The following is a 41010-nucleotide window of genomic DNA, read 5'->3' as shown; positions in this document are numbered from 1 at the left end:
GCGCGGCGGGCACACCTGTACCCATCCCGAACACAGAAGTTAAGCGCCGCAGCGGCGACGATAGTGCGCAAGTGCGACAATAGCGCTCTGCCAGGTAGGCAAAGGACCGGAAGGTCCTTTTTCTTTTTGTTTTAGATTCACAATAGTATGATGAAAATACATTAATAGTTATCACTATTAAAAGATTATCATTATGAGATAGAAAAAGGATTGGTCTGTAACCAATCCTTTTCGTTTGAAAGACTATATTATTCTGTAATACCTGTTGCTTCAGTAACCTTAGCGACAACATCTTCCATTGTCATTGTATTGTTTAAGCAATCTTCAGCAAGCTTTTTGCTTTCTTCATATGAGAGAGATCTAATTCTCTTTCTTTGAGCTAAGATTGATGTTGCTGACATAGAGAATTCATCAAGTCCTAAGCCAAGTAATAATGGAGCAGCTAAAGCTTCGCCAGCCATTTCTCCACACATACCAGTCCATTTACCATTAGCATGTGCTGCATCAATTGTATTCTTTACAAGTCTTAAAATTGATGGGTTAAATGGCTGATATAAGTAATTGATTGTTGATGACATACGGTCAGCAGCAAATGTATACTGGATTAAGTCGTTTGTACCAATTGAGAAGAAATCAACTTCTTTAGCAAATTGGTCAGCTAAAACAGCGGCAGCTGGAATTTCAATCATGATACCAACTTCGAAATGATCTGAAACCTTAACGCCTTCAGCTTCTAATTTAGCTTTTTCATCCATTAAGATTCCTTTAGCTTTTCTGAATTCACCTAAAGTGGCAATCATTGGGAACATGATATGTAGATCACCATAGATTGAAGCTCTCAGTAATGCTCTTAACTGTGTTCTGAAGATATCTTCATGCTGGAAGCAAAGACGGATGGCACGAACACCTAAGAATGGGTTCATTTCATCTGGTGTTTCGAATGATTTCAATTTCTTGTCTCCACCAATATCCAATGTTCTTACGACAACTGGACCATTAACGCCTTCAAGAACCTTTTTATATACTTCAAACTGTTCATCTTCTGTTGGTAATGTATCAGATTCCATATATAAGAATTCTGTTCTGAATAAACCAACACCTTCAGCACCATTAGCCTTAACAGCTTCAAGGTCTTCAGGAGAACCAATATTAGCAACTAATAAAGTTTTATGACCATCAGTAGATACTGATTCAGCATTAACTAATGTCTTTAATTCAGCTTTATAAGCTTCAAATGCTTCTTTCTTTTCAGTATATTCTTTAACAACTGCTTCATCAGGGTTAACGAACACTTCACCAGTTGTACCATCAAGAACAACTAAATCACCGTCATTAACATTGTCCATAATTGCATTTGTAGCAACGACAGCAGGAATTTCCATAGATCTTGCAAGAATTGCAGAGTGTGAAGTTCTACCACCAATATTTGTTACAAAACCTTTTACTAAGTTCTTATTTAATGTTGCAGTATCAGAAGGTGTTAAGTCATTAGCACAAATAACAACTTCTTCACTAATTAAGCTTGGGTTAGGTAATTTCTTACCTAAAAGATGAGCTTTCCAACGTGTAGAAACATCTTTTACATCAGCAGCTCTTTCTTTAAAGTAAGCATCATCCATACTTGAGAACATCGCAATCATCATATTTGCGACATCTTCAAGTGCAGCTGCAGCATTTAATTTTTCATCTTTAATCTTTGTTTCAATTTGACCAGCAAATTCAGGGTCATTAAGCATCATTAAGTGCGCATCAAACACAGCTGCTTCTTCCTCTGAAAGATTCTTTGATGCAGCTTCCTTAATTGTTTTGATTTCTTCTTCAACAGCAGCCTTATGTTCATACAATTTTGTAATTTCAGCTGCAGTATCTTCTACTGTATCTCTAGATACTGTTAAATCTGGCATTTCTAGTTTGTATGCTTTAGCAATCGCAATACCGCTAGATGCACCAATACCTTTTATATTTGTCATTTTTGACATACCTCCATCTAAATTGTATTTTACATTATAAAAGTCGTAAAATAAAGGGGAAATGAAAACGTTCTAATACCAAAAAGCCTATATTTTCTAAGTATTTTCATAGGAATCTAAGAAATACTATATATATGTTGTAAAAGAATCAAAAATATATACAAAAACTACAGTTAATAAATGAAAGGGTTTTAAATTTTCAAAATATGAAAATAATGCTTTATTTCTCTAAGTACTACTACTATAATGTATGTGAGGTGAGAGAGATGAAAGTTATTGTGAAAAAAGATTATGAAGAAGCAAGTCGAGCTGCTTTAGAAATTATGCTTGATATCATTAAAAACAAACCTAATGCTGCACTTGGATTAGCTACTGGTTCAACTCCTGTTCGATTATATGAATTAATGCAGGAAGATCATGAAAAGAATCATACGTCCTATAAGCATATTGAAAGTTATAACTTGGATGAATATTATGGTTTATCTGATGACCATCCACAGAGTTATTATTATTTCATGTGGCATCATTTATTTAATAAACTTGATATTGATAAAAAGAATATTCATGTACCTAGTGGAAAGGGTGATATTAATGAAGTCACAAAGAATTACAGTCAGCTTCTCAAAGATCATCCTAGAGATATTCAGTTATTAGGGCTTGGTAGTAATGGACATATCGGCTTTAATGAACCAGGAACATCATTTACTTCAACAACTCATTATATCGCTTTAAAACAGTCAACAATTGAAGATAATGCGAAATTATTCTTCAATGGCGACGTAAGTGCTGTACCAACACATGCGATTACAATGGGAATACAGGAAATTATGGATGCACATAAAGTTCTGCTTATTGCTTGTGGTGAACGTAAAGCTAAAGCTGTAAAAGGCTTGGTGGAAGGAGAAGTGACAGAAGAACTTCCTGCAAGTATTCTTCAAAGACATAAGGACGCTATTATCATTGTTGATGAAGCTGCCGCTTCACTTTTATAAAATTTATGCTTTCATATAAAAAGTGGCTAAGATAAGAATCTTAACCACTTTTTCATTTTATATGTGTTTTTCAATAATCCTTGCAGCTTCTTCTAAATATTGTTGATCTTCAATCGTGAAACGTGAAAGCATAGGTGAGTCCACATCTAAGACACCAATAACTTCACCATTTTGAATGAGTGGCACAACAATCTCACTTTTACTAGCAGAGTCACAGGCAATATGATCAGCAAACTGATGAACATCATCGACACGCAATGTCTTCTTCAAAGCCACAGCTTTGCCACAAACGCCTTTGCCTACTGGAATACGTGTACAGGCCACCTTACCCTGAAAAGGACCTAATATTAATGTGTCACCTTCAAGAAGATAAAAACCTAACCAGTTCAAATGATCCATAGTATTATAGAGAAAACTACTAGCGTTAGCGAGATTAGCGATAGAATGACTCTCTGCTTCAAGGAGTGCGTTTAATTGTTCTAATTCTAAAGTTTCCATTGATTTACCCCCTTTGGGTAGTATACCATAAACCTAATAGGAAAGGGGGATATATGATGGATTTAAGTGACTATGCCATGGTTGAAGGCCATCCTAAATACAAGCAGGCAATAAAAAGAGAACATGCGATTTATACACGTGCATATGACATTCGTACACCTTTTGTCAGGGATTATACAAGATTGATTTTTTCACAAGGCTATCGCCGTTTGAAAAACAAAACACAGGTCTTTTTTGCGGTTGATGATGATCATGTTTGTACACGCTTAGAACATGTCAATCTTGTCTCGTCCATTGCGAATACGATTGCGAGGGAACTGAAATTGAATACTGAATTAACGCAAGCGATTGCGACAGGACATGATATTGGACATGCACCCTTTGGTCATGGTGGTGAACGCATTTTAAAAGATATCAGTCAGCACTATCATCTTGAACCATTTTGGCATGAACGTAATAGCTTGCACTTTGTCGATGATATTGAAGTGCTAGAAGATGACTATCATCATTTTTACAATCTTGATCTGACCTATGCAGTACGTGATGGTATTATTGCCCATTGTGGTGAAATGCAACAAGCCTTGATTACACCACGTGATGAAGTCATTGATTTACAAAAGGATTTTACACGTCCTGGGATGTTTGAGCCATATACTTACGAAGGATGCGTTGTGAAGATGAGTGATAAAATAGCTTATTTAGCACGTGATATTGAAGATGCACTACGTCTTCATATTATTGATCACAATGAAGTGAATGCTTTAAGGGATGAACTTAATTCATTGGGTGGTTATCAATTCAATGCGATTAATAATGGCTCGGTTGTGAATTACTTTATTCAGGATGTTATTCATCATTCTTCATCTGCAGGTATCGGCTTAAGTGAAGAAGCATATCGTAAGATGCATATCATTATGAATTTTAATTATAAGCATATTTACTTGATTAAACGTGTTGATATTCATAATAATTATGTTAAGCTTATGATGAATTCTCTTTTTGAATTCCTTTATGATTATTATCAATCACCAACATTTCTTGAAGACTTAAAAGATGATCGAGATCAATATCATACCCTTATTACACATTATTTAGCGCATTTAGAAAAACATGCTCAATTTCCACATATACCTAGAAATCCAAATTATGAAAATAAAGTGATTTATGATTTTGAACACGATCCACAAGCCATCACAAAATCCATTCTTGATTATTTAGCAGGAATGACAGACACATTTCTCATTAAATCTTTCAACGAACTATTATCATTCTAAAGGGGTGAAAATATGCCAATTAATTTACCAGATGATTTGCCTGCAGGCAAAATCTTAAGAGACGAAAATGTCTTCGTCATGAATACAACAAGAGCTACAACTCAACAAATAAGACCACTTCATGTCATGATTGTAAATCTCATGCCAACAAAAGAAGTGACTGAAACACAGCTTTTAAGACTCCTTTCCAACACACCTTTACAGGTCGAAGTTGATTTGATTCGTACAGCCACACATACACCAGTCCATGTGAATCCGGAACATCTTAAATCCTTTTATAAATTCTTTGATGATGTCAAAGATCAGTATTATGATGGGATGATTATTACTGGTGCACCGGTAGAACGCATGGCTTTTGAAGACGTGGATTACTGGAAGGAACTTTGTGACATCATGGAATGGGCAAAAACCCATGTTTTTAGCAGCTTCTTTATTTGTTGGGGAGCGCAGGCAGCCCTTCATTATTATTATGGATTAGATAAATATCTCTTGAAGCATAAGTTAACAGGTGTTTATCGTCACCATATCAATACAAACAAAATGAAGCGTAAAATATTACGTGGATTTGATTATGAATTCTATGCACCTCATTCACGCTATACAACGGTTCTCAAAGAAGATATCGCTAGTGTTAAGAGTCTGGATATTTTAGCGGAAAGTGATGAAGCGGGTGTTTATCTTGTTGCCGAAAAAGATGGCTCGCGGTTCTTTGTGACAGGACATTCTGAATATGATACGGATACGCTTGATAAGGAATATAAGCGTGATTTGGCGAATCCAAATATTGTGGCAGAAATTCCTAAGAATTATTACCATGATGATGACCCAACACAGGATATCCAAGTGAAATGGCGTTCCCATGCCTATTTATTATTTGCGAATTGGCTTAATTATTATGTTTATCAGGAAACGCCATATAAGATTGAAGAAATCCAGAAGAGGGCAAAGTGAAAAAAGGCATCAGAGTCTTTGTTGGAATGCTGATGTGTGTGCTTTGTATGACGTCTGTTCATGCATTGAATGCCAATAGCACGCTTGACTCGCTTACAGTGCTCTCTCAGACACTTTCGCCGGCTTTTTCACCAACAGTGACGCAATATACATTGAATATATCAAACGATACGCAAATGATAACCATTGCGGCGACAGCACATAATAAGCAGGCTGTTGTAACTGGGCTGGGAAGCTTCCCTATTGATAAAGACCAAGAAGTCTTTGTCATCACTGTGAGATTTGGTAAAAAATGGACAACACATTATACAATCAATGTAGTACGCCAGCCTAAGCCTCTTCAAGTGACATATCATGGCCAGACTTTGACGCTGGTGAATAGCTTTGATGGGGTACAAGTGCCTACATCTTTCATTCCCACCACAACCATGATACAAAACACATCTGCCTTAGCTCTTCATAATGAGGAACTCAATAAGACCATCTGTTTTCTAAAAGATGAAAGTGGTCAGGGAGCATTCTATTATGTCAAAGATGGTAAAGTAGAAGGTCTATTTAGAAGCATTGAACTGAATGATACAACCTATATATTGGTGGATATTCCTCAAAGCTTACAACAAAGACAACATTTTCATACTAAAACCTTCACCATCAACAACCAGACAATCACCGGCTGGGTCTATCAGGATGGTGATCCACATTACTATCAATTATATTTAGAAAACTTGAAAGGACAAAAGGCTATCTATCAGTATGATCAAAGAGATCATTCCTTGCAGATCTATAAAGCAGCACTTGTTGATCAAGAGAATCATGAAATCTTTTACCAGATTATTATTGGTATTCTGATTGTTGTTCTTGTAGGCTTTAGATGGTATTTTCAGCACTTTAAAAGAGTGCGTATTGCAGAAATCAAGGAATATTATGCCTTAAGACAAGTTTCAATATTGAACCAAAAAGAAGATTCGCATTATTGAATCTTCCTTTTTGTATAGGGATAAAAGTGATACAATAAGGCAAGGAGGAAGAAGAAATGAAGAAGCTCATAACAAGTATTGCAGTCATTCTTACGTTGACAATAACAGCTTGTGCACCTAATTATAAAGAGCCAGTAACCAAGCAGGCTCAATTGTTTTTAAAGAAGATTGATAATGGTGACTTTAATGGTGCCAAGAAACTGTGTGCAAAAGGTGTAGGTAAGGCAATTGCCATTGACAATGTCGATCAGACTATTGATGAGGAATATGCGAACTATCTTACCAATGCATCAGATGCTACAAAACAGGCATTAGAAGATTATAAACAAAGCATTAAGAAAGCTATGTTTGAAAATATCAAGCTCAATGATGATTATAATAATAGTCAGTATAGTATTTCTGCAAAGCTTTCCTATCTGAATACATCATCCGTATCACAAGAAATGGTGAAAACAAAAGCGAATGAACTTTCCACAGCTTATATTAATGCTCATCAACAAGATCTTGTCGCTGTTTATAAAAAGAGCGGTGAAGATGGTATGAAGCAAGCGGTCACTGAAGGTATTGCTGCTGACTTGATTCATTATCTGAAGACGGATTATTTAGCCAAAATGAAATATACAAAACAAACATGGACAATGAAATTTGTCCAGAATGATAAGAAGCAATGGACAATCAAGACGATTGCGATTACGAAGGGATAGCTATGAAAATTGTTGTATTAAATGAAGAAAAAATGAATTATGATCACTTACTTGATTTTCATCAATTAGGTGATGATGTTGTGGTTTTTCAGCATTCAAGTGAAGAAGAGATATGTGAACGTGTTCAAGGGGCAACCATTGTCATAACAAAAGAGCTTGTGCTAAGTGAGAAGATGGTTGAAGCATTTGATGATTCAATCAAGCTTATTATTGAAGCAGGTACCGGTTACAACAATATTCCCCTTGATGCATGCAATAAGAAAGGCATAACTGTATGTAATATTCCTGCCTATTCATCACAGCGTGTTGCCCAGACAGCTATCATGTTGATGCTTAATCTGGCAAGCAGTATGCAAATGCAGCTAAGAATGTTAGAACGTAAAGACCATTCAAACTTCACACAACATTTAATGGTCAACCATATTGAACTCAATGATAAGGTGTTAGGTGTTGTTGGCTATGGTCATATTGCGAAAGAGACCATCAAGATTGCATTGGCCATGGGCATGAAGGTTGTCGTAACGGCAAGAACACCAAGAGAGGATCATGATGGTATTCATTTTACTTCTCTTGAGGAAGTCTTAAAAACAAGTGATTTTATTAGCTTGCATTGTCCACTCAATAAAGAGACTTATCATTTGATAGGTGCAAGTCAGCTGGCTTTAATGAAACCAACGGCTTATCTCATCAATACGGCAAGAGGTGCCTTGATTGATGAACAGGCCTTAATTAAAGTATTACAAAATAAAATGATTGCTGGGGCGGGACTGGATGTTCTTGAGAAAGAACCACCTCTCGATAATAGTCCACTCTATGATATGGAGAATGTCATTATCACGCCTCATATGGGCTGGAAGGGCAAAGAAACAAGAGAAAGACTTTATCAAATCATTAAAAGTAATGTGGATCATTATCTTGCCGGTGATCCTATAAATGTTGTCAACGGGACATCTCGCTAAGAGATGTCTTTTTTCAAAAGGGAGGAATAATAAATGATCAAGAAAGAAGATTATTTTACATCAAGTAATATGCGGACACAAATTCACTATGTGAGCTGGCAGCCAGAGGGTGATATTGTCGCAATACTTCAGATTGTCCATGGCATGAATGACTTTATAGAACGCTATGATCGTTTTGCTTCATTTCTTGCAGAGCGAGGGATTATGGTTGTTGGCGAGGATATGTTAGGACATGGGCGCTCGATAAGAAATCAGGATGAACTAGGCTATTTCTTTGAAGAAAGGGAAGTCTATTTGGTTAAAGATGTTGAGAAGCTAAGACATATTATCACTGAAAAATGGCCAGAAAAGCCTTATTTCATACTTGGACACTCGATGGGTAGCTTCTTGACGACACTCTATATACAGGAATATGGGATGAATATCAATGGTGCTATTATTATGGGAACAGGTTATCAGCCAAGTTATAAGCTTGCATTTGGAAAAGCCTTATGTAAGATCATGGCGAAAAGAAAGGGCTGGATGTATCGCTCCCCATTCGTCAATAAACTGGCTTTGGAGTCCTATAATAAGTCCTTCAAGCCAGCAAGAACAAAGTTTGATTGGTTAACTCGTGATCAGAAAGTCGTTGATGACTTTTGTGCTAATGAACTCAATACGTTCATCTTTACATTGAATGGATTCTATACACTTTTTTCTCTCATTGCGAAAATACAAAAACTGAAGCATACACAAGAAATCCCATCAAACCTTCCCGTCTTCTTCGTGAGTGGGAGTAAGGATCCAGTGGGTGGCTTTGAAAAAGGCGTCCAGAAAGTCTATCGTCGTTTCAAAAAAGCTCATATACGTGATTTGCAGCTTAAATACTATCCTGAGGATCGTCATGAAATCTTAAATGAACTTGACTACCAAACTGTTCAGGAAGATCTCTATCGCTGGCTTTTAAGTAAACTTAATAGTTAATTCCTATAGCTATGAATAGGTAATAAATATTTTTCAAAGTGAAAAAAGAATGCTATAGTGCAGCCATAGCTATAAGCCAAACGTATAGCTATAGAGAGAAGCTGATGGATTCCCCTTCACCATCAGGTAGAATAGATATTCTATAGGGGAAGAATCTAACTCCAATAGATTCTATAGAACGGATGACCGAAAGCTCCCAAACACATTCGGCCATCTTTTTCTTTTTTCTATAAGGAATTGTTGTATAATGAGGCAAACGGGGGATTATTATGACATTACAACAACTAAGATATGTAGTCATGATTGCGGCTAAAGGAACACTTTCAGAAGCGGCAAAATCACTATTTATAACACAACCATCACTATCCGAAGCACTCAATTCGCTAGAAGGAGAACTTGGAATTACCATCTTTAGACGTAACAATAAAGGGATGACATTAACACAAGAAGGGGAAGAATTCCTAGGTTATGCCCGCCAGGTTCTTGAACAGACAGAACTTATTGAAGAGAAGTATATGAACAAGAAACCAGGAAAGAGAGAATTTGCGGTCAGCTGCCAGCATTATTCTTTTGCGGTGGAAGCTTTTGTGGATTTGTTGAATAATCACAAGGAAGATGAATATGAATTTCATTTGCGTGAAACACAGACATTTGCCTTAATTCAAGATGTTTCTAAATTGCGCTCTGAGATTGGTATTCTCTATCTCAATAAATTCAACGAAACCATCATTCAACGTACACTCAAAGAAAACAATTTAAGCTTTCATCCACTCTTTAAAGCAACACCACATGTTTTCCTAGGCTCACATTCACCTCTTGCCAACAAGAAGAAAATTACGCTTGAAGAGCTAGATCCGTATCCAAGACTTTCCTATGAACAGACGGATCGTAATTCGTTCTATTTTTCCGAAGAAATCTTATCAACAAGGGATGTCAAGAAAGACCTGGTTGTAACCGATCGTGCAACACTCTTTAATCTCCTTATTGGGATGGATGGTTATACATTCTCAACAGGGGTTATTTCAGAAGAACTCAATGGTCCTAATATTGTATCCATTCCTTTGGATGTGGATGATTATATGTTGATTGGTTATTTAACGCATGATAAGACAACACTCTCACCACTTGCGAAAGAATATATTGAATGCTTAAAAGCACATACAGAAAACAGCTAGCAGAGATTGCTAGCTGTTTTGAAAATAAAAAAGAGTCCGAAGACTCATGTTATTAAAATGGTGCGGTCGATGAGACTTGAACTCACACGGGAGTACTCCCACAGCCCCCTCAAAGCTGCGTGTCTACCATTCCACCACGACCGCATTTTGGAAAGCACTTTACTTAGTGCTTTCCCATTATAGCAAACCTCTTTACTAAATGCAAGAGCTATTTCTTAAGGATGTTGTAAAGTGCAGCAGCATAAATGGCCACAGCATCCATTAAGTCATCAATAAGAATATGTTCATCATTTTGATGCATACCATTGTTGTGACCTGGGAATTCAGCACCAAACGCTACACAATTAGGCATTTCCTTTGCATAAGTCCCACCACCCATGCACTGAGGTCCATGTTCATGATCACCAGTGACATCAACATAAGCCTGATGAAGATTCTTGATCAAATCACTTTCTGGATTGACAAAGAGGGCATTCGTCCAGTCATAGTCAAAACTTGTGAAATGATGCATTGTGAATGTTGTGGCGAGCGTAGGAATAAATTCTTCTTCACTCATTTCATGAGGAAGACGGAAGTCAATGCTTAAACTGCCTTTACCTTCGCTATAGCTGATAATGCCTAAGTTACATGTCACTAAGCCCATATGACCTTCTTTAAAGACACCAAGCTTTTTCCCGTTGACATCTTCATAGAAATATTTGTCTATAAAGTTCACAAAATCATTTTCTACATGATCAACTAAGTAATGAGCTAGCATTACAGCTGCATTCTGACCAAGTTCAGGTGTTGAACCGTGAGCAGAAACACCTTTTAAAGTGAGTTTAGTTTTGCCATGATAATCTTCAATTTCACCCGTTAATTGATGCTTTTCTAAATAAGCCTGATAGCTTTCTGTTAAGTCATCATGACTATCAACAACGGCTTGTGCATGTCCAGGAACGATATTGACAACATCACCTGACATAAAACTCATCAGGCCATTAGGGGCAAAATGTCCTTTGACATTGATTCTAGCGATACCTTTTTCTCCGTAGACAACAGGGAAGTCAGCATCAGGCGTAAAGCCTAAAGCAGGATAAGGACGATGCTTGAAATAGTATGCCACACATTCTGAACCATTTTCTTCATTTGTCCCAAAGATCACACGTATCTTCATCTTCTTCTCGAAGTCCATCTTGTTGATGATTTTAGCTGCATAATAGGCTGCCAGCAAAGGACCTTTGTCATCTGCAACACCACGGCCATAAAGCATATCACCGTCCTGTGTGCAATCAAATGGTGGGTAATGCCATCCAGTCTTATTGACAGGAACGACATCTAAGTGACCTAGGATACCAAATACGGCATCGCCTTCACCAATATCAATTGAACCAGCATAACCATCACAGTTATCAGTCACAAACCCATCACGTTGTCCAATCGCAATCATTTGGTCTAAGGCAACACGGGGCATTTCACCAAATGGCTGGCCATCTTTTGCGCTCGACATATCCATTGTTGAAGGAATCTGACAGAGTGTTTTTAAATCTTTAAGTAAAGCATCTTTATATTGTAAAGCTTCTTTTTTAAAATCCATTTTATTCACCTCGCTCAACATTATAGCGAATTTTCATCAGTCTGACATTAGAATTATTCAGCAAAGTCAAAAAAGATTTGTCTTCGATCAAAAGAGTGTTAATATAACACAAAAAGGAGAAGAGAGAGATGGCAGAGAAAAAAATAAGATTTCACATAACGGTAAAAGGAATTTGCGTGTATAATGGAAAGACACTTATCATGAAAAGAGTTCGTCCTTCTACCGATGGACTAGGATATTGGGAACTTCCTGGGGGTGGCTTAGAATATGGAGAAACACCCCATCAGGCTTTGAAAAGAGAATTGCGAGAAGAAACAGGCTTGAAGATTAAAATAATAAAGCCAATCTATACTTTCACAGCTATTCGTGAGGATTATCAGACTGTAGGAATTGGCTTTTTAGCTATTCCTGAAGATGACCATGTGCAAATTAGTGAGGAACATACGGATTATAAGTGGGTGGATGAAAAAGAACTTCAGGCAACTCTTGATCCTCATATCTTCAATGATATCAAGGAAGCTCTTAGTGAATATGATAAGATGAAAGAATATAAGGAAATTAAGGAATCAGGACATGAATGAAGAAATTATCAATCTAACTGCCAAGACATTACAAATTCATAAAGCCCAAGTTAAGGCAGTCCTCAATTTATTAAGTGAAGGAGCCACGGTACCATTTATTGCCCGTTATCGTAAAGAAGTGACAGGTGCATTAAATGAAGATCAAATTCGAGCCATCGCAAAAGATTATGATTATGCTCTTAAGCTTAAAGAAAGAAAAGAAGATGTCATCAGACTCATAGAAGAAAAGGGCATGATGAATGATGAACTGAAGAAAGCTATTCTTGAAGCAAGTAAGCTGACTGAAGTTGAAGATTACTATCGTCCCTATAAAGAAAAGAAGAAGACAAGAGCGACTGTCGCTATTGCCAAGGGCTTAGAACCATTAGCTAATTGGATAATGTTATTACCTATCAAGGGAGATCTTGAAAAAGAAGCATCACAGTATATCAATGACGATGTAACAAGTATTCAGGAAGCTATTGATGGGGCAAAAGATATTATTGCTGAAAAAATCAGTGATGAAGTAAAATATCGTCAATATACAAAGAATCTCATCAACAAAACAGGAATTCTGACAACGAAATTAAAAAAGAATGCAGTTGATGAAAAAGGCATTTATGCCATGTATTATGAATATAGTGAACGTATTAAGAATTTGAGGGAACACCGTATTCTTGCTATTAATCGTGGCGAAAAGGAAAAGATTTTAAGTGTGTCTTTTGATATTGATAAAGAGCGTTTCTATGACTATATCAATCGAAGTATCGTTGGTCATAAGAAGAGTGTAGTCAATGATATCATTGAAGCGTGCGTCAAGGATGCTTTTGATCGTTTAATCAGACCTTCTATTGAACGTGAAATCCGTAATGAATTGACAGAAAGAGCAGAAGAAAAATCACTTGCACTTTTCTCAACAAATTTAGAACATCTCCTCATGCAGGCACCATTAAAAGATAAATATGTACTTGGCTTAGATCCTGGCTTTAGAACAGGCTGTAAGCTTGCAGCCGTTGATCCAACGGGTAAAGTGCTTGGCATAGATAAATGTTATATCTCATTGCCTAATAAAGATCATCATCAGGATGAAGCAACACTACTTAGAATGATCAAAGACTATCATGTTGAAGTCATTGCTATGGGCAATGGAACAGCATCAAGAGAATCAGAAGCTTGGATTGCTGCTTTTATTAAGAAATATAAGCTTGATGTCCAGTATGTCATTGTTTCTGAAGCTGGGGCTTCTGTCTATTCGGCAAGTAAGCTGGCTAAAGAGGAATTTCCTGATTTTGCGGTCGAAGAACGTTCGGCTGTCTCTATCGCAAGAAGACTGCAGGATCCACTTGCAGAACTTGTTAAGATTGATCCAAAATCTATTTCCGTTGGTCAATACCAACATGATATGAACCAGAAGGCTTTAGGAGAACAGCTTGATTTCGTTGTCGAAAAAGTTGTCAATCAGGTAGGTGTGAATATCAATACAGCATCACCATCACTCTTACAGTATGTTTCTGGCTTAAGCGCATCAACAGCCAAAAGCATTGTCAAATATCGTGAAGAAAATGGCATGTTTAAGCAACGTCAGGAAGTGCTAGATGTGCCAAAATTAGGGCCTAAGACCTATGAACAGGCTGTTGGTTTCTTGCGTATTCCAGAAGGACTTAATATTCTTGATGAGACGGCCATTCATCCTGATAACTATGATGATGCGATGCGTTTCTTAGATTATCTTCATCTTTCCATTGCAGATATTGGAACATCAAAAATGCAGGAAGTCTTAAAAACATTGAATCAGGAACAGGCTCGAGAAGAATTACATTTTTCAACATATTTACTAGAAGACTTAATAGATGCCTTCAAAGCACCATCACGCTCACCTCGTGATGAATATGAAGCACCTGTATTACGCAGTGATGTCTTAACGCTTGATGATTTACAGTTGAATATGAAACTCTCGGGTACTGTGCGTAATGTCGTTGACTTTGGCGCTTTTGTCGATATTGGCTTACATGAAGATGGGCTTGTACATATCTCAAAAATGAGCAAGCGTCATATCAAACACCCATTAGAAGTGGTCAATGTAGGTGATATCGTCGATGTTTATGTCATTGACATTGACAAGAAGCGTAATCGTGTGGGATTATCAATGATTGCTTCATAAATTCGTGCTTTTTTTCAAAAAAAGTGTATGATAATATCATTTGAGGGGGGTGAGAATGTGCTGAAGAAAATAGGCAAGATACTTCTAGTGATGATTCTTGTACTTAGTGTCTATGTCGTAGGTAATGGGGCAAGTATCTATTTCTATAGCTATCGTGATGAAACACGTCAGGCTGATGTCGCCATTGTATTAGGCGCAAGTGTGGCCTATAATCGCGTGAATGCCGTTTATCGTGAACGTATCAATCATGCCGTTGATCTTTATAATAACAAAGATGTTTCTAAACTCATTCTTACCGGTGGTAAAGTCGCAGGACAGAAATATAGCGATAGTGAAGTGGCTAAACAGTATGCCTTAAGTAAAGGTGTCAAAGAAAAAGATATTCTCATTGAAGAAAGCTCTAAAACAACATTAGAAAATCTTATCTATGCCAAGAAACTCATGAATCAGAATAATTTGAAAACAGCTCTTGTTGTATCAGATGCTTTACATATGCGTCGTGCCATGTTGATGGCGAAGGATGTAGGCATTGATGCCTACTCCTCTCCAACAAAGACATCAATGTATAAAACAACGAAGAAACGTGTTGAATTTCTCAAGAATGAGACAATTGAATATATTCTTTATAAGTGCTATAAGATTGTTCAGCACTTCACAAAAATCCATATATAAGAAAACACCAGCATTGCTGGTGTTTTCTATTTCTCCAAGTGACGGATATTGATGTAGGAAGGAATGCCATTATGATAACGAACATTCACTTCTCCTTGAATAAGTGGATATATATAATCATAAAGTTCTTTCGTGATATCGTTGTGAGCATCGTTGATCCAGTTCACTGGAATTTTGTGTTCGAGATTAGCGATTTGGCTGACATCAGCAACGGCTGCTTCTGACTGATAGGGATCATTTGATAAGCGCTTAATGACTACCATCACACCACTATGATCTTTTGCATAGTGAACAGCTTTACTGCCAATCATGAAACTTTCTTCAATATCAGTTTCTGAGGCAATATGCATAGCACAGCGTTGTAAGACATTGAGTTCGATAGAACGGACTTTACATTTAAAGCGTTTAAAACAAATGGTCTCAAGCACTTTACCTGTCCCGGAATGCAGAATATGACCAAAGGCATCTTTCTTCACATAGCGGCTATCTTGGTCAAGATAGTCGCCATCTTTGTTTTTAATGCCTTCACTCACGGCAATAATAACCGAACGCTTTTTTTCAAAGACTTTCGCAATATCATCAAGGAATTGTTCTTGATCAAAAGGTACTTCAGGCAAGTAAATCAAATCAGGGGCATCAGAATAGGCAGTACGTGCCAAAGCACTAGCAGCTGTCAGCCAACCAGCATTACGGCCCATGATTTCAACAATAGTAATACTTTTTAATTTATAAATGGAACTGTCATAGGCAATTTCAAGCATGCTGCTAGCTACATATTTAGCGGCTGAGCCATAGCCAGGCGTATGATCAGTACCCATGAGATCATTATCAATCGTCTTAGGAATACCAATAAAGTGAATGTCTGAATTCATAATCTTGGCATACTCTGAAAGCTTTGCCACAGTATCCATTGAATCATTTCCCCCAATATAGAAGAAATCTGTAATTTGTAGTTCTTCAAATTTATGGAAAAGCTGTTCAAATACAGGATCGTCACTTTGATCAGGCAATTTATAGCGACAGCTACCAAGATACATGGCTGGTGAAGTTTTCAAATCATGAAGATCATCATCATTCTTGACGGCTTCTTCTAAATCCATATAAGTATTTTCCAATAATCCTTTAATGCCGTTGATCATACCATAGATATGGTCATAACCATCCTTCTTTGCTTGTTGGATAATTCCAGCAAGTGAGGCATTGATGGCAACAGTAGGACCACCGGATTGACCAATAATACAATTTCTTTTGTTCATTCTCTAGCTCCTTATAGACATTTTTCGCAAAAACATCATATCATTAAATATCGTAGATGTGTAGAAGACTTTTAGTTGTAGATGAATTTTAGAAGATGAATAGCGAGAAATTTGTAAAGGCTTTAAAAAGTTAGGGAAATAAATTGCGTAAAGTTTGATATTTCAAGGTTGTAACCGGTTAGAATAAGGCTTGAAAAAGGGTTTTTATTAGGGGTATAATATCTCGTAGGAGGTTATATAATATGGCAAAAAAATATTTATCAATGGATGGTAATACAGCTGCCGCTCACGTTGCTTATGCATTTAGTGAAGTTGCTGCAATCTATCCAATTACACCATCTTCTCCAATGGCAGAACATGCTGAAGAATGGGCTTCAAAAGGTCAGAAGAACATCTTTGGCTCATCAGTCAATGTCATTGAAATGCAGTCAGAAGCTGGTGCTGCAGGTGCTGTTCATGGTGCACTTCAGGGTGGTGCTCTTGCAACAACATTTACTGCATCTCAAGGTTTACTGTTAATGATTCCTAACCTATATAAAATTCAAGGTGAATTATTACCAGGTGTATTCCATGTAGCTGCACGTGCTTTAGCTACATCATCATTAAACATCTTTGGTGATCATCAGGATGTTTATGCTTGTCGTCAGACAGGTATCGTAATGTTATGTTCTCACTCAGTTCAGGAAGTTATGGACTTAGGTGGTATTGCTCACTTAGTTGCTATTAAGGCTTCAGTTCCAGTTATGCACTTCTTTGATGGTTTCAGAACATCACATGAAATTCAGAAAGTTGAAGTTATGGATTATGAGACATTGGGCAGTCTCTTAGACTGGGATGCATTAAAGGCATTCAAGAATAGACAGCTTAACCCACATCTTAATCCTGTAACACGTGGTTCAGCTACAAATGATGACGTTTATTTCCAGAGCCGTGAAGCACAGAATAAACATTATGAAGATATTGCTGATATCACAGCTGATTACATGAAGAAGATTTCTGAAATCACTGGACGTCATTATGCACCATTTGTTTACTATGGTGATCCAGAAGCTGACAGAATCATTATTGCCATGGGTTCAGTCACTCAGACAATTGAAGAAGTTGTTGATACATTAAATGAACAGGGAGAAAAGGTTGGTTTAATTAAGGTTCACTTATACCGTCCATTCTCTGCTAAATACTTACTTGACGTCTTACCAGCATCAGTTAAGAAGATTGCTGTACTTGATCGTACTAAGGAAATGGGTTCTACTGGTGAACCATTATACTTGGATGTCGTAGAAGTATTAAAAGATAAGAATATTGAAATTATTGGTGGTCGTTATGGCTTAGGTTCTAAGGATACAACAGCTAAGGATTGTAAGGCTGTATTTGATAACTTAGCTAAGGATCAGCCACAGCATCCATTCACAATTGGTATTGTTGATGATGTGACTCATTTATCATTACCAGTCGATAGCTCATTCAAAGTTAAGACTGATGCTACACAGTGCTTATTCTATGGTTTAGGTAGTGATGGTACTGTTTCTGCCAACAAGTCATCAATCAAGATCATTGGTGATAATACTGATTTATATTGTCAGGCATATTTTGCTTATGACTCTAAGAAATCAGGTGGTGCTACACGTTCTAACTTAAGATTTGGTCCTACACCAATTCGTTCAACATATTATATTAACCGTGCTGACTTTATCTCATGTTCGGTTGATAACTATGTCTTCAAATATGATATGTTACGTAACTTAAAAGAGGGTGGTACATTCTTATTGAATACATCATTCTCTAAGGACGAAGTAGCTAACTACTTACCAAATAGAGTTAAGAAACAGTTAGCAGAAAAACATGCGAAACTCTATATTATCGATGCAACAAAGTTAGCTGAAGAATGCCATATGGGTAGACATACAAATACAATTCTTCAGTCAGCATTCTTTGCTTTGAACCAGAACATCTTACCTCTTGATGAAGCTATTCGCTTAATGAAAGAAGCTGCTAAGAAGTCTTATGGTTCTAAGGGTGATGCAATCGTTGAAAGCAACTACCAGGCTATTGATGCAGGTAAGGATAAGATGGTTGAAGTAGAAGTTGATCCTGCATGGGCTAATCTTGAAGTCAATGCAATGCATGCACCAACAGGTGATGACTACTTCGACAACTATGTAACACCAATTGATGGCTTAACTGGTGATGACTTACCTACAAGTGCTTTCTTAGATAAGTTAGATGGTACAATGAAGAATGGTATGGCATTAAAAGAACGTCGTGGTATTGCGGTTAGTGTTCCAAGATGGAATAAAGATAACTGTATCCAGTGTACACAGTGTGTCATGGTATGTCCTCATGCGACAATCCGTGCCTTCTTATTAAGTGAAGATGAAATCAAGAACGCACCTGAAGATATCAGCAATGATGTCTTAAAACCAATGGGTGTTAAGGGCGCAGATGGCTTATCATTCAGAATTCAGGTTTCTCCTGATAACTGTGTAGGCTGTACATTATGTGCTCAGGTATGTCCAGGCAAGAAGGGTGAAAAGGCCTTAACTATGGTTCCTGTTAAGGAAGAATTATCACATGGTGATTTAGCTTACTGGATGTATGAAAATGCTGAATACAGAAGTGACTTATTCAAAGGTCCAATGGCTAACACTATTAAGGGTGTAGGCTTCAGAAAACCTTACTTTGAAGCAAGTGGTGCATGTGCCGGCTGTGGTGAAGCTCCATATTATCGTTTAGCTTCTCAGTTATTCGGTCAGGATATGAGAATTGCGAACGCTACTGGATGTTCTTCAATCTATTGTGGTTCATGTCCATCAACTCCAATGACAACAGACAAGAAGGGCTTTGGTCCAGCTTGGGCTAACTCATTATTCGAAGATAATGCTGAATATGGTTTCGGTATGAAATTAGCTGAAAACTATAAAGCTAAATATATTCTTGAAACTATTGAAGCAAACAAGAATGATGCTGAAGCAGATGTCAAAGAAGTACTTGAAAAGTATGAAGCTGTTAAGGGTCAGCGTGAAAAAGAAGCTGAACTTTATGATGATGTTGTTGCAGCATTAGAAAAGACTCAGGTAGAAGGCTTGAAGAAATTACTTGATATGAAAGCTGACTTAGTCACTAAGAGCCAGTGGATTATCGGTGGTGACGGCTGGGCTTATGATATCGGTTATGGCGGATTAGACCATGTTCTAGCTAATGACCAGAATGTCAATGTCTTAGTACTTGATACAGAAATGTATTCAAATACTGGTGGTCAGTCTTCTAAGTCATCACAGGCTGCATCTATCGCTAAGTTCACTGCTTCAGGTAAGAAAGTTGCAAAGAAGGACTTAGCTCAGATTGCTATGGCATATGGCCATGTCTATGTTGCTCAGATTTCCTTAGCAGCTAACCCAATGCAGGCAATCAAGGCCTTCAAGGAAGCTGAAAGCTATGATGGTCCTTCACTCATTATCGCTTACTCTCCATGTACAGAACAGCACATCAAGGGTGGCTTAGCTAATAGTGATAGACAGGAAAAACTTGCTGTTGAATGTGGCTACTTCAACTTGTTAAGATATGATCCAAGACTTGCTGAAGAAGGCAAGGATCCATTGACAATCGACTCTAAGGCTCCAGACTTCAGTAAGTTCAAAGACTTCTTATTAACTGAAAACAGATTCGCTCAGTTATATAAGGTTAATCCAGAACATGCTGATGCATTAATGGAAAAATGTCTTCTTGATGCTAAACGTCGTAGAGCAAGAGCAGAAGCTATGGCTCTCGATCCAGCAGCTGCTGAATAATATATTGAGAACGTATTCGTATGAATACGTTCTTTTTTTGCCTAAAGAAAAAATCATGGCGAACCATGATTTAAAGAAACTGTTTATATAACTCTTGATATTGTCCATCAACATCAAGAAGGGCATTCATGCTTAAATAAAAAGCCTCATCAAAGCTAGACTGCTTATTAATACACCACATCACTTCATAACCTGTAAAACAATGCGCTAAAGCCTTGTAGAGCGTTTCACAAGGTGATTGATTATGGATTTCCCCATTTGTCTGGGCTTTCTTAATAATGATCATGCATAGCTTAGTTAGACTTTCACGCATTTCAAAGCTTCTTTTATTTTCTTTTAAGTTCGCAATAAACATTTGGCTAAATAGATCATAACCATATTTCTTCGTTTCTTTGATGAGGGTGGAGAAAATGATAAGTAGTTGTTCAAGATGACTATCGCTATCAACGAGCTTATAAGTATCTTTGACAAGCTGATCAATCGTCTGGTCATAGAGATCTAAAATCAGTTCTTCTTTGGCATTGACATATTTATATAAGGTAGGCTTTGTAATATGCAGCTCGTCACAGATATCCTGAATAGTGACATTGTTGTAGCCTTTATCTAAAAAGAGCGCGATAGCTTTTTGTTTGATTTCTTCTGCTGTGATTTTCATAGTTTAAAACTCCTTACTCATACTATAACACAAATGAATGAAGAAGATTTGTTAAAAAAATCACTATCTTCATGTGAATATATTGACATCAGTGCGTAATGGTCTATAATTTACTTGAGTAAAGTAAAATATTACCAAGGTATAAAGGAGGAAGCGTTATGGCAAGAGGTTTATTTGACAAAACCTATATTGGTAAGATGAAATTAAAAAACAGAATCTTCATGTCACCAATGGGAACGACAGGAGAGGCTGATGGTGCCTATTGTAATGAGGGTATCGATTATTTTGAAGAACGTGCAAAAGGTGGTGCTGGTCTTATTATCACCGGGGCAAATGTTGTTTCTACGAAGTTTGAACCAAGACCATGTACTGAGCTATCTGATTTCCATCATGTGGAACGACTCAATATGCTTATTGAGAGATGTCATGCCTATGGGGCAAAGGTATGTGTACAGCTCTCTCCAGGACTAGGCAGACAGCAGTTTACTGATCCTTTTACACCACCTTATAGTGCTGGCAGCGTACCTGCTTTCTGGTTTCCAAATTTAATCTGCAAGCCATTCTCTAAAGATGATATTCATTACTTAGTTGAAAAGATTGGCTATAGTGCCTCACTAGCTGTTAATGCTGGAGCTGATTGTGTTGAATTACATGCATATGGTGGATATTTATTAGATCAGTTCCATTCAGTTCAATGGAATAATAGAACGGATGAATATGGTGGATCATTGGAAAATAGAATGCGTTTCACATTAGAATGTATTGATGCGATTAGAAAGAATATTCCTGCCAATATGCCACTGCTTGTAAAATTTACACCTCATCAGAGAGTTGAAGGCTTTAGAACAATCGATGAAGGTATTGAAATGGCCAAAATTCTTGAAAAAGCTGGTGTTGATGCCCTTCATGTTGATACGGGCTGCTATGAAGAATGGTTCCAGGCTATTACAACGGTATATAGTAAGCCAGGCTTCAAGCTTGATGTCCAGAAGGCTATTAAAGATGTCGTTAGTGTTCCTGTACTTGGTGATGGTAATTTAAAAGATCCGGAAGTGGCGAAGAAGGCTATTGAAGATGGTATTTTGGATTATGTTGGCTTAGCGCATCAGATGCTTGCTGATCCATATTGGCCTAAGAAAGTCAAAGCTGGACATCCTGAAGATATTGCACCATGTGTGGGCTGCAATGAATGCTTATTATCTGGCTTTAGTGGCAAGCATTATTATTGTGCTGTCAATCCATTATGTTATGCTGAAAAGGCTTATGCCTTGCCAAAACCAGATGGCACAAAGCGTAAAGTGCTTGTCATTGGTGGTGGCCCTGGTGGTATGATGGCTGCTATCACAGCGAGACGCCGCGGCTTTGATGTTGATCTTTATGAAAAAGAAGATAAGCTAGGTGGCACTTTATGGGCTGCTGGTGGACCTGATTTCAAGGCAGATGTTCTTAAGCTTATCGACTACTTAAAAATCCAGTGTCAAAAACTTGATGTCAATGTGCATCTTTCTACACCTATTTCAAAAGATCATATTCCAAGTGGCTATGATAAAGTTATTCTTGCCACTGGATCAACACCTGCTAAGCCACCTATTCCTGGTATTGAAACAACAACACTTGCTAGTGACTATTTGACACATCAGGCAACAGTTGGTAAGAAAGTTGTTGTCATTGGTGCTGGTTTAGCTGGCAGTGAAGCAGCATGTGATATTGCTGGTAAGGGTGGCGATGTGACTTTGGTAGAAATGTGTCCAGATATTCTATATACAGCTAATCATTGTTTAAATAATGACCAGCACTTAAGAAAGATGATCAAAGATCGCGGTGTTAAAAAAGAAACAAATGCGAAAGTCACAAATATCACACCTACAAGTGTGACATTTGAAAGAGATGGTCAGACAATCACACTAGAATGTGATACCGTTCTTAATGCGGTTGGCTTTAAACCAAATAATGAACTTGAAGATCTTCTTGAAGAGAAATATGAAGATGTTGCCATCATCGGTGATGCAGTTGCACCAAGAAAAATATTAACAGCGGTCCATGAAGCTTATCATGCCATCCGCATTATGGAATAGAGGGATAATATGATTACATTTGATTTAACAGGCAAAGTTGCCATTGTAACAGGGGCATCAAGCGGCTTAGGCAGACAATTTGCGAAAGCTTTAAGTGAACAGGGCTGTGATGTCGCTATTCTAGCAAGAAGAAAAGAACGACTTGAAAAACTTGCTGAAGAATTGAAGAAAAATGGCCATGATTGCCTAGCAGTAACTTGTGATGTCACAAATGAAGAAAGCATTTGTCAGGCAGTTAAAGACGTAGCTGATCATTTTGGCCATATTGATATTCTTGTCAATAATGCTGGTGTTGTGGAATATTCAAGTGGTTTAAGTGACCATACAACAGCTCAATGGGACAAAGTGCTCAATACGGATCTTAAGGGTGTGTTCTTGATGGGACGTGAAGTTTCAAAAGTCATGATGAAGCAGAAATATGGACGCATAATCAATATTGCTTCAGTTGGTGGTATTCAGGCTGGTCCTTCACAGGTAAGCTACTTTGCCGCTAAGGGTGGCGTAGTTAATCTGACAAAGGCCATGGCTGGTGACTTAGCACCTTATCATATTCTTGTCAATGCGATTGCTCCTGGTGTCTATGACACAGAAATGACTCATGATGCTTTGGATGCACCTGGTTCATTAGTCCTTAAGAACCGTGTCGCTCTCAAGAGATTTGGCCGTGAGGGTGAAATGAATGGAGCACTTATTTACTTTGCGAGTGACGCCTGCACCTATACAACAGGACAGCTACTTGTCGTTGATGGTGGCATGACAAGCATGCTTTAGAACTTTTCATCTTATAAAGTGTTTTCTTTGACATCAACAACCTACTGAACTAGTATGAAGGTAGGTAAGGTGATGGATATGAAAAGTACACTCATTAAAGATACGACAAGAGAAGAACGCCTCAAAATTATTCAGGAGGCCTTGAATTGTGATGATTCAGCCGGCTGTGAGAACTGCTCAGGATGTGGTGTGTTTGGGGCTGGAGATCCTTTTGATATGTATCGTGACTATATTGATGGAAAACGTGAAATCAAAGAGATCAATATGGCTTTTATTAGTCGTATGTTTGTAAGAGGAAGATAGTTTTAAGGAGGTTTTGAAGTTGATTTAGCTTTGAAATCTCCTTTTTGTGAAAAAAATGAGTTATACTGATTGTAAAAAGAAAGAGCTTACTTTAAGATATAGGGTAGGTATTAAAAGGAGGAAGTTTTACTATGTATAAAGTAACTGATAGTATCTATTATGTAGGTGTGAATGACCATAAGATAGATCTATTTGAAGGTCAGTATAAGGTCCCTCATGGTATGAGTTATAACTCATATATCATTGATGATGACAAGGTTCTTGTCATGGATACAGTAGACCAGAATTTCAAACATGAATGGCTTGATCATATTGCGAGTACACTTGGTGACAAAAAACCAGATTATCTTGTCGTACAACATATGGAACCAGACCACTCAGCGAATATTAAGAATTTCTTAGAAGTTTATCCAGAAGCAACTGTTGTAGGAAATGCCAAGACATTCAAAATGATGGAACAGTTCTTTGGCAAAGATATTGCTCCAAAGAGATTGGTTGTAGAAAATGGTGATACACTCGATTTAGGTCATCATCAGCTCACATTCGTGTTTGCGCCAATGGTTCACTGGCCAGAAGTCATGTTTACATATGATGCCACAGATAAAGTATTATTCTCGGCTGATGCCTTTGGTAAATTTGGTGCTCAGGATGTAGAAGAAGACTGGGAAAGCGAAGGCAGAAGATACTATATTGGTATTGTAGGTAAATATGGTATGCAGGTGACGAATGTCTTGAAGAAGGCAGCTGATCTTGATATTCAGATTATTGCCCCATTACATGGTCCTGTATTAGCAGAAAAGCTTGGCTATTATCTTGACCTCTATACAAAGTGGAGTGGCTATGAAACTGAAAAAGAAGGCATCATGATTGCTTATACAAGTGTTTATGGTCATACAAAGGCAGCAGTAGAGAAACTTGAAAATTTATTAAAAGCGAATCAGTGTCCTGATGTCAAAGTCTATGATTTAGCACGTTGTGATATGAGTGAAGCTGTTGCAGATGCATTTGCATATGGTAAGCTTGTGCTTGCGACAACGACATATAATGCTGATATTTTCCCATTCATGAATGAATTTCTTGATCATTTAGTAGAACGTAATTATCAGAATAAAACGATTGGTATTATTGAAAATGGAACTTGGGCACCACAGGCTGCTAAAGTCATTATTAAGAAGTTATCCAACCTAAAGAATATCAATCTTAATGAAAATGTTGTGCATATCATGTCTGCACTTAATGAAACAAGCACAAAACAGCTCGAAGCTCTTGCTGCTGACTTATGTTCTGAATATGTAGGAGCAAGTGATACTGCCAACAAGAATGATATGACAGCCCTCTTTAGATTAGGCTATGGTCTTTATGTTGTTACGACAAATGATGGCAAGATTGACAATGGCTGTATTGTCAATACAGTTAGCCAGGTTGCTGATAGTCCTACAAGAGTAGCTGTATGTATCAACAAGAAGAATTATACAGACCATATCATTGATAAGACAGGCATCATGAATATCAACTGCCTTTCAACAGAAGCACCATTTGAAGTCTTCAAGCAGTATGGCTTCCAGTCTGGACGTGCTGTCAACAAGTTTGAAAATATGAAATTCCATCGTACTGATAATGGCTTAGCCATCCTCCCACAGTACATCAATGCTGTCATCAGCTTAAAGGTTGAAAGCAAGCTTGATATCGAAAGTCACCATATGTATATCTGTACAGTGGAAGAAGCGCGTGTGCTTTCAAAAGTGCCAACAATGACATATACTTATTATCAGGATCATGTTAAACCAAAACCAGAAACAGCTGGCAAGAAAGGCTGGGTATGTAAGGTTTGTGGCTATGTTTATGAAGGTGATGAATTACCTGATGACTTTGTATGTCCATTATGTAAGCATGGCGCTAGTGATTTCGAAAGAATTGAATAATACACAGGAGTCTAGGCAACTAGACTTCTTTTTTTATAGGCAAGCAGGTGGAAGGAAAGGAGAGAGTTTGTTATAATGGGGTGAAAAGAGGTGGAAGCATGTTTGGACATTTACAGGTAAAGAGCTGTTATAGTTTTCAAGAATCAACAATCCTGATTGATGCGCTTGTCAAAATGGCAAAAGAGAAACAAATGGATGCTCTGGCTATATGTGACACAGACAATATGTATGGTGCTTTTGAGTTTTATGAAGCCTGTCAGAAATATCATATCAAGCCCATCTTTGGTGTTGAGGCTTCTATCTTGATTGATCAGGAAGTCTATCCTTTCACCCTTCTTGCGAAAGATGATGATGGCTATTTTAGTCTTGTAAGAATAGTGAGTGATATTAATCTTTCTGATGAGGGTGCTATTGATATTCAAGAGTTACTTGCTTATAAACATCATCTTTATATCATTTCAGCAAGTGATGATGGTATTGTAGAACGGTATATTGCGAAAGATATGGAAAAGGAAGCTGAACGCTATATGCGTAGCTTTAGAGAAGCTTTTGGTGATAATTATCTTGTGATGATGCAAAATCATGGCTTGGCCAATCAGGAAGTCAATAATAAGCGTTTGCTGGCGATTGCCAATTTTGTGAATGTGAAGGTTGTCTGGGGCAATGATGTGCGCTATTTAAGGCCACAGGAGGCCATTACGGTTGATTTGTTGCAGGCGGCAAAAGAGTCCCGTCCGCTTTCCCCTTACTTTGAAAGTGATACAAATCAACGCTATCTTAAAAACAGCAGTGAAATAGCCATGCTTTTTGATCGTGAGATTCTTAAGAATACAGAAGAAGTGCTTCAAATATGCAAAGCTTCCATTCCTACTGGGATGAAGAATCTGCCTTATTATCCAACGCCTCACCAGGCACCTCATGATGAATATTTAAGAAGCTTATGTATTGTTGGCTTAAAGAAACGCTTTTCTGGTAAGCATATTCCTGAAAGCTATAAGAATAGACTTTTTTATGAACTGAAAGTGATTCATGATATGGGTTTTGATGATTATTTTTTGATTGTCTATGATTATGTTCATTTTGCAAAGACACATGGTATACTTGTAGGCCCTGGCAGAGGATCAGCAGCTGGCTCACTTGTTGCCTATGTGCTAGGCATTACCAATATCGATCCGCTCAAATACAATTTGCTTTTTGAACGTTTTCTCAATCCAGAACGTGTCAGTATGCCTGATATTGATATCGACTTTGAGGATGATCGTCGTGATGAAGTCGTTGACTATGTGATTAAGAAATATGGACAGGAACGGGTTGCCCAGATTGTGACCTTCTCAACTTATGGACCAAGAAATGCCATCAAGGATCTTGGGAAGGTTGTTGGCTTGCCATTACCACGCCTAGAGATGCTTGCTAAAATGGTACCTACAGGACCTAAGAATAGAAAATCCATTACTGAAATGTATCAGACATCATCTTCATTTAAGAAGATGGTTGATGGCACTCAGGCATTACAGCGATTAATCAAGCCTATGAGCTTAGTAGAATATTTACCACGTAATATTTCCATGCATGCTGCTGGTGTCGTTATTTCCAAATATCCACTTAGAGAAATGGTTCCCTTAGTCAGAGGACCAAGCTCCATGATTATGACACAGTACTCCAAAGATTATATTGAGAGTGCAGGGGTCTTAAAAATGGACTTTCTTGGACTTAAGAACCTAACAATGATTAGTTATATTCTTGAGGATATCAAGAAAGATACAGGTGAAACTGTTAACTTATCGGCCATTCCCCTCAATGATGCCAAAACATATCAGCTTCTCTCAAATGGTGATACCTATGGAGTCTTCCAGCTAGAAAGTGAAGGTATGCGTAATCTTCTTAAAAGAATGCGTCCTAGAACCTTTATGGATATTGTCGATGCCATCGCCCTCTATCGACCTGGACCAATGGAAAACATTCCTCTTTATCTAGAAAACCGTGCCCATCAAGGCAAAATGCATTATGTTGATGAAAGTCTGATTCCTATTTTAAAAGATACCCATGGCATAATCATTTATCAGGAACAGATTATGCAGATTGCTCGTCAGGTTGCTGGTTTTAGCTTAGGCAAAGCAGATATTTTACGTAAAGCTGTCAGCAAGAAGAATGCCCAGGCGATGAGTGACATGCGTGAAAGCTTTATTGAAGGTGCTATTGCTAATGGGTATGGTGAGAAGAAGGCTGTGGAGATTTATGAATTGATTGAAAAGTTTGCAAATTATGGCTTTAATAAATCCCACTCTGTCGCATATGGTGTTGTAGCTTACTGGCTTGCCTATTTAAAAGCCAATTATCCGCTTTATTTCTTTGCCTCCATTCTTTCTAATGAAGGCAGTTCACAGACAGCCAAGCTTCATGTCATTGAAGAAAGTAAACGTTATGGCGTCAAGATTCTCGGGCCATCCATCAATCACTCCAAGCATCGTTTTGTCGTTGAAAATGGTGGGATTCGCTATTCTTTAACGGCAATCAAGAATATTGGTTATGCTTTCTATAAGGCACTTGATCAAGAACGACAGGAACATGGACCTTTTAGCGATATCTATGACTTTATAGCGAGAATGCAATCAAGCAGGATGCCGGCCAATGCACTAGAAAGCCTGATAGATGCAGGGGCTTTTGATGAATTCGAAAGCAATCGTGCCTATATCAAGGGTAATCTTGCGACTATTGTGGAATATGCGCATTTAAAGGCAACCATTGCTGTTGCTGATCCACCAATACTACGTGATTTCAAGGAATCTAAATGGGAACGCTTAGAAAATGAGAAGAATGTCTTAGGCCTCTATCTTTCTACGCATCCGCTTGCCATGCTGAAGAATGCTTATCGTAAGAAGAATCTGCCCATTGTCAATGTGGCTGATATTGATGAAAGTATGGTGAATAAGACAATCTTAGTGATGGTTGTTCTTCATCGTATTAAGGTTATTGTCGATAAGAAAGGTAATCAGATGGCCTTTATCAGTGGTAATGATGATACAGGTGAATTAGAAGCAACTGTCTTCAGCAATCAGTATCGACGTTATAGTGAGGACCCATCACATCCTCTTGAAAAAGACCGTACAGTCTTAATGAATGTACGTGTCCAAAAAAGAGAAGATAGTCTTTCTCTTGTGATGAACCAAATCAAGAAAGTGAAGTAAATACATGGAACAATTAATTTTAATAGATGGTAATTCATTACTTTTTAAAGCATTCTATGCAACAGGATATATGGGTAACTATATGATCAACAAGGATGGCATTCCAACCAATGGCATCTTTGGCTTTGCAAGAATGATTGATCGTATTCTTGCCGATAATCCCTCCAACTATGTCTTAGTTGCCTTTGATTATGGCAAACATACTTTTAGAAATGATTTACTTGATAGCTATAAAGCCACACGTACAAAAACACCTGATGAGCTGATTCCCCAGTTTGCGATGGCTAGAGAATATCTGACAGCACATAATATTCCTTATTATGAATTAGAAGGATATGAAGGTGATGATATTATTGGTACGCTTGCATCATTTGGGGAAGCTCATAATCTTGAAGTCGCTATTTATACAGGTGACAAAGATGCTTTCCAGCTTGTTAGTGATAAGACAACGGTCTATCGTACAGTCAAAGGTGTGACTGGCATTGATATTTATGACAAAGCTGCCTTGAAAGAAAAATGGGATATTGAACCTGACCAGGTTAGAGATTTACTTGGCTTGATGGGCGATAGTGCTGATAATATTCCTGGGATCAAGGGTGTTGGTGAAAAGACGGCTTTAAAGCTTATTCATCAATATGGCAGTATTGAAGGTATTAATGAACATAAGGATGAAATTAAGGGGAAGCTTGGAGAAAAGGTGAGAGATGGTATTGATGATGCTCTTATGAGCAAGAAGGTTGCCACAATTCTTAGAGATATTCCTATGGATGTCACTTTGGATATTGCCCATTATGATGGCTTTGATTTCAATACACTTAAGGCTTTCTATCAGAAATATGATATGCATTCCTTATTAAAAGGACTCGAAATCAATACTGAACAAAAAGAAGAAAAGCCTTTGACTTATGATATCGTCAAGACACTTCCTAGTATCACAAAAGAGAGTGCTGTCTATGTCAATATCTTTGATGAAAATTATCATAAATCAGATATCTTAGGCTTTGGTATTTATAATGATGAAGCAAGCTATTATATTAGCTTTGAAGATGCCTTGAAAGATGATGGCTTTCTTAGCTACATGAAAGATGAGAAGAAGAAAAAAGATGGCTTTGCGATTAAAGGAGCTATTCTAGCTTGTAAATGGCATGATATTGAAGTGAAGGGATATGATTTTGATTTATCTCTTGCAACATATGTCTTAACACCTGGTATTAAGGAAAATATGAAGGATGTTAGTGAATATTATGACTATCATGGTGTGCGCTATGAAGAAGAGGTTTATGGCAAGGGTGCTAAAAGACATGTGCCTGAACTTGATGAAGTGGCAAGAGATACGCTTGAAAAGGCCAAGGCTATTTATGAATTGAAGGATGTCGCTATCAAGAAACTCAAGGATGAAGAACAATATCATCTTTATGAAGAAATTGAAATGCCCGTCACTTATATTCTTGCCGATATGGAATATCAGGGGGCTAAGGTTGATCGTGATGTGCTTATCAGCATGGATCAGCAGTTTGATCAAGAAATTGAAGAACTTGAACAGGAGATCTACAAGCTCGCTGGTGAAGAATTCAAAATCTCTTCACCTAAACAGCTAGGCGATATTCTCTTTGAGAAACTTGGCCTCAAGAGTGGCAAGAAGACAAAAACTGGCTATTCGACAAGCCAGGATATCTTAGAAAAAATCAGTGACCAGCATCCCATTGTTCCACTCGTCTTAGAATATCGCCAGAAAACAAAGCTTTCTTCAACCTATCTTAAAGGTTTGCAGGAACAGATCTTTGATGATGGCAAGATTCATACCATCTATAAACAGACCTTAACTCAGACTGGGCGTCTTTCATCCGTCGATCCTAACTTACAAAATATTCCCGTAAGAAGCGAAGAAGGAAAGAAAATCAGAAAAGCCTTTGTGAGTGAACATGGCTATCTTGTTTCCTTTGACTATTCCCAAATTGAATTGCGTATTCTTGCCCATCTTGCCCATGTGACAAGACTCATTGAAGCCTTTAAAGCAGGCAAGGATATCCATGCTCATACGGCTGCACTTGTCTTTGGCGTGCCAGATGAAGAAGTTACAAGTCTGCAAAGAAGACAGGCAAAGACGATTAACTTTGGGATAATTTATGGCATGAGTGAATTTAGACTTTCAAGACAGAATAATATGACGCTTGATGAAGCAAGACTCTTTATTGCGAAATATTTTGAAACTTATCCTGAAATCAAGACTTACATGGATCAGGTTGTTAAGGATTGTGAAGAAACAGGCTATGTCAGCACAGTAGCTAATCGTAAACGCTATATTCCAACTATCCATGATAAAAATTTCATGGTCCGTGAACAGGCTAAGCGTTTCGCAATGAATGCGCCTATCCAGGGATCAGGTGCCGATATTATGAAACTAGCGATGATTGCGGTTGATCAGGCGATTAAAGAACATCATTTCAAAAGCAAGATTATTCTCCAGATTCATGATGAATTGATCTTTGATGTCTATGAAGATGAAGTGGAAACATTTATGCAGGTTGTCAAAGAAGCAATGGAATCATGCTTCAAGCTTGATGTCCCATTACTTGTAGAAGGCAATTATGCAAGAAACTGGGCGGATTTAAAATAGTATGCCAGAATTACCAGAAGTTGAGACCGTTAGAAGAACACTCAAGAACTTTATTCTTCATCAGGAAATAGAAAGCGTTGAAATACGTTATCAGAAGATTATTGATGGAGATGTTGCTTTATTCAAACAAGCACTCACCCACCAACATATCATTGATATTGATCGTTATGGTAAATATCTGATTTTTATTCTTGATGATTATGCCTTTATCAGCCATTTAAGAATGGAAGGCAAATATAATATCAAGCCCACAGGTACACCATACAATAAGCATGATCATGTCATCTTTCACTTAGGCAATGGTAACGATTTACGTTATAATGATACAAGAAAGTTTGGACGCATGATGCTTGTCGATAAAGACAACTATCGTCATTTGCCACCACTAAGCAAGCTAGGACAAGAGCCTCAAAATGCACAGTTTGAAGATATTTATGAAAAAATCCACCGTTCATCCTTGCCAATCAAGACATTGCTTCTTGATCAATCCATCTTGACGGGTATTGGTAATATTTATGCGAATGAAATCTGTTTTCGCATGCGCATGGATCCTCGTACAAGGGGCAAGCGTTTAAGCAAGAAGCGTGTTCAGGAGCTGATTGATATCTCTAAAGAAGTGCTTGATGAAGCTATTGCACAGGGCGGCACAACGATTCATTCCTTTGATGCCAATGGTATCCATGGTTTATTTCAGGTGCAGCTTGATGTTCATGAACAAAAGACATGTTCTATCTGTGGTTCAGATATAAAGAAAATTACATTAAATGGCCGAGGGACCTATTATTGTCCTGTCTGCCAGAAACGGAGGTACTAATTTATGTTACATTGGGGTGTTATGGGACTAGGCAACATTGCGCATCGCTTTGTTTCTAGCCTAGCCCAATTTGATGAAGCCGACTTTTATGCCGGAGCGAGTCATAATGCACAAAAAAGAGAAGAATTCAAAGAAAAATATCATCCAGCCGTCCTTTATGAAAATTATGAGGATATGTTGGAAGATGAGAATGTGGATGTTGTCTATATCGCCTTGCCTCATGGCCTGCATTTCAAGTGGGTGATGGAATCACTCAAGCATGGCAAATGTGTTCTTGTCGAAAAACCAGCATTCCTTTCAAGAGAAGAAGCCATAACGGCGACAAATTATGCCAAGAAGCATCATCTCTTCTTTATGGAAGCGATGAAGACAAGATTCATCCCGCTTGTAGAAGTGCTTCATAGACAGATTGAAAAAGGCTTGATTGGGAATATTGTGCGTGTTGAGAACTACTTTACGTCCAACAGTATCAATCAAATCTCACCCGATAGTTATCTCTTTGATCAAAATATGGGTGGTGCTCTTTATGATGTTGGTGTCTATAATATTGCCAGTATTCTTGATGTCATCAAGAGTGATGTCACACATATTGACAATGATGCAACATTTAAAAATGGCATTGATATTCATGACAAAGTGACATTGACATTCGCAAATGGAGCAGAGGCGTATTTCGAATGTGCCATCGATGATCCAGAAAACAAGCGCTCAGGAAAAATCATCGGGACAAAAGGCAGTATTGAAATGGATTATTTCTATCGCCCAACATCAGCTACTGTCAATTATGAAGGTGAAAGCCAGAGTGTGACAAGAGAACTTGATGGTGATGATTTCTATAGTGAGATTGCGGCTGTACATCATGGTATTAGCTATATTAACTATGAAGCTAAGCGCATGTCCCATCAGGATACGATTGATGAAGTCAGTCTTCTTGAACGTATTCATGAGGTGACTTATGGGAAGTAAGACTGTTATTGGTATAACAGGGGGCATTGCGAGCGGGAAGTCAACGGTGACGAACTATCTGATCACACATGGCTATGATGTTGTTGATGCGGATCAGATTGTTCATCAAGCCTATGAAGAGGGAAGTGGCTGTTACAAGCTTATTCAGGATACTTTTCATACGATCAACCGTCATGAAATTGGTCAGTTAGTCTTTCATGATGCTTCTAAGCGTCAGCTTCTTGAAAGCATTCTTCATCCCTATGTTTATCAGGTTATGGAAGACCATATTAAGCATAGTCGCCATCATCTCGTTTTCCTCGATGTTCCTTTGCTTTTTGAAACACATTTTGATCAGCTTTGTGACAAGACAATATGTGTTTATCTTGATGAGGATAGGCAGATAGAACGTTTGATGAAAAGAGATCATCTATCAAGGGATGAGGCAAAAAATCGTATTGATCTTCAGATGCCACTTGTCCAAAAGAAAGCATTGGCCACTTATACCATTGATAATAGTGGTTATTTGGAAGATCTTGAAGGACAGATCTTAAAGATATTAGAGGATGTGAATAAGGATGGCACTTTATAAGACAGATATGTATATCGCTGAATATGCCTATCCACTCGATAGTATGATGGAAGATGAGCTGATTTATCTCTATCAGCCTCTTATTGGCATTGAAGGCTATACGCTTTATAATTTGCTTTATACCGAGGCGAAGCGCATGGACCGTTTCCATGTTCTTTGTCCTGTTGATCGCCTGTTGATCTATTCTGGACTTTCTCTCACTCGCTTACAAGAAGTGCTTGAGACGCTTGAGGCAATTGGCTTGTTGAAAACTTATCGCAATAGTGAGGATGGTAAGACAAAATATCTATTTCGCGTACAAATGCCTTTATCAATCAATCATTTCTTTGCGAACCAGATTCTTACAACCTTACTGATTCATACAATAGGGCGTGATGATGTCATGCGTGTACGTGATTATTTCCGTATTGCGGGTGAAAAGATGACAGGCTATGAAGATATCACTGCCCGTTTTCAGGATGTCTTTGACATTCGTCTGAATGACAAGCCACCACTCAAAACAAAATTCAATTATGCCCATAAAAAAGAAGCCAATATCATCTATGATTATGATTTGTCTTTGTTTTATGAGACATTGCGTGACTATCAGTTACCAGCCTATATTATTGACAATGAGAAAGACTTTATCGTTCAGCTGGCAGTTGTCTATAATGTGGATGCCATTGCCCTTGCCTCATTGACCCGGGAAAGTGTGATTGATAATCGTTTTGATCGGGAGCTTTTTAAGAAGAAATGCCAGGAATTCTATAATCTCAATAGCACCAGCCAGCTTTCCGAAGTCTATCATACACAACCAGAAGCCTACCGCTCACAGCACACTGCCAATGATCCAATCAGCCAGCATTTGAACTATCTTGAAACAATTTCTCCCTATCAGTTGTTGAAGGAAAAGCAGGGGGGAAAAGAGCCGGTTATGCATGACTTGGCGATTGCAGAAACTCTGATGACGCAGCTTGACTTAACGCCGGGCGTTGTCAATGTCTTGTTGGAGTATGTGTTAGGCAACAATAATCAAACATTGAATCGTAGTTATTGTGAAACAATTGGAGCAAGCTGGAGCCGTAAACATCTCCATACAGCCAAAGAAGCTTATGAGGCTGTTATGGGTTATGAACGCACAAGGAATGGTGAAAAGCCAAAGCAGTCACCAGCCCAAAATGTTCAAGAACGTGTTAATGATGATGACTTTATGAAACTTATTGAAGAATTGAAAGGTGAGACATCATGATAAAGATTGATCAGGAAATAGAGCTTGATGATATTTCAGAAATCAAGAAAAAAAGCTTACAGGAACTTATTACCAATCCAGCTATTGCCGAGTTTGTCAAAACAAATCATTTGAGTTATCAGCATCTTTCAGATTACTGGGCAGAACTGCTTGGATTCGATGAAGACAGGAAGGAGTGTGCTGTTTGTACAGGGTTAGCGCATTGTCCAAAGGTCAGTAAAGGATTATGCAAGACGCTTGTATTTGACGGCAATGCCATTTCTTCCACTCTTTCATATTGTCGCTTTGGTGAAGAGAAGCGAGAAGAGAATAGCCTTTTAAGACATTTTGTCTACAATAATATGTCAAACAAGATGGCACTGATTCAGTTGAATAAAACAAGTTTCGTGACTGATCCTTCTCATTTATCAGCGAATATGAAATTGGCTATTCAGGCCATCGTCGCTTACCGCAAACATCCCACATCAAAAGGAATTTATCTTTCTGGCAAGAGCGGCAGTGGCAAGACGGTGTTACTAGCAAGCTTGATGAATGCCTTAGCTCGTCAGGGGAAGGATGTTGGCATAATGAATATGTCCACATTTCTTTATGAAATGAAAGCGAGCTTTAATAATTATGAACAGGATGAAAGTTATTTGAATCAAGTCATTAATGTTCCTTATTTGTTGATAGATGGACTTGGGGATGAGAATGTGACAGCCTGGAGCAGGGATGAAATTCTCGGGACAATTCTCAATTATCGAGCAATTAATGAACTGCCTACTTTCTTTACTTCAACCTTCTCGCTTGATCAGCTCGCCCAGGCCTATACCTGCACGAAGGCAAGTGATAAAGCTGATGCATTAAGAAGAGAACGTATTGCTGATAAAATTAGCAGCATGGTCAATGCCTATGCTTTGTAAAAAAATCACTACTGATTGTAGTGATTTTTTAGTCCATAATTTTCTTGTAGATTGCCTCAAGATCAACATCCTTTGAACGATCAGTAAAGTGAATCTTAATGCCTTCATTCTCTTCGTAGCGAGGAATGATATGAATGTGGAAATGATGCACTGTCTGACCAGCGACTTCATTGGCATTAGAAAGGATATTGCAGCCCTTAGCCCCCATTTTCTCAACAATCTTGTTGGCAAGATTCTTAGCTACAACACTCATATGCATCAATACATCATCATCCACTTCTAGAATAGAAGCGTAATGTTTTTTAGGAATGACAAGTGTATGACCATCAGTAACCTGGGATAAATCTAAAAATGCCATACATACATCATCCTCATAAACAATCTTACCAGGAATCTCTTTATTCGCAATCTTACAGAAAATACAATTTTGATCCATTTTTTTCCATCCTCCTGTATTCATTCTACTCCTTTTTGATATAATGGGAAAGCTTAAGGTAGGTAGAATATATGGATGAAATCACATTATACATATATGATTCACAAGATCATGAAATCAAACGAGTGGTAAGTTATATTGGTCTCAATTGCAATAGTCATCAGCTGACGATTGAATATGGCTATCAATCACCTAATGGCTTGAGTGATATTCAGGTTGAGTATAGACCTCTATCAAGTCATTTTAGTTTGAGTGAGCTTTATGATTTGATGCTTTCTTATTGTGAAGATGTATCTTTTGATGACTTGCTTTATAATGATCAGTTGATGGATTATTTTTTGAGTGAAAAGGATGAAGGTCATCTCTATGAAATTGATGGATTATTTCAGGAGATGATAGAAGAAGATCGTGATGTCTATGATGAAGATGATGTGATTTTATTAGCTGTGGATTATACGAATTATGGACAGTTTCTAAAGGCTAGAGAGCTTTATAACCAAGCACAAGAGTGTTATCAAAATGCTGCTGTTCTTCTTTGTGAAGTTGCGAAAGAGAATGATAATGATATCAACCGCCATAATGCCACAAGTGCCCTTGAACAGCTTGCTGATATCTTATTTCTTGAAGAAAAGGATGAAGAAGCACTAAAAGCTTATCAAAATCTCTTTTCACAAATATCAGCAGGAGAACAGGATTATCGTTATGGTCATGTCTTAGAGCGTATTGCCTTGATTTATCATCGTCTTGATGATGAAAATCGTTCGCTGTTCTTTCATAAAGCAGAAACAGCTGTATATCGCAAGCTCTATCTTGAGGAGCAGACTGATGACAATCAATATGCCCTGGCTATTGGGTTAAGACAGATTGCCTTAAGACTGATGCTGTTAGATATGGATGGGCAGGAAGTCTTAGATTTGTTTGAAGAGAGCTATCAATATCTCCTCGCTTTACCTGAAGAGTTTGTGCATGATGATCTTATTGTGGCAATTGAATATAAGGGAGATGCTTATCTTGCTCTTGAAGATTACAGACAAGCTATCCAGCATTATTGTCAGGTGGAAAAGATGATTATCACTGATGATCTTAAAGAACAAAGTATCGATAATCTCTTTTCTCAAAGTATTATTCATAAGAAATTAGGACGTTGTTATGAGAAAATCGATGACAAAGATAATGCCATGCATTATTTTCAAGAAGCTCTTAAAGAAGTAAGTCAAGTGGCTAATATCAGAGGGGCATATCATGACTATGCAGAAAAAGGGATTGCCTTAATGAATATTGGCTGGCATTACTTCAATCATGAAGAGTATGATCTTGCCTATCAATACTTCTATGACGACCTGCTTTTGCGCATTCAGATCAACAATAGCTATCATACTATACCTTCAGCCTATAGCTTATCTTTAGCTATGCGCCATATGGGCTATGTAGAAGAAGCGTTGGGACATCTTGAAAGTGCACGTGATTATCTAAAGGAGTGCTTGATTATAAGCCAGCAGTATCGCAAGAAAGACAAAGAATCAAGAGAATACTATTATTATGTTTCTTTAAAAGATTATGCTCATATTCTCTATGTCTTAAAGGAATATGAAGAGGCTTATGTGGACTTTAAGGAAGTTAAAGACTATCTGAGAAGTGGCAAGATTACTTATGTGCATGAGTATACATTGAATGATGAAAGTATTAAAGAAATGAAGGATTGTGAGGAAAAACGGAATGGAATATATTAAAGGAATAGAAACGGATGCAATCATTGAAGAAGGATATGAAATAGAGCCAACATGCATTAGAGCCAATGTCTCAGCCGATAAAATGCTTCAGATCATTTATCATTTCTTAGAAATGAATGGCGAAGAGAATTATGACTTTGCGCTTAATGTATCCTTAGAACATTATCATTTATCAGGCATGTATAAGGCTATGCTTCAAGCCATGTTTGAACATATGGAGGAGGTATTAGTTAATGACGGCATGTCAACATTTTCTATTACGGCAGCCAATGGGGATATATTGACAAAGGATGTTTATAATGAAATGCATGTGACAAGCGCTAAGATTGTCAAAAGATATAAGAAAATCTTTGAGAAAGAACAAATTAAAAGAAATAATGACTTAATATTCTTAAAAGATCAGAACTTACCTATCACATCAAAACGCTATGTTATGGAAGATGGGACAGATATTTATGCCGTTGTTGGGGCATTAAAGATGCTTGGTATGAAATAAGTGACAACCTTCTAGCTATTTTTTCAACAATGCTTGTTTTTCTATTTTTGAAGAAACAGATTGGTTAAAATAGTAATAGGAGGTTTTTCTTATGGAAAAGAAAACATATGTCCCTTGGGACTTATTACAACATTTTATGACAGATGCATTCGTCCATGTAGGTGTACCTGAGGAAGATGCAAAAATTTGCACAGATGTCCTTTTAGAGAGTGATCGAAGAGGTATTGAAAGCCATGGCTGCAATCGCTTCAAGCCCATCTATCTTGATCGTATTGAAGCAGGTATTCAAAATCCTGTCACAGATTATGAAGTCGTTAAAGACACCCCAACGACAATTGTCGCTGATGCCCATAATGGTATGGGAATGGTGGCAAGCTATAAGTGTATGACTGCACTTATTGAAAAGGCTAAGAAATATGGTATGGCAATGGGGGCAATCCGTAATTCTACCCATTATGGCATTGCTGGATACTGGGCAAGCATGGCAAGTCGTCAAGGCATGATTGGTATTTGTGGCACGAATGCTCGTCCTTCTATTGCTCCAACATTTGGGGTCGAAAATATGCTAGGAACAAACCCACTCACATTTGCGATTCCAACGGATGAAGATTTTGATTTTATTCTTGATTGTGCAACATCCATCTATCAAAGAGGCAAGATTGAAGTCTATGCAAGAATAGACAAAGATGTCCCAGCAGGTGTAGTTATTGGCGCAAATGGTGAAAGCAAGACCAATGCAAAAGAGATTCTTGAAGATCTCGTTAAAGGCGAAGCAGCTCTTGCTCCATTAGGTGGTATTGGTGAAGATCTTGCAGGCTATAAGGGCTATGGCTATGCCACAGTCGTTGAAATGCTTTCAAGCGCTCTTTCTGCTGCTCATTTCATGAAGGACTTATCAGGTAAGGATGAACAGGGCAACAAGAAACCAATCGAACTAGGACATTTCTTTATTGTCATCAATCCTGAATTCTTCATGGGAGAAGAAATATTAAGAAAAACGACAGGTGACATTTGTCGTCAGCTTCGCGCAAGCAAGAAAGCACCTGGGGCAACACGTATCTATACAGCAGGTGAAAAGGAATATCTTGCTTACTTAGAACGCAAGGATAAAGGCGTTCCACTTGGTATCAGTGTTCAAAAAGAATTCCTTGATATCAGAAATCGTTATCATCTTGATTATCATTTTCCATTTGAGGATGAGTAAGCAGCTTAATAAATTCCATTGCACTCGCACTTAGGCTTTTACGCTTTAAGTAGGCATAACCAATCTGACGGGGAGCAATCTCTTTGGCAAGTTTCAGTTCATAGATTTCATGATTCTCTAGCTCTTGTGCTGAAAACTCTTTAATAATACAAGAAATACCAAGATTATATTTCGCAAAAAGGACAAGTAAGGCATAAGCGCCTAATTCCATAGCAGGCTTAAGCAGAACACCATTGGTGGAGAAAATATGATCAATATAATGCCTTGAATTACTTAAACGTTCCAACATGATGAGTTCCTGGCTGGCAATCTCTTCATAGCTATAAATATGATCATCCTGATGACCACCAACAAAGATATCATGAACATCAAGACATGGCTTAATGGACAATGCCTCATCAAATAAAGGCATATTCACAAAAGCTAAATCGATTGAACCATTCTTAACCATCTTGATGGTCTCCAAGCTTGTCCCATTGACCACCTTCAGATTGATATTGGGATAAAGCTTGCGATATTGAACAATATAATTTAATAAATAATGTTCACATAAAGCATCCGCAGCACCAATCGTCAATGAGCCACTCTTAAGCTCCTTGAAGCTTGTCAGTTTATTTTCTGCCGAAGAGATCAGCGTTAAAGCTTCAGCAATATTCTTA

Annotated in this window: 33 protein-coding genes, 1 tRNA gene and 1 rRNA gene (1 of these 35 cut by a window edge); 27 read left to right on the top strand and 8 right to left on the bottom strand. The window is 37.8% G+C overall.

Translation table 11 applies throughout. The annotated features are described in order from the left end of the window. Window positions 1-96 (top strand): 5S ribosomal RNA (gene rrf, locus FYJ79_RS04055); the annotation flags it as partial. 152 nt (window positions 97-248) lie between these two features. On the opposite strand, the gene ptsP is transcribed toward rrf, so the two are convergent. Beyond that, window positions 249-1970: a phosphoenolpyruvate--protein phosphotransferase gene (gene ptsP / locus FYJ79_RS04050; RefSeq protein ID WP_154514718.1), complete on the bottom strand. Its 1722-nt coding sequence runs from the start codon at window positions 1968-1970 to the stop codon at window positions 249-251. A 266-nt stretch (window positions 1971-2236) separates the two neighbouring features. Between ptsP and nagB the strand changes: the two genes are divergently transcribed. After that, window positions 2237-2962, top strand: coding sequence for a glucosamine-6-phosphate deaminase (gene nagB, locus FYJ79_RS04045; protein ID WP_154514716.1), 726 nt, complete (start codon window positions 2237-2239; stop codon window positions 2960-2962). Window positions 2963-3019: 57 nt separating this feature from the next. On the opposite strand, the gene FYJ79_RS04040 is transcribed toward nagB, so the two are convergent. Beyond that, window positions 3020-3460: a GAF domain-containing protein gene (locus FYJ79_RS04040; protein WP_154514714.1), complete on the bottom strand. Its 441-nt coding sequence runs from the start codon at window positions 3458-3460 to the stop codon at window positions 3020-3022. A 53-nt stretch (window positions 3461-3513) separates the two neighbouring features. On the opposite strand from FYJ79_RS04040, the gene FYJ79_RS04035 reads away from it, so the two are divergent. The 7 genes from FYJ79_RS04035 (at window position 3514) to FYJ79_RS04005 (ending at window position 10463) form a co-directional block, all read left to right on the top strand. Then, window positions 3514-4734 carry a deoxyguanosinetriphosphate triphosphohydrolase family protein gene (locus FYJ79_RS04035; RefSeq protein WP_154514712.1) on the top strand — a complete coding sequence of 407 codons (1221 nt, stop codon included), beginning with the start codon at window positions 3514-3516 and terminating at the stop codon, window positions 4732-4734. Between the two features lie 12 nt (window positions 4735-4746). Next, window positions 4747-5685 (top strand): homoserine O-acetyltransferase MetA, encoded by a 939-nt coding sequence (gene metA, locus FYJ79_RS04030; protein ID WP_154514710.1) that lies wholly within the window; start codon window positions 4747-4749, stop codon window positions 5683-5685. Further along, complete coding sequence (locus FYJ79_RS04025) at window positions 5682-6662, top strand: cadherin-like beta sandwich domain-containing protein (protein WP_154514708.1); 981 nt, start codon at window positions 5682-5684, stop codon at window positions 6660-6662. The genes metA and FYJ79_RS04025 overlap by 4 nt, the downstream gene beginning before the upstream one ends. Before the next feature lie 56 nt (window positions 6663-6718). Continuing rightward, window positions 6719-7366: a hypothetical protein gene (locus FYJ79_RS04020; protein WP_154514706.1), complete on the top strand. Its 648-nt coding sequence runs from the start codon at window positions 6719-6721 to the stop codon at window positions 7364-7366. Window positions 7367-7368: 2 nt separating this feature from the next. After that, window positions 7369-8325: a 2-hydroxyacid dehydrogenase gene (locus FYJ79_RS04015; protein ID WP_229771307.1), complete on the top strand. Its 957-nt coding sequence runs from the start codon at window positions 7369-7371 to the stop codon at window positions 8323-8325. 33 nt (window positions 8326-8358) lie between these two features. Further along, the gene (locus FYJ79_RS04010; RefSeq protein ID WP_154514702.1) at window positions 8359-9288 is read left to right on the top strand and encodes an alpha/beta fold hydrolase; all 930 of its coding nucleotides are present in this window, start codon (window positions 8359-8361) and stop codon (window positions 9286-9288) included. 269 nt (window positions 9289-9557) lie between these two features. Next, a complete protein-coding gene (locus tag FYJ79_RS04005) occupies window positions 9558-10463 on the top strand; it encodes a LysR family transcriptional regulator (RefSeq protein WP_154514700.1) in 906 nt (301 codons plus the stop codon). Between the two features lie 58 nt (window positions 10464-10521). Here FYJ79_RS04005 and FYJ79_RS04000 read toward each other — a convergent pair. Continuing rightward, window positions 10522-10607: transfer RNA gene (locus FYJ79_RS04000), tRNA-Leu, on the bottom strand. Window positions 10608-10671: 64 nt separating this feature from the next. Next, complete coding sequence (gene pepV, locus FYJ79_RS03995) at window positions 10672-12039, bottom strand: dipeptidase PepV (RefSeq protein WP_154514698.1); 1368 nt, start codon at window positions 12037-12039, stop codon at window positions 10672-10674. A 128-nt stretch (window positions 12040-12167) separates the two neighbouring features. Between pepV and FYJ79_RS03990 the strand changes: the two genes are divergently transcribed. From FYJ79_RS03990 to FYJ79_RS03980, 3 genes are read left to right on the top strand one after another with little or no spacing between them, the layout of a single operon-like run. Next, the gene (locus FYJ79_RS03990) at window positions 12168-12620 is read left to right on the top strand and encodes an NUDIX hydrolase (RefSeq protein ID WP_154514696.1); all 453 of its coding nucleotides are present in this window, start codon (window positions 12168-12170) and stop codon (window positions 12618-12620) included. Continuing rightward, entirely contained in the window at window positions 12613-14760 is a 2148-nt protein-coding gene (locus FYJ79_RS03985; protein ID WP_154514694.1) for a Tex family protein, read from the top strand. Before FYJ79_RS03990 ends, FYJ79_RS03985 begins: the two co-directional genes overlap by 8 nt. Before the next feature lie 57 nt (window positions 14761-14817). Beyond that, complete coding sequence (locus FYJ79_RS03980) at window positions 14818-15432, top strand: YdcF family protein (protein WP_326803259.1); 615 nt, start codon at window positions 14818-14820, stop codon at window positions 15430-15432. Window positions 15433-15458: 26 nt separating this feature from the next. Here the strand turns inward: FYJ79_RS03980 and FYJ79_RS03975 are convergent, their stop codons facing one another. Next, on the bottom strand, window positions 15459-16688 hold the full coding sequence (locus tag FYJ79_RS03975; RefSeq protein WP_154514690.1) for a 6-phosphofructokinase: 1230 nt from the start codon (window positions 16686-16688) through the stop codon (window positions 15459-15461). A gap of 242 nt (window positions 16689-16930) precedes the next feature. Here FYJ79_RS03975 and nifJ point away from each other — a divergent pair, with 242 nt between their 5' ends. Continuing rightward, a complete protein-coding gene (gene nifJ, locus FYJ79_RS03970; RefSeq protein ID WP_154514688.1) occupies window positions 16931-20476 on the top strand; it encodes a pyruvate:ferredoxin (flavodoxin) oxidoreductase in 3546 nt (1181 codons plus the stop codon). Window positions 20477-20546: 70 nt separating this feature from the next. Here nifJ and FYJ79_RS03965 read toward each other — a convergent pair whose 3' ends face one another. After that, on the bottom strand, window positions 20547-21131 hold the full coding sequence (locus FYJ79_RS03965) for a TetR/AcrR family transcriptional regulator (RefSeq protein WP_154514686.1): 585 nt from the start codon (window positions 21129-21131) through the stop codon (window positions 20547-20549). A 158-nt stretch (window positions 21132-21289) separates the two neighbouring features. On the opposite strand from FYJ79_RS03965, the gene FYJ79_RS03960 reads away from it, so the two are divergent. The 11 genes from FYJ79_RS03960 (at window position 21290) to FYJ79_RS03910 (ending at window position 36485) form a co-directional block, all read left to right on the top strand. Continuing rightward, on the top strand, window positions 21290-23206 hold the full coding sequence (locus FYJ79_RS03960) for an NAD(P)/FAD-dependent oxidoreductase (RefSeq protein ID WP_154514684.1): 1917 nt from the start codon (window positions 21290-21292) through the stop codon (window positions 23204-23206). A 9-nt stretch (window positions 23207-23215) separates the two neighbouring features. Further along, a complete protein-coding gene (locus tag FYJ79_RS03955) occupies window positions 23216-23977 on the top strand; it encodes an SDR family NAD(P)-dependent oxidoreductase (RefSeq protein WP_154514682.1) in 762 nt (253 codons plus the stop codon). Window positions 23978-24055: 78 nt separating this feature from the next. Continuing rightward, window positions 24056-24280, top strand: a complete 225-nt coding sequence (locus tag FYJ79_RS03950) for a hypothetical protein (protein WP_229771305.1) — start codon at window positions 24056-24058, stop codon at window positions 24278-24280. A 131-nt stretch (window positions 24281-24411) separates the two neighbouring features. After that, window positions 24412-26202: a flavin reductase gene (locus tag FYJ79_RS03945; protein ID WP_154514680.1), complete on the top strand. Its 1791-nt coding sequence runs from the start codon at window positions 24412-24414 to the stop codon at window positions 26200-26202. Between the two features lie 98 nt (window positions 26203-26300). Then, window positions 26301-29387: a DNA polymerase III subunit alpha gene (dnaE, locus tag FYJ79_RS03940; protein WP_154514678.1), complete on the top strand. Its 3087-nt coding sequence runs from the start codon at window positions 26301-26303 to the stop codon at window positions 29385-29387. A gap of 4 nt (window positions 29388-29391) precedes the next feature. Then, complete coding sequence (gene polA / locus FYJ79_RS03935) at window positions 29392-32004, top strand: DNA polymerase I (RefSeq protein ID WP_154514676.1); 2613 nt, start codon at window positions 29392-29394, stop codon at window positions 32002-32004. Window position 32005: 1 nt separating this feature from the next. After that, the gene (mutM, locus tag FYJ79_RS03930; RefSeq protein WP_154514674.1) at window positions 32006-32818 is read left to right on the top strand and encodes a DNA-formamidopyrimidine glycosylase; all 813 of its coding nucleotides are present in this window, start codon (window positions 32006-32008) and stop codon (window positions 32816-32818) included. Window positions 32819-32821: 3 nt separating this feature from the next. After that, complete coding sequence (locus FYJ79_RS03925) at window positions 32822-33784, top strand: Gfo/Idh/MocA family protein (protein WP_154514672.1); 963 nt, start codon at window positions 32822-32824, stop codon at window positions 33782-33784. Further along, entirely contained in the window at window positions 33774-34355 is a 582-nt protein-coding gene (coaE, locus tag FYJ79_RS03920) for a dephospho-CoA kinase (protein WP_154514670.1), read from the top strand. The genes FYJ79_RS03925 and coaE overlap by 11 nt, the downstream gene beginning before the upstream one ends. Beyond that, window positions 34342-35583, top strand: a complete 1242-nt coding sequence (locus FYJ79_RS03915; protein ID WP_154514668.1) for a DnaD domain protein — start codon at window positions 34342-34344, stop codon at window positions 35581-35583. Before coaE ends, FYJ79_RS03915 begins: the two co-directional genes overlap by 14 nt. Continuing rightward, complete coding sequence (locus FYJ79_RS03910) at window positions 35580-36485, top strand: hypothetical protein (RefSeq protein WP_154514666.1); 906 nt, start codon at window positions 35580-35582, stop codon at window positions 36483-36485. The genes FYJ79_RS03915 and FYJ79_RS03910 overlap by 4 nt, the downstream gene beginning before the upstream one ends. 28 nt (window positions 36486-36513) lie before the next feature. On the opposite strand, the gene FYJ79_RS03905 is transcribed toward FYJ79_RS03910, so the two are convergent. Further along, the gene (locus FYJ79_RS03905; protein WP_154514664.1) at window positions 36514-36921 is read right to left on the bottom strand and encodes an HIT family protein; all 408 of its coding nucleotides are present in this window, start codon (window positions 36919-36921) and stop codon (window positions 36514-36516) included. A 71-nt stretch (window positions 36922-36992) separates the two neighbouring features. On the opposite strand from FYJ79_RS03905, the gene FYJ79_RS03900 reads away from it, so the two are divergent. From FYJ79_RS03900 to FYJ79_RS03890, 3 genes are all read left to right on the top strand, one after another. Continuing rightward, a complete protein-coding gene (locus FYJ79_RS03900) occupies window positions 36993-38651 on the top strand; it encodes a hypothetical protein (RefSeq protein WP_154514662.1) in 1659 nt (552 codons plus the stop codon). Next, on the top strand, window positions 38638-39147 hold the full coding sequence (locus FYJ79_RS03895; RefSeq protein ID WP_154514660.1) for a hypothetical protein: 510 nt from the start codon (window positions 38638-38640) through the stop codon (window positions 39145-39147). The genes FYJ79_RS03900 and FYJ79_RS03895 overlap by 14 nt, the downstream gene beginning before the upstream one ends. A gap of 91 nt (window positions 39148-39238) precedes the next feature. Further along, a complete protein-coding gene (locus FYJ79_RS03890) occupies window positions 39239-40351 on the top strand; it encodes an Ldh family oxidoreductase (protein ID WP_154514658.1) in 1113 nt (370 codons plus the stop codon). On the opposite strand, the gene FYJ79_RS03885 is transcribed toward FYJ79_RS03890, so the two are convergent. After that, window positions 40302-41010, bottom strand: partial view of a LysR family transcriptional regulator gene (locus FYJ79_RS03885; protein ID WP_154514656.1) — the 3' portion only. 200 nt of this gene lie beyond the right edge of the window; 709 of the gene's 909 nt are visible here — the last part of the coding sequence; its start codon lies beyond the right edge, outside the window; the stop codon is at window positions 40302-40304. The genes FYJ79_RS03890 and FYJ79_RS03885 overlap by 50 nt on opposite strands.

Origin of the sequence: Sharpea porci (genome assembly GCF_009695655.1) — a bacterium.
Lineage (GTDB): Bacteria > Bacillota_I > Bacilli_A > Erysipelotrichales > Coprobacillaceae > Sharpea > Sharpea porci.
This window is presented reverse-complemented; position numbering and strand designations above follow the sequence as displayed.

Excerpts from the sequence above, each read along its gene's own strand:
- FYJ79_RS04020 (WP_154514706.1), top strand. The coding sequence starts at position 6,719 with ATGAAGAAGCTCATAACAAGTATTGCAGTCATTCTTACGTTGACAATA.
- metA (WP_154514710.1), top strand. The coding sequence starts at position 4,747 with ATGCCAATTAATTTACCAGATGATTTGCCTGCAGGCAAAATCTTAAGA.
- FYJ79_RS03910 (WP_154514666.1), top strand. The coding sequence starts at position 35,580 with ATGATAAAGATTGATCAGGAAATAGAGCTTGATGATATTTCAGAAATC.
- mutM (WP_154514674.1), top strand. The coding sequence starts at position 32,006 with ATGCCAGAATTACCAGAAGTTGAGACCGTTAGAAGAACACTCAAGAAC.
- FYJ79_RS03945 (WP_154514680.1), top strand. The coding sequence starts at position 24,412 with ATGTATAAAGTAACTGATAGTATCTATTATGTAGGTGTGAATGACCAT.
- FYJ79_RS03900 (WP_154514662.1), top strand. The coding sequence starts at position 36,993 with ATGGATGAAATCACATTATACATATATGATTCACAAGATCATGAAATC.
- pepV (WP_154514698.1), bottom strand. The coding sequence starts at position 12,039 with ATGGATTTTAAAAAAGAAGCTTTACAATATAAAGATGCTTTACTTAAA.
- FYJ79_RS03960 (WP_154514684.1), top strand. The coding sequence starts at position 21,290 with ATGGCAAGAGGTTTATTTGACAAAACCTATATTGGTAAGATGAAATTA.
- nagB (WP_154514716.1), top strand. The coding sequence starts at position 2,237 with ATGAAAGTTATTGTGAAAAAAGATTATGAAGAAGCAAGTCGAGCTGCT.
- polA (WP_154514676.1), top strand. The coding sequence starts at position 29,392 with ATGGAACAATTAATTTTAATAGATGGTAATTCATTACTTTTTAAAGCA.
- dnaE (WP_154514678.1), top strand. The coding sequence starts at position 26,301 with ATGTTTGGACATTTACAGGTAAAGAGCTGTTATAGTTTTCAAGAATCA.
- coaE (WP_154514670.1), top strand. The coding sequence starts at position 33,774 with ATGGGAAGTAAGACTGTTATTGGTATAACAGGGGGCATTGCGAGCGGG.
- ptsP (WP_154514718.1), bottom strand. The coding sequence starts at position 1,970 with ATGACAAATATAAAAGGTATTGGTGCATCTAGCGGTATTGCGATTGCT.
- FYJ79_RS04010 (WP_154514702.1), top strand. The coding sequence starts at position 8,359 with ATGATCAAGAAAGAAGATTATTTTACATCAAGTAATATGCGGACACAA.
- FYJ79_RS03925 (WP_154514672.1), top strand. The coding sequence starts at position 32,822 with ATGTTACATTGGGGTGTTATGGGACTAGGCAACATTGCGCATCGCTTT.
- FYJ79_RS04040 (WP_154514714.1), bottom strand. The coding sequence starts at position 3,460 with ATGGAAACTTTAGAATTAGAACAATTAAACGCACTCCTTGAAGCAGAG.
- FYJ79_RS03965 (WP_154514686.1), bottom strand. The coding sequence starts at position 21,131 with ATGAAAATCACAGCAGAAGAAATCAAACAAAAAGCTATCGCGCTCTTT.
- FYJ79_RS03905 (WP_154514664.1), bottom strand. The coding sequence starts at position 36,921 with ATGGATCAAAATTGTATTTTCTGTAAGATTGCGAATAAAGAGATTCCT.
- FYJ79_RS03955 (WP_154514682.1), top strand. The coding sequence starts at position 23,216 with ATGATTACATTTGATTTAACAGGCAAAGTTGCCATTGTAACAGGGGCA.
- FYJ79_RS04015 (WP_229771307.1), top strand. The coding sequence starts at position 7,369 with ATGAAAATTGTTGTATTAAATGAAGAAAAAATGAATTATGATCACTTA.
- FYJ79_RS03950 (WP_229771305.1), top strand. The coding sequence starts at position 24,056 with ATGAAAAGTACACTCATTAAAGATACGACAAGAGAAGAACGCCTCAAA.
- nifJ (WP_154514688.1), top strand. The coding sequence starts at position 16,931 with ATGGCAAAAAAATATTTATCAATGGATGGTAATACAGCTGCCGCTCAC.
- FYJ79_RS03915 (WP_154514668.1), top strand. The coding sequence starts at position 34,342 with ATGGCACTTTATAAGACAGATATGTATATCGCTGAATATGCCTATCCA.
- FYJ79_RS04005 (WP_154514700.1), top strand. The coding sequence starts at position 9,558 with ATGACATTACAACAACTAAGATATGTAGTCATGATTGCGGCTAAAGGA.
- FYJ79_RS04035 (WP_154514712.1), top strand. The coding sequence starts at position 3,514 with ATGATGGATTTAAGTGACTATGCCATGGTTGAAGGCCATCCTAAATAC.
- FYJ79_RS03985 (WP_154514694.1), top strand. The coding sequence starts at position 12,613 with ATGAATGAAGAAATTATCAATCTAACTGCCAAGACATTACAAATTCAT.
- FYJ79_RS03975 (WP_154514690.1), bottom strand. The coding sequence starts at position 16,688 with ATGAACAAAAGAAATTGTATTATTGGTCAATCCGGTGGTCCTACTGTT.
- FYJ79_RS03990 (WP_154514696.1), top strand. The coding sequence starts at position 12,168 with ATGGCAGAGAAAAAAATAAGATTTCACATAACGGTAAAAGGAATTTGC.
- FYJ79_RS03895 (WP_154514660.1), top strand. The coding sequence starts at position 38,638 with ATGGAATATATTAAAGGAATAGAAACGGATGCAATCATTGAAGAAGGA.
- FYJ79_RS03890 (WP_154514658.1), top strand. The coding sequence starts at position 39,239 with ATGGAAAAGAAAACATATGTCCCTTGGGACTTATTACAACATTTTATG.